The organism is Tritonibacter litoralis (assembly GCF_009496005.1).
Taxonomy (GTDB): Bacteria; Pseudomonadota; Alphaproteobacteria; order Rhodobacterales; family Rhodobacteraceae; genus Epibacterium; species Epibacterium litoralis.
In genome coordinates, this window is the sequence record NZ_WIBF01000007.1 from 170,873 (window position 1) to 225,203 (window position 54,331).

45 protein-coding genes and 1 tRNA gene (1 of these 46 only partly in view) are annotated in these 54,331 nt (G+C 56.3%); 16 read left to right on the forward strand and 30 right to left on the reverse strand.

Translation table 11 applies throughout. The features are described 5' to 3' along the window. On the reverse strand, positions 1 to 1,597 hold the 5' portion of the coding sequence (locus tag GFB49_RS12675) for an ABC transporter permease (protein ID WP_153216247.1). 110 nt of this gene lie to the left of the window's left edge; the window shows 1,597 of its 1,707 coding nt (coding positions 1–1,597); it begins with the start codon at positions 1,595 to 1,597; its stop codon lies beyond the left edge, outside the window. After that, the gene (locus GFB49_RS12680; protein WP_153216248.1) at positions 1,594 to 2,562 is read right to left on the reverse strand and encodes an ABC transporter substrate-binding protein; all 969 of its coding nucleotides are present in this window, start codon (positions 2,560 to 2,562) and stop codon (positions 1,594 to 1,596) included. Before GFB49_RS12680 ends, GFB49_RS12675 begins: the two co-directional genes overlap by 4 nt. Before the next feature lie 178 nt (positions 2,563 to 2,740). On the opposite strand from GFB49_RS12680, the gene GFB49_RS12685 reads away from it, so the two are divergent. From GFB49_RS12685 to GFB49_RS12700, 4 genes are all read left to right on the forward strand, one after another. Then, positions 2,741 to 3,511, forward strand: a complete 771-nt coding sequence (locus GFB49_RS12685; RefSeq protein ID WP_153216249.1) for a DeoR/GlpR family DNA-binding transcription regulator — start codon at positions 2,741 to 2,743, stop codon at positions 3,509 to 3,511. 372 nt (positions 3,512 to 3,883) lie between these two features. Beyond that, positions 3,884 to 4,786 carry a hypothetical protein gene (locus GFB49_RS12690; protein WP_153216250.1) on the forward strand — a complete coding sequence of 301 codons (903 nt, stop codon included), beginning with the start codon at positions 3,884 to 3,886 and terminating at the stop codon, positions 4,784 to 4,786. Between the two features lie 28 nt (positions 4,787 to 4,814). Further along, complete coding sequence (locus tag GFB49_RS12695) at positions 4,815 to 6,725, forward strand: methyl-accepting chemotaxis protein (protein ID WP_153216251.1); 1,911 nt, start codon at positions 4,815 to 4,817, stop codon at positions 6,723 to 6,725. A gap of 165 nt (positions 6,726 to 6,890) precedes the next feature. After that, positions 6,891 to 7,241, forward strand: a complete 351-nt coding sequence (locus GFB49_RS12700; RefSeq protein ID WP_153216252.1) for an H-type lectin domain-containing protein — start codon at positions 6,891 to 6,893, stop codon at positions 7,239 to 7,241. Here the strand turns inward: GFB49_RS12700 and GFB49_RS12705 are convergent. Continuing rightward, positions 7,198 to 7,614: a MerR family transcriptional regulator gene (locus GFB49_RS12705; protein WP_343032564.1), complete on the reverse strand. Its 417-nt coding sequence runs from the start codon at positions 7,612 to 7,614 to the stop codon at positions 7,198 to 7,200. The genes GFB49_RS12700 and GFB49_RS12705 overlap by 44 nt on opposite strands. Beyond that, the gene (locus GFB49_RS12710; RefSeq protein WP_153216254.1) at positions 7,611 to 8,027 is read right to left on the reverse strand and encodes a nuclear transport factor 2 family protein; all 417 of its coding nucleotides are present in this window, start codon (positions 8,025 to 8,027) and stop codon (positions 7,611 to 7,613) included. Before GFB49_RS12710 ends, GFB49_RS12705 begins: the two co-directional genes overlap by 4 nt. Positions 8,028 to 8,226: 199 nt before the next feature. Between GFB49_RS12710 and GFB49_RS12715 the strand changes: the two genes are divergently transcribed. Next, complete coding sequence (locus GFB49_RS12715; protein ID WP_153216255.1) at positions 8,227 to 9,033, forward strand: inositol monophosphatase family protein; 807 nt, start codon at positions 8,227 to 8,229, stop codon at positions 9,031 to 9,033. 83 nt (positions 9,034 to 9,116) lie between these two features. On the opposite strand, the gene GFB49_RS12720 is transcribed toward GFB49_RS12715, so the two are convergent. From GFB49_RS12720 to GFB49_RS12745, 6 genes are all read right to left on the reverse strand, one after another. Further along, entirely contained in the window at positions 9,117 to 10,136 is a 1,020-nt protein-coding gene (locus tag GFB49_RS12720) for a ribose-phosphate pyrophosphokinase (RefSeq protein WP_153216256.1), read from the reverse strand. Between the two features lie 292 nt (positions 10,137 to 10,428). Then, the gene (locus GFB49_RS12725) at positions 10,429 to 10,905 is read right to left on the reverse strand and encodes a YcgN family cysteine cluster protein (RefSeq protein WP_153216257.1); all 477 of its coding nucleotides are present in this window, start codon (positions 10,903 to 10,905) and stop codon (positions 10,429 to 10,431) included. Positions 10,906 to 10,910: 5 nt separating this feature from the next. After that, positions 10,911 to 11,843 (reverse strand): bifunctional riboflavin kinase/FAD synthetase, encoded by a 933-nt coding sequence (locus tag GFB49_RS12730; protein WP_153216258.1) that lies wholly within the window; start codon positions 11,841 to 11,843, stop codon positions 10,911 to 10,913. A gap of 241 nt (positions 11,844 to 12,084) precedes the next feature. Beyond that, positions 12,085 to 12,528, reverse strand: coding sequence for a MaoC family dehydratase (locus GFB49_RS12735; RefSeq protein WP_153216259.1), 444 nt, complete (start codon positions 12,526 to 12,528; stop codon positions 12,085 to 12,087). A gap of 115 nt (positions 12,529 to 12,643) precedes the next feature. Next, a complete protein-coding gene (locus GFB49_RS12740) occupies positions 12,644 to 13,519 on the reverse strand; it encodes a TIGR01459 family HAD-type hydrolase (protein ID WP_153216260.1) in 876 nt (291 codons plus the stop codon). 83 nt (positions 13,520 to 13,602) lie between these two features. Next, positions 13,603 to 14,337, reverse strand: coding sequence for a helix-turn-helix transcriptional regulator (locus GFB49_RS12745; RefSeq protein WP_194269338.1), 735 nt, complete (start codon positions 14,335 to 14,337; stop codon positions 13,603 to 13,605). Positions 14,338 to 14,867: 530 nt separating this feature from the next. On the opposite strand from GFB49_RS12745, the gene GFB49_RS12750 reads away from it, so the two are divergent. Beyond that, the gene (locus GFB49_RS12750) at positions 14,868 to 15,356 is read left to right on the forward strand and encodes a hypothetical protein (RefSeq protein WP_214644958.1); all 489 of its coding nucleotides are present in this window, start codon (positions 14,868 to 14,870) and stop codon (positions 15,354 to 15,356) included. A gap of 107 nt (positions 15,357 to 15,463) precedes the next feature. On the opposite strand, the gene GFB49_RS12755 is transcribed toward GFB49_RS12750, so the two are convergent. From GFB49_RS12755 to GFB49_RS12790, 8 genes are all read right to left on the reverse strand, one after another. Next, positions 15,464 to 16,384 (reverse strand): manganese-dependent inorganic pyrophosphatase, encoded by a 921-nt coding sequence (locus GFB49_RS12755; RefSeq protein WP_153216263.1) that lies wholly within the window; start codon positions 16,382 to 16,384, stop codon positions 15,464 to 15,466. Between the two features lie 130 nt (positions 16,385 to 16,514). Next, positions 16,515 to 17,447 (reverse strand): AEC family transporter, encoded by a 933-nt coding sequence (locus GFB49_RS12760; protein ID WP_153216264.1) that lies wholly within the window; start codon positions 17,445 to 17,447, stop codon positions 16,515 to 16,517. Between the two features lie 25 nt (positions 17,448 to 17,472). Continuing rightward, positions 17,473 to 18,270 (reverse strand): MBL fold metallo-hydrolase, encoded by a 798-nt coding sequence (locus GFB49_RS12765; RefSeq protein WP_153216265.1) that lies wholly within the window; start codon positions 18,268 to 18,270, stop codon positions 17,473 to 17,475. After that, positions 18,270 to 19,073 (reverse strand): TatD family hydrolase, encoded by an 804-nt coding sequence (locus GFB49_RS12770; RefSeq protein WP_153216266.1) that lies wholly within the window; start codon positions 19,071 to 19,073, stop codon positions 18,270 to 18,272. The genes GFB49_RS12765 and GFB49_RS12770 overlap by 1 nt, the downstream gene beginning before the upstream one ends. A gap of 40 nt (positions 19,074 to 19,113) precedes the next feature. After that, positions 19,114 to 20,235: a DNA polymerase III subunit delta' gene (locus GFB49_RS12775; protein WP_153216267.1), complete on the reverse strand. Its 1,122-nt coding sequence runs from the start codon at positions 20,233 to 20,235 to the stop codon at positions 19,114 to 19,116. A gap of 4 nt (positions 20,236 to 20,239) precedes the next feature. After that, positions 20,240 to 20,878 (reverse strand): dTMP kinase, encoded by a 639-nt coding sequence (gene tmk / locus GFB49_RS12780; RefSeq protein ID WP_343032565.1) that lies wholly within the window; start codon positions 20,876 to 20,878, stop codon positions 20,240 to 20,242. Continuing rightward, positions 20,875 to 22,032 (reverse strand): D-alanyl-D-alanine carboxypeptidase family protein, encoded by a 1,158-nt coding sequence (locus tag GFB49_RS12785; RefSeq protein WP_246149718.1) that lies wholly within the window; start codon positions 22,030 to 22,032, stop codon positions 20,875 to 20,877. The genes tmk and GFB49_RS12785 overlap by 4 nt, the downstream gene beginning before the upstream one ends. Before the next feature lie 79 nt (positions 22,033 to 22,111). Next, entirely contained in the window at positions 22,112 to 23,086 is a 975-nt protein-coding gene (locus tag GFB49_RS12790; RefSeq protein WP_246149707.1) for an SPOR domain-containing protein, read from the reverse strand. A 275-nt stretch (positions 23,087 to 23,361) separates the two neighbouring features. Between GFB49_RS12790 and GFB49_RS12795 the strand changes: the two genes are divergently transcribed. Further along, positions 23,362 to 23,451 (forward strand) — tRNA-Ser (locus GFB49_RS12795). 659 nt (positions 23,452 to 24,110) lie between these two features. Then, on the forward strand, positions 24,111 to 28,313 hold the full coding sequence (locus GFB49_RS12800) for a choice-of-anchor I family protein (RefSeq protein ID WP_214644959.1): 4,203 nt from the start codon (positions 24,111 to 24,113) through the stop codon (positions 28,311 to 28,313). A gap of 88 nt (positions 28,314 to 28,401) precedes the next feature. On the opposite strand, the gene GFB49_RS12805 is transcribed toward GFB49_RS12800, so the two are convergent. From GFB49_RS12805 to nadA, 9 genes are all read right to left on the reverse strand, one after another. Continuing rightward, positions 28,402 to 28,923, reverse strand: a complete 522-nt coding sequence (locus GFB49_RS12805) for a DUF995 domain-containing protein (protein ID WP_194269339.1) — start codon at positions 28,921 to 28,923, stop codon at positions 28,402 to 28,404. Between the two features lie 240 nt (positions 28,924 to 29,163). Continuing rightward, positions 29,164 to 29,967, reverse strand: a complete 804-nt coding sequence (locus tag GFB49_RS12810) for a glycosyl hydrolase (protein WP_246149708.1) — start codon at positions 29,965 to 29,967, stop codon at positions 29,164 to 29,166. Between the two features lie 85 nt (positions 29,968 to 30,052). Next, on the reverse strand, positions 30,053 to 30,328 hold the full coding sequence (locus tag GFB49_RS12815) for a hypothetical protein (protein ID WP_153216272.1): 276 nt from the start codon (positions 30,326 to 30,328) through the stop codon (positions 30,053 to 30,055). A gap of 290 nt (positions 30,329 to 30,618) precedes the next feature. Beyond that, positions 30,619 to 31,545 carry a glycoside hydrolase family 26 protein gene (locus GFB49_RS12820; RefSeq protein WP_153216273.1) on the reverse strand — a complete coding sequence of 309 codons (927 nt, stop codon included), beginning with the start codon at positions 31,543 to 31,545 and terminating at the stop codon, positions 30,619 to 30,621. Continuing rightward, a complete protein-coding gene (locus GFB49_RS12825) occupies positions 31,532 to 33,406 on the reverse strand; it encodes a glycosyltransferase family 2 protein (protein WP_153216274.1) in 1,875 nt (624 codons plus the stop codon). The genes GFB49_RS12820 and GFB49_RS12825 overlap by 14 nt, the downstream gene beginning before the upstream one ends. After that, entirely contained in the window at positions 33,396 to 34,388 is a 993-nt protein-coding gene (gene galE, locus GFB49_RS12830) for a UDP-glucose 4-epimerase GalE (RefSeq protein WP_153216275.1), read from the reverse strand. The genes GFB49_RS12825 and galE overlap by 11 nt, the downstream gene beginning before the upstream one ends. Beyond that, positions 34,388 to 35,413: a UDP-glucuronic acid decarboxylase family protein gene (locus tag GFB49_RS12835; protein WP_153216304.1), complete on the reverse strand. Its 1,026-nt coding sequence runs from the start codon at positions 35,411 to 35,413 to the stop codon at positions 34,388 to 34,390. Before GFB49_RS12835 ends, galE begins: the two co-directional genes overlap by 1 nt. A gap of 517 nt (positions 35,414 to 35,930) precedes the next feature. Continuing rightward, the gene (locus GFB49_RS12840) at positions 35,931 to 37,502 is read right to left on the reverse strand and encodes an L-aspartate oxidase (protein ID WP_153216276.1); all 1,572 of its coding nucleotides are present in this window, start codon (positions 37,500 to 37,502) and stop codon (positions 35,931 to 35,933) included. 8 nt (positions 37,503 to 37,510) lie between these two features. Beyond that, entirely contained in the window at positions 37,511 to 38,563 is a 1,053-nt protein-coding gene (gene nadA, locus GFB49_RS12845) for a quinolinate synthase NadA (RefSeq protein ID WP_343032567.1), read from the reverse strand. A 377-nt stretch (positions 38,564 to 38,940) separates the two neighbouring features. Here nadA and GFB49_RS12850 point away from each other — a divergent pair, with 377 nt between their 5' ends. Next, positions 38,941 to 42,498 (forward strand): hypothetical protein, encoded by a 3,558-nt coding sequence (locus GFB49_RS12850; RefSeq protein ID WP_153216278.1) that lies wholly within the window; start codon positions 38,941 to 38,943, stop codon positions 42,496 to 42,498. Between the two features lie 24 nt (positions 42,499 to 42,522). Next, complete coding sequence (locus GFB49_RS12855; protein WP_153216279.1) at positions 42,523 to 43,080, forward strand: hypothetical protein; 558 nt, start codon at positions 42,523 to 42,525, stop codon at positions 43,078 to 43,080. Positions 43,081 to 43,118: 38 nt separating this feature from the next. Here the strand turns inward: GFB49_RS12855 and GFB49_RS12860 are convergent, their stop codons facing one another. After that, positions 43,119 to 44,936 (reverse strand): methyl-accepting chemotaxis protein, encoded by a 1,818-nt coding sequence (locus GFB49_RS12860; RefSeq protein WP_153216280.1) that lies wholly within the window; start codon positions 44,934 to 44,936, stop codon positions 43,119 to 43,121. A 774-nt stretch (positions 44,937 to 45,710) separates the two neighbouring features. Between GFB49_RS12860 and GFB49_RS12865 the strand changes: the two genes are divergently transcribed. From GFB49_RS12865 to GFB49_RS12885, 5 genes are all read left to right on the forward strand, one after another. Next, positions 45,711 to 46,232, forward strand: a complete 522-nt coding sequence (locus GFB49_RS12865) for a winged helix DNA-binding protein (RefSeq protein WP_153216281.1) — start codon at positions 45,711 to 45,713, stop codon at positions 46,230 to 46,232. A 92-nt stretch (positions 46,233 to 46,324) separates the two neighbouring features. Further along, positions 46,325 to 47,209 (forward strand): LysR family transcriptional regulator, encoded by an 885-nt coding sequence (locus GFB49_RS12870; RefSeq protein WP_153216282.1) that lies wholly within the window; start codon positions 46,325 to 46,327, stop codon positions 47,207 to 47,209. Positions 47,210 to 47,305: 96 nt separating this feature from the next. Further along, positions 47,306 to 48,994 carry an NAD(P)H-dependent oxidoreductase subunit E gene (locus GFB49_RS12875; protein WP_425505221.1) on the forward strand — a complete coding sequence of 563 codons (1,689 nt, stop codon included), beginning with the start codon at positions 47,306 to 47,308 and terminating at the stop codon, positions 48,992 to 48,994. A 3-nt stretch (positions 48,995 to 48,997) separates the two neighbouring features. Continuing rightward, positions 48,998 to 51,772, forward strand: coding sequence for a formate dehydrogenase subunit alpha (gene fdhF, locus GFB49_RS12880; RefSeq protein WP_153216284.1), 2,775 nt, complete (start codon positions 48,998 to 49,000; stop codon positions 51,770 to 51,772). 151 nt (positions 51,773 to 51,923) lie between these two features. Further along, complete coding sequence (locus GFB49_RS12885) at positions 51,924 to 52,652, forward strand: NAD(P)-binding domain-containing protein (RefSeq protein ID WP_153216285.1); 729 nt, start codon at positions 51,924 to 51,926, stop codon at positions 52,650 to 52,652. 64 nt (positions 52,653 to 52,716) lie between these two features. On the opposite strand, the gene GFB49_RS12890 is transcribed toward GFB49_RS12885, so the two are convergent. Further along, positions 52,717 to 52,995 (reverse strand): DUF1330 domain-containing protein, encoded by a 279-nt coding sequence (locus GFB49_RS12890; protein ID WP_153216286.1) that lies wholly within the window; start codon positions 52,993 to 52,995, stop codon positions 52,717 to 52,719. Positions 52,996 to 53,113: 118 nt separating this feature from the next. Here GFB49_RS12890 and GFB49_RS12895 point away from each other — a divergent pair, with 118 nt between their 5' ends. Continuing rightward, entirely contained in the window at positions 53,114 to 54,010 is an 897-nt protein-coding gene (locus tag GFB49_RS12895; protein WP_153216287.1) for a LysR family transcriptional regulator, read from the forward strand. Positions 54,011 to 54,075: 65 nt separating this feature from the next. Here the strand turns inward: GFB49_RS12895 and GFB49_RS21110 are convergent. Further along, positions 54,076 to 54,331 (reverse strand): hypothetical protein (locus GFB49_RS21110; protein ID WP_214644960.1); only part of this gene is annotated, 256 nt, incomplete at its 5' end.

A 54,331-nucleotide genomic window follows, 5' to 3' on the forward strand; every position in this document is an offset into this window, starting at 1 on the left:
TGACGGTTTCGCCACTGTCATCCAGATTGAAGATCACCACGCCCAATGTCTCGGTGCCCGAAGACCACAACAGGGCCGATACCGTCAGCTCATTAAAGGCAGTCAGAAACACCAGGATTGCGCCCGCCGCCGCCGAGGGCGCGCTGAGTGGCAGGATGATGTCGCGCAGGCGCCGCATCAGCGATGCCCCCACCGATTGTGCAGCCTCATCCATCGCGGGATCCAACTGTGCAAGGCTTGCTTGCACGGGGCGAAACATCACCGCAAAGAACCGCGCGAGATATGCGAAAAAGATGATCCAAATGGTGCCGTACAGGGTGCGCTCGGTAAAAGGCAGGTTGATCAGCAACAGGATCATCGCAATCGCCAGTACGACGCCGGGCAGCGCATAGGGCAGGTCCAGCAGGCTATCGAACAGGCGGGTCAGCCGATTTGGTTTGCGCTGCATCAGCCAGGCCAGCGGCAGGCAGATCAGGATCAATACCAATGCCGCGCCAATAGACAGGCCGCCCGAGTTCACAAAGGCCCGCAGCGTGGCGGGCTGGCGAAACAGCGCCTCGTGCCAGCCGCCAAGCGACAGTGTGTCGAGCCGCAGCGGTACGCCATAGGCTGGCACCAAAGAGGTCGCCAAAAGCCCTAGCATTGGCAGCACCAGAATGATGAGGATCACCAGCCACAAGGCCGCCTCAACCCAGGGGCGGGCGGGCCCCAGCGGCAGGAACAGGGCAGGGGAGGTGGAGCCAACCAGATGCAGACGCTGACGCGATTGAAAAAACCGTTGCACAAGAATGCCCGCGACGGCGACGGTACCAATCAGCAGCGCCAGCACCGCGACCTCGGCCAGAACCACGGTGCCAAGTCCCGAAAGCCGTTGATAAATCAGCGTGGGTAGGGTGGAATAGCCTGCAGGGATGCCAAGCATCGCGGGAATGCCAAAATTGCCAAGGGCGGTGACAAAGGTAATCGCCACACCGGCGGCCAGACTTGGCAGCGACAAGGGCAGCACGATCTGCCACCACAGCCGCAAGCCCCGTGCGCCGGAAATCCGCGCGGCCTCGACCACCTCTTGTGGGATGGCGCGCAGCCCGGCCCGCAGGGTCAGGAAAATGATCGATGTGTGCTGGATCCCCAGCAGCAGAATGATGCCACCGGGGGAATACAGGGGCTGCGGCGCACCCAGCGGCGGGGCCATGCCGATGGTTTTTAACAAGACCGAAGACGGCCCCATGATCTGCGTCCACGACAGCGCCGTGATCTGCGGCGGGATCATCATTGGGATCATCAGACAGAAGACCAGCGCACCCTTGCGGCGCAGATCGGTCAGCGCCACCAAAAAGGCAAAAATGCCTCCAATCAGCACGGATACACAGGTGCCAAGCCCAGCGGTGAACAGCGAATGCCGCAGCGCGTTATGGGTCGCGTCGCGCAGCAAGACCTCTCCCAAAAACCCAAAGTTCAGACTGCCACCAGCGGTGAATCCTTCCCAGGACAGGCGCAGCACCGGTGCAAGTGTGACCACAATGGCCACCATAAGTACAAAAGACAGCAGCCGATCCTCGGACCGGCTGCCGCTGCGATATGTGGGGGTCTTGATCATTCTGCGCCAAAGACGTCAGCGAATTTCGCTTTGTTTGTGTCGGCATCTGCCAGCGCTTTGGCCGGGTCAAAGGCCATCAGCTTGATCTCTTCGCGTGCTGGGAAGCCTGCAGGCACACCCATGTCGTTGCGCGCTGGGATGTAGCCCATGTCCAGAACCAGGTCCTGACCTTTTTGCGACAGGACAAAATCAACGAACTTCTGTGCAGCAGGTACGTTCTTTGCAGTCGACAGGATCGCAACCGGCTCGGTCACATAAGATACGCCTTCCTCGGGGAAGACAAACTCAACCGGGGAGCCGTCCGCCTTGTTGCGGATCGCGAGGAAGTCGACAACCATGCCATAAGGTTTCTCGCCTGCGGCAACCGCTTTGAACGTGCCGCCGTTGCCACCTTTGGCGCGGGCGTCATTGTCGGCCAGCTTGTTGTAGAAATCCCAACCCAGATCCTTGTCACCGGTCAGGGTGGCCAGGTGGATCAGCGCGGCACCGGAGTAGAGCGGCGACGGCATTGCGATCTGACCTTTGACAGCCGGATCCGCCAGATCTGCCCAAGATGTCGGGGCTTTTTCGGCGCCAGTGTTGTAAACGATGCCCGTGGTGATCAGCTTGGTCGAGTGATAGAAGCCTTCGCTGCTGTAAAGCGCCGGGTCATAGGCCGCAGCTTCTGCGGATTTATAGGCCAGCAGTTCGCCTGCTTGCGCCATGCCTTCCAGGGTCACGGTGTCTGCGATCAGCAGAACGTCAGGCTGCGGGCTGCCCGCTTCGATTTCGGCCCGCAGACGCGCCATCAGCTTGGTGGTGCCGTCGCGAACCCATTCGACGTCTACGCCTGGGTTTTCCGCCATAAAGGCGTCAACGGTGCGCTGGGCATCTGCATTGGGTTGAGAGGTGTAAAGGGTCAGGGTCTCGGCAAAAGACGCGGTTGCAACAACGCTCAGGGCGGCGGCAGCGATGAGGGATTTCATATGAAAGCTCCGAAAGTTGAATTTCGTTCGAAAGTACCGATGCAGGCCTTATTGCGTGAGTCTGCAAAAGTAATGTGACGATTCCGCCGCGAATTATTCATTTGAGTGTGTTTCGAGAGATCTGCTACACTGTGGAGGAAAGAGGTTACTTTCTAAGGAAAGTGAAGTGAGGGGCCTTATGCGACGTGACGATCTAAACCGGCGGCGAGATCAGATCATCCAGCTTTTGTGTGAAAACGAAGCCCTGTCGGCTGCGGATCTGGCAGAGCGTTTGGACGTTTCGGTGCAAACCATTCGCACGGATCTGCGGGATCTGGACAACGCCGCGCTGGTGCAGCGTCGCGGCGGGATGGTGCGTCTTCGTCAACAATCGGAAAACATTGGATACTCCCCGCGCAGCAGCGTTTCGCGCGGGGAAAAGCAAAGCATCGCACTGGCCGTCAAAAACCTGGTACCGGATGGGGCGCGTGTGGCTTTGGGCACTGGAACAACGGTTGAGGCCTGTGCAAGGCTTTTGGCCACGCGGGAAAAGCTTTTTGTTGCGACAAATAATCTGCATGCGGCCTTTGCCTTACAGATGGCGCCAGACGCAGTGGTGGAGCTTGCGGGGGGCACTCTGCGGCTGCGTGATCTGGATGTAATCGGCGGCGACAGTACGCGGTTTTTTGCGGGGTTTCGCGTTGATCAGGCGATTTTCAGTTGCGGTGGCATTTCGGCGACTGGAGAAGTTCTGGATTATAACCGGGATGAAGTTGCGGCCCGCACGGCGATTGCGGGCTGTGCGCATCAGAAGATTTTGGTCGTAGACAGTACCAAATTTAATCATGATCTCCCATGTCGCCACGGACAGCTATGGGACTATGACTATGTGATCGTGGGTGGTGTGCTGGCAGAAGAACTCGCGACGCAATGCGCGAAGAGCGGTTGCACCGTCATCTCTGTTGGGTGATTTAATTTTTATCCGGAATTACTGTTGAATTTGACCGTGAATTCCATGGTTTTTCCAGTTCTTCGTTCCGATCTAATTATTGAATGTCTATTTTAAGGTAATTGTATCACGTCAGGTGATGGAAGGTTTGATCACGCTTTCGGTGAGGTGAATTCATCAAATAGATATATCAGATGTATTTTTACGGGCGATTTTGGTGATCTAACCTCATGTGGGCGCTGAGGTTTTCTCAATATTCCTGCTTTTTAAGAGTGTTTCTTCAAACTATTCCCCGGGCGCGGTTTTATTTTACTCTGAGTTAATATGTAAAATCTAAAGCCTAAAAGGAGACAGATACCGACGTTAATAAATCACCCATTCGGAGTAATGCCGATGCGCACCTTCACCGCCGCCTTTGCGACCGTTTGTTTTATGCACTCAGGAATGGCCTGGGCTGAAAAGGCCACTCCCAATAATGTGTTCCAAGTCACGGAGCAAATTGTTCAAGAGCTTCAGGCGCTCAATGCTGAGAACTTCTCCAAATCGCGCCAACTCACCGTTCCTAAGGACCCGACAAAACCACGCCATGTTTTGTTTCTGATCCGCGACCAATGGCGCAAGGTACAGTTGCTGCGGTACATGAATGGGCTCGACACGCATTCGCTCCCGCCCGAGACGGTTCACGCTGTGACGCCTTCTGAGGTCAAAACCCAGGCCGACAGATTGTTGATCGAGGTGCAGGAGCTGCGCTCTGCCTATGGTCTTAGCCCAAGTGAGATAAAAGTTGCGCTGCCAAAGGGCAAAACGCCAACCGACGTTTATGGAAGCCTGCTGCGGATCTCAGCCGAGCTGGATGCGCTTGGCGTCCCGTCAACGGTGCCAAATGACGTGTATCGTGTCGCTGCGTCCGTTGTGGAAAACTTGGAAGTCTTGGCGCAGCAAGCAGACGTTGCAGTCAACCGCGACGCAGTGCCCAAATCAAAAGGGCGCACGCCGGCGGATGCCTATTCCGCTGGGCTTGACCTGATTGAAGCGATGAATGGGCTAGCCGCAAACGTGGAGCGCTACAATGTCGACGGTGGCATTATCGCGCCTGCGGCTGTGAATGGACCTAAGTCACCTGCAGATGTGATTGTGGTCCTGTCACGGGCCCAAGCCGATGCGATGGCCCTCTTGAATACTGCAAAGGCTGGAAAAGAAGTTCAGTCGGCACCTTACGAAGGCGGGAAAACCCCATCGGATGTCTATGACAGCATCGTTTACGCACGTCTGTTAATCGAAGCTCTGGCTTCCTAATCCATAGGTTACAGAAGGAGAGGGTAAAATGACGGACACCGTCACGCAGTCCCCGCGAAAATGGTACCAGGTTGGCCTGGCCGGTCGCATCTTGGCCTGGGTTCTGGGGCCGATGTTGTTGTTGATTGGGATCAATGTGTTTTACATCCATCATTCAAATCAGCAATCAAACCAGTTTTTGAGCCATCAGGAAACCGCAGTTAACGTCAATCAAAAGTTGATGAAATCCTCGGGCGACATGACGTCTGCTTTGTTGAACATCAACCGTGCACTGCGCCAAATGGAAACATCGCGGCGCAGTGGGCTCGAAGCTAAGGCTTTGAATGCCAAAGCGGAAGTCGAGAACCGTGATGCCTTTCAGGCTGCGACACGTGGGTATCTAAAGACTATCATTGGCTTGTCGTCGGTGCTGCAACAGACCAATTTGCCGCGCAGCGAATATGCGTTGCATGTGACTTATTTGACCCGTGTCGCGGGGCAGGTGGACCGCATGGTTTCGCTGTTTACTGTTGCAAACAGTCGCACGTTGCGCCTGGCGCTTGAAGGGGACTATGCAGCGGCAAAGAACAACTATGTCTTCGAAGAGCGGCTTCGGACCAAGGAAATTCATCACAAGTTGGATGAGGCCAGCGTGAAATTCACAGAGCTTCTTTCCATGATCAATGAGTTACAGGCTGCGGCGAATGCAGCAACGATGCAGGAACAAGCAACGGTGTTGGAGCGTATGCAGTCCATTTCCATCACCGTGCTGTCGGTTATCGCAGTTGTTGGGCTGCTGGCGGCCTTCGTTTCAGTCAGCCGATCGATCATTCGCCCAATCAGCCGCATTCCACAGAGTATTTTGAATGCGGGTAAAGCGGATGTGGAACCTGATCCTGCTGCTGCACGGCGTGATGAAATTGGCGACATTCTGAGATCGGTACAACGGTTTGGGTCCGAGATCAAAGAGGCTCAGCGTCTTCAACAACGTGAAACCGAACAGCAATTGGCCGAACAATCGACGGCAGTCCACGCGATCAGCAGTGGTCTGGAGCAACTGGCATCGGGTGATTTGACGGCGCGCATTCAGCAAGACCTGCCTGAGGGTTATGGCGAATTGCGGGAAAACTTCAACAACACACTGGATCGGTTGAACGAAACCATTGCCAGGATCACCGTGACGTCCCAGTCGATTAAGGGGAGTTCTGGTGAGATCAACCAAGGGTCCCAGGACCTGTCGCAACGCACTGAAAGCCAGGCCGCGACGTTGGAACAGACGGCAGCTGCTTTGGATGAAATGACGGCAAGTGTACGGTCTGCTGCGGAAAATGCGCGGCAGGTCGAGGCGACTATGAACGAAGCCAGAAACGCCGCAGAAACCAATCGGGAAATTGTCCAAAACGCGGTTTCGGCGATGACAGAGATCAAAAACAGTTCTAACCACATCTCGCAGATCATCACTGTGATTGATGACATTGCCTTTCAAACCAATCTCCTTGCATTGAACGCAGGAGTGGAGGCCGCGCGCGCAGGTGAGGCAGGGCGCGGCTTTGCGGTTGTTGCGTCTGAAGTGCGTGCCTTGGCGCTGCGCTCGTCCGATGCGGCGATGGAAATCAAGACTTTGATCTCAAACAGCCGCCAACAGGTGGATCAGGGCGTCGACCTTGTGGATCAATCGGGCGAAGCCTTGCAGAGCATTGTGACACAAGTCACGGATGTCGCCCGCCTGGTTAGCGGAATTGCCGAAGGCGCAGCCGAGCAATCCATTGGTCTGAACGAGATCAACACAGGTGTGATCCAATTGGACAAAGTCACCCAGCAAAACGCGGCTCTGGTCGAGGAAACCACAGCCACCAGCCAAATGCTCGCTTCTGATGCAAGGCAGTTGGCGCAATTGGTTGATCATTTCAGAATTGACACGCCCACACAGTCAACCAGGCGCTCTATGGCCGCGCGCTAAGGTTTTGGGAAAAGCCCAACATACCTTGACCAAGTGAGCCGACCTTCAGTGAGGTCGGCTCTCATTATGTAGAAAGGATGTAGGGGCCTCTGTCCTTTGCGGCGTTGGTGACATATTTACGCATTCTGAGTAAAAATTTGGAATGGCGAACGGATTGAGGCGATAATGCAGCGTCTTCGAAACCCGCGCACTGGCGTTGAACAGGGCGAGGAACAGATATTTTCCGAGTTTGAAAGCGGCGGAACGATGTGGACCGGGACCGGTAACCGGGAGCGCAGAAAACCGGTGCTCTTCTCTGAGGTTTATGCCCAACCACCTGCAGTTCAGGTCACGGTATCGCTGTGGGATATGGACACGTCAGCGGCAATCCGCGCCGAAATCCGGGCCGAAAACATCACAACGGTTGGGTTCGACATCGTGTTTCGCACCTGGTCCGACAGCCGGATTGCACGGCTGCGGGCCAGTTGGATTGCTATTGGTGATCTGCCGTTTGCGGATGATTGGGACGTTGAATAGTCTTTTGCATTCGCCCGTTATGATCCGTCGTTAAGCTGTCGTAGTGGCGAATTTTTTCATCCAACAGAGCGCGGCACGCGTTGATTTGCGCCTGTTGGTGGTCCAATTCGAGGCGATGCGCTTCTAGAATTGCGCGCCGTTCTTCATTGCTGTCCGGGTTCCGGCTCAGTTCCACATAGGTCTGGATCACCTTCAGCGGCATATGGGTGGCGCGCAGTCGTTCAAACATCCGCAACCAGCGCAGATCACGTGGAGAAAACACCCGGTGCCCATCTTGGCCGCGTTCGACGCGGGGCAAAAGCCCTGCGCGCTCATAAAACCGGATGGTGTCTATGCTCAGGCCGCTTTGGGCGGCGGCTTCCGATATCTTCACGCGACATCCTCCAGAGAACGAGTGGTTACACCACAGGCTTCTTCAAGCGCAGCGGTGTCTTCGTAGAAACGATAGAGCGTAAGCCGCTCGCCTTCAAACTCTGCATAAAGTGTCCAGTGCGAGTGGAACAAACGGTCCGTGTCCCGAACCCGGTGGATGAACCGACCGGCCGCAAACCCGCGCTTTGTATCGGCCATGGTATGATCCACTTGAAACAGCTGGGTGTCAAAGATGCGGCGCAGCTCTGCCACAAATTCGGTAAAGCCTTCGGGGCCGCGATAGGTCCCATAAAGGGGCAGCTCCGCATACGATTGCTCGCGCACAGCGACAATTTTTGCGTCAGGCGCAATCATGCTGTTTGCACCCTCTGGGGACAGCAAAGCCGCGAAGAAACGGTCAACGAGATTGGTCATAGGAGGCTCCAGTGATGTTGTACCGCCTCAGGGCTAGAGGGGTGGAGTTACTCAAGGTCAAGTCGCTTCTGAATTAAAAGGCAGGCTCGGTTTCGGACAACGTGCCGATGATGCCGCAGATAGAAAGCAAGGGCCAAGCCAGTTGACAAGGATTGTTGACGCGAGCTTGATCCACAGTTCACCTCTCAGAGACTAATTAATGACACAGGATGCCGTTATGGACTTCTCTTTTCTGGACCATGCCCTTCAATCCGCGCATCAGATGGCCAACTTGGCCAGACCATTGGCGCGTGAGGCCTGGCTCAACCCTAAAGAGGTTAGCTTCAAAGAAGACGGAAGTTTCCTGACACCCGCGGATTTGGCCATTGAGCGAGCTTGGCGGCACCATCTGCACCTCGCCTTTCCAGACCACGCCGTCCAAGGTGAGGAATACGGCAGCGAAAAGGGGATAGCAGAATACACATGGGTTCTGGACCCGATTGACGGCACTCGGCAATTCGGTATGGGACTTGGGAATTTTGCGACACTGATTGCGCTGTGCGATGGCATGGGCCGGCCCGTTGTTGGCGTAATTGACTTGCCGTTGATGGATGTGCGGTATTGTGCGGCACGTGGACAGGGGGCGTATTTGAATGACCGTCGTCTCAACGTGTCCAATGCAACTCTGCTTGGGGAGGCATTGGCAATGTTGGCCAATCAAAACAGCTTTACCCACACAGATGCGGTGGCATACGAGAATCTTCGCAGCAGCGTCGGCCAAGCTGCCTTTGATGCGGGCTCGCCTGCCTATGGGGCGTTGGCCGCCGGAAAGGTGGATCTTTGCTTGAACGGTGGCGACCTGAACGCCCACGATATCTGTGCCTTGGTTCCAGTGGTCGAGGAGGCTGGCGGGATGATCACCAACTGGCAGGGTGAAGCCTTGGGCCTTTGGTCCAGTGGCGCAATTCTTGCTTCAGCTTCACCGGTGCTGCATCAGGCTGCTTTAGACGTGCTGACCAAAGAATAATGCGAAGGCTCGGCGCTCATATATAAAAAACCGTCCCTAAAAGGGACGGCTCGGTGTCAAGTATAATCAGAATGTTGATCGGCCTATTGGCCGTTGGCCAGGTGCTCGTAGATCGGGATCAAGGTCTTGTCCTCAAACAGGGAGGAAACCGAGGTGCCGTGCCAGATGTTGAGGATGGCCTGGGTAAACAGCGGAGCGGTTGGCAAAATCCGGATGTTCGGCGTTTTCAGGATCTCTTCGGTTGGCTGAATGGAATCGGTGATCACCAGAGATTTCATAACGGAATTCGAGACACGCTCTACCGCAGGGCCGGACATGACGCCATGTGAGATATAGGCGTGCACCTCTTTGGCACCGTTGTCCAGCAGGACCTGCGCCGCCTTGCACAACGTGCCGGCCGTGTCACACATGTCATCGACGATAAGACAGATCTTGTCTTTGACATCTCCAATCACGGTCATTTCAGCCACTTCGCCGGGCTTCTCACGGCGTTTGTCGACGATCGACAGCGGTGCATTGATCCGCTTGGCCAGTTCGCGCGCGCGGGCTACGCCGCCCACGTCGGGGGAGACAACCATCAGATCGTCCATACGGTCTTTGAACTGGTTTTTCACATCCAGCGCAAAGATGGGTGAGGCATAAAGGTTGTCCACGGGGATATCAAAGAAGCCCTGGATCTGGGCCGCATGCAGATCCATGGTCAGGATCCGTTCAACACCGGCCTCAACCAGCATGTTGGCCACCAGCTTGGCCGAAATCGGGGTGCGCGCTTTTGTGCGGCGGTCCTGACGTGCGTAGCCAAAATAAGGGATCACCGCTGTAATCCGCTGCGCCGAAGAGCGGCGCAGGGCGTCCGAGATGATCAACAATTCCATCAGATTGTCATTGGCCGGGTTTGAGGTCGGCTGGATGATGAACATATCCTCGCCGCGCACATTCTCAAACACTTCGACGAAGATCTCGCCATCGTTGAACCGTTCGACGCGGGCGTCAACCAGCTCTTGGTCCATGCCGCGATGGAGGCTCATCCGGCGGGAAATGGCTTGGGCGAGCGGGAGATTGGCGTTCCCAGCGATCAGCTTGGGTTCGGTCAAAGTTGGCATGGATATATGTCCCTGGCAGCAGTGGCAGAATGTGACAGATTCGTGTACTTGCGCCTCGCTTAACATGGCGCGCGACGCTGGCAAAGTTGAAAGCAAAGGGAAATTGCTGACTGTGAGCACATCTATACAGGAACGGGCCAGAACTACGTAAGCTTCGGTTACAGGCGCCGGTTTCGGTGGGTGGGCTTTCTTGCAACAATCGAGAGACCGGCGCGGCGGATCCCGGAGGCTGTGGCGACCAGCGTGAACTGTCGCAGCGGGTATTGAGCCAACGGGGAATTTGGAGCCCGGGTTACACCGGCTCTTCGATGATATAGTCTTCCCATTCTTCCAATGGGGTTTCAAACTCGGACACGGTGCGGCCGCGCACCGAGACACCGGCCGCGTGAACGCTGTCCGGATCACCGGATACAAGGGGATGCCATTCAGGCAACGACTTCCCTTCCCACAACAGGCGATAGGCGCAGGTCTGCGGCATCCAATAGGCATGGGTGTCGAGGTTTTCAGGCTTGAGTACAATGCACTCGGGAACAAATTGGTGGCGGATGGGGTATTGCGTGCACAGACCCGTGTCGTCATCCAGCAAACGACAGGCCACACAAGTGAGTGCAACCGCGCCGGTGTCTTCGTCTTCAAGCTTGTTCAGGCAGCATTTCCCACAGCCATCACATAAAGCCTCCCACTCCTGAGGTGAGAGTTTGCGGAGTGGTTTGCGTTCCCAAAACCGAGGAGATAGCCCATTGCGGTCGATTTTTGCGGTGTCTGCCATTGCCGTCACAGAGCCGCGAGAATGGTGCGAGCCTGGTCGCAGTCAGAGGCCATCTGTTTCAGAAGTCCATCGAGATCTGCGAATTTCAGTTCCGGTCGTAGAAAATCCACCAGCCCGACAGAGAGCGTGGCTCCATAAAGGTTGCCGGAGAAATCCAGCAGGTAGGTCTCGATATTTGGGTGGTCCCCATCGAACATGGGACGTACGCCAATGGAAGCGGCACCAAAATAGCTGCCAATATGCGGCCCATCGAGCACGTCCACCAAGACCGCATAGACGCCAAACTTTGGCGGATGAAGCCCGTCGATCGACATATTGGCCGTGGGAAAACCCAGCTCGCGCCCGCGCTGCTCGCCGCCGATGACCTCTCCTTCGATGCGGTGCCAGTGGCCCAGCATATGTGCCGCATCCCGTGGCCGCCCATCGGTTAATGCGTTGCGAATTGCGGTAGAAGACACGGTGTTTTCCGAATATTCCATCAGATCTGCAATGGTGACGCCAAAGCCCATTTCCTGGCCGAAGCGTTTCAGATCTTCGACACTACCCGAGCGCCCTTTGCCAAAGCAGAAATCGGCCCCCACAACCACATGCGTGAGGCCAAGCCCATCTGCGATAACCTTTTGGGCAAAGTCGCGCGGGGTCAGAGAGGACAGCGTGGCATTGAAGTTCAACTGATACAGTTTTTCAACGCCCAGTTTCTCCAGCCGGGAGGCGCGGGCCTCGGCGGACATCAACCGAAAGGGAGGGGCGTCCGGGGCAAAAAAGGCACGGGGATGCGGTTCGAACGTCATCACACCAAGAGGGGCGTCCGGATCCGCTTGACGCGCCAAATCGATCACGGACTGATGCCCGAGGTGAACCCCGTCAAAGTTGCCAATGGCTGCGCTGGCGCCTTTGTCTTTTGGGTCGACGAATTGGAAATCGCGTATGATCTGCATGCCGCATGCCTAGCGGCATGGGGGGCGCTTCGCAAGCGTTGCAACCGAGAAAAAATTTGCAAAGAAACAGGCGTGGGATGGGGGCTCTGCCCCCAACAGCCTGGTAGGCTGTTCCCCCGAAGTATTTGGGAAAAGATGAAAGTAAAAGGCGGGACGCTTTATCGATGTGAGCCGTGTGAAACCACGGTCACAAGGGACGGGGATAACCCATCTCTTGCGCGCCACTTTTGTGTGCTTGGGGTCAGTCGAATTTTCGCGAGGGCGCCATGACCATCGCTTCGCCAACCAGCACTTTCTTGCCGTCGACAATACAGCGGCAATCCAGTTTGACACGGCGTTTGTCGATTTCGATGCCGGTCACCTCAACTTCGGCCAGGACCATGTCGCCGGGACGCACGGGGGCGAGAAATTTGAGCGATTGGCTCATGTAGATTGTGCCGTGGCCTGGCAATTGCTCTCCGATGACCGCAGAGATGAGGCCCGCAGTCAGCATCCCATGTGCAATGCGGCCCTGGAACATGGTTTCTTGGGCGTAGTCTTCATCAAGGTGAACCGGGTTCCGGTCGGTTGAGACCTGGGCGAATTTTTCGATATCCTCATCGGTCACGGTTTTGCGCAGGTAGCGCACCATTCCCATTTCGATGTCTTCGATACAGATTGTTCCGCGTGGCAGGTTGTCCAACATTCTCGTCCCCTTTGAGGTCCAACCAAATTGGTGGCAAGGTAATTTTTGCGCCGCAAGGTGCAAACTTGTGCAACTTTATTACTTTGCGGACGCAGAAAATCAAGGGAAAACTGCCTTAGCGTAGGAAACCGATACTAAAGAGGGGGGTGGATTTTTCCTTTTCGAGGTATTGCGTTAGCGCTTTGGGATCTGGCTGCTGTGCAGTTTGTGTCTCATGGGCCGCCAGTCCACCTGTGATGAAGAGCGCGTCCAGGCCTTCGCCGGTGGCACCCAGAATGTCTGTGTGGGGCCCATCGCCGATGGCCAGGATGTCGTCGTCCTGGATAGAGCTGTCAACCTCTGCCAGTCGGCGCCGAGCCAGATCATAAATCGGCGGGTGAGGCTTGCCAAAATACAGGCTTTCGCCGCCCATTTCGGTATAAAGCTTGGCTAGCGCACCTGCGCACCATTCGCGGGTGTGACCGCGGTCCACAACAATATCCGGATTGGCGCATAGAAGTTTCAGCCCGTTGGTTTTTGCCAGCAGGAAATCCGCGCGGTTCAAATCCGGATCTGCTTGGGTGTCAAAGGGGCCGCAACAGACGATCCCTTCGGCCTCTGCCAGTGGAACGCGCGTAATCTCGAGCGGGTCCTCGATCACATTCAGCGGTTCAAAGAACTGCCAATCACGCTCCCATTCTCCCATGAAAAAGACTTTTTGCCCAACCGCGCCTGTGAACATCGCTGCCCGCGCGCTGTCACCGGATGTGGCGATTGTGTCATAGGCATCATCTGGAACGCCGAACTCCCCCAGCTGCGCGGCCACGCCTGCGCGGGGCTTCGGGGAATTGGTCACCAGGACAACGATCCCGCCCGTTGCCCGGTATGTTTGCAAAGCTGCCACAGCCTCGGGGTAGGCCGTAATGCCGTTATGGACACAGCCCCACAGATCCACAAACAGGGCACGATAATTCTGAGAAATCTCGGCGAGGTTTTCGATGATCCGGGTCATGGCATATCCCCTTTTGGAGGTTAGGTTCGCGTTTGGACAAACCTATGGCAGAGGGGCGCTCCAAACACCAGAAGACAGTAAGCTCAGAGTGAGATGAGACCGTGTTGCAGGGCGATGACCAAGGCTTGTTCGCGTGTGTTTGCGCCCAAGGCCTTGCGGGCCGCGATGAAGTGCAAGGTTACTGTGGCTTCGGTAACGCCCAGTTTCTCGGCAATCCGGGCGGTTTGATAGCCGTTTGCCAACAGGGACAGAACATCCCGCTGGCGCGGGGTCAAAACATATCGGGGCGGGGAGTGGTACTGCTCGGGGATCGGCAGAGTGTTGGGGCCGATTGTGTTTGCCAGGAGTGCTGCGAATACATCGCGCCGGGATAAATCGCACATGACGTGGTCTGTTTCGGATGGATCATGGCACAGGGTGACGAATTTACCAACCGCTCCGGCCTGTCCAAAGCGGCTGCAGTGCAAGAGGCCATAGCCATAGTCCCTGAGTGCGTGATTCAATTCCCATTCACGCAAGCTTTGCACTTTGTCCTTGTGCAGGGAGCCAGAAGGCATGACCATACGTCCCGGAGATTGGCTCAGTTGTACCAATGCGGGGTCTACGTCCATGTATCCTTCGGTGAGATATTGCTCCATCCAGTTCGGATCCATATCGGTGCTGAGCCAAAAAATCTCACTGTTTTGTACGTTTGCCTCTCCCACAAGGATGCTTGTCACACCGAGCTGATCCGCAAGCTTTTGCGCAACGGACCAGCGGGCGGACCCGTCCGGAACCGTCAACAGCGCGTTTAATGCGTCGATCAATGGGTTTTTCAAACCAACCCGCCTCTCGGTGTCTTGTGTTTCGTCATGCACAACCAAAGCATGTGGTTGATTTTTTTATGACGGTTCCGACATCAACCTACAAGTTTTTATAGGTTGGCGTGAGGGGGGGGATTTTGCGAAAAAACAGCATCCTCAGTCGTTTTCCAAAAAGGGGATGACGCGTTGGCCGTGGTGATTTTATTACCAAATTTTTTTTTAGGTGGCGCAGACCGGCCAACGCGGTCTGCGCCATTTTTGGGCGCGCTTTTGTCGGAAAAGACGAATGTCAAGATGAGGCATCATACACGTAGGCGTGATGTTGGCCCAAGTTAATGGCCATGTGGCTGCCGCAATGACGTTTTAGCTGATATGTCATGAACAGATTATTTACCCTCTCAGCAAGTCTCTTGCTCGCCGCCAGCACAGCCTCAGCATCCTGCCCACGGGAGGATTTGCACACATACTGGTCGCTTCTCCTTCCAAATGGGTCGTTCAATGAGGAAGATTTTGCCAATCTGGATGTACGAGCAGTGGCAGAAAAGATGGAGGAAGAACTTGCACCTATTGGCGTTCTTGAGATTGCCCCAGCAGGTTATCTTGAGTTTCTTGTGTTCAAGCCGCTCAGAGATGCCACACCTGCGGTATTGGACGTTTACGTTGACCAGACCTGTGAGGTCTATCGCGACCAACCCGTTGCCGAACTCGTCCAGTTTTTGCAAACCCCAGATGGGCAGGCGCTTTTAGACGCGGCACACGATCCAGAGCGTGCGACCGCGCTTATTGACACTTTGTACTTGCGTCCTTCTCCATATGAGGCGAGCTGGGATGAACTTCTTGGCTTTTTCGGTGACTCTGTGGAAATCGAAGATGCGTTGAGCGCGCGGATCGACGCCACAATTGCTCAAATTACGGACCAAACCCTGTGGGAGGACAAGATTGCCGAGATGTTTGAACGCAGGGATATTGTGTCGTTCAAATCTGAAAAACATCGGGAACTGGCAGTCAGACTGTCCCGACAACAGCTGACGTGAAACAGTTAAACGGCACGCAATAACCCTTTGACCGCACTGTCTGCCCCAACACAAAAACGCGCCCCATTTGGAGCGCGTTTCTTTTTTTTCAGCGATGTGGCGACAGATCAGACCTTGAGGTTCGGGATGATCTGTTTCTTGCGGGACATGATGCCCGGCAGGACGACGCTGTCGCCGTCCACGGTTGCGCCAAAGCTCTTTTCTGCAACGCCTTTGACAACGTCGTTTGGAACCAAGAGGGTCGCCTCTTCTTTCAGGATGTCGACCACAAACAGCAGAACCTGATCCACGCCGTCTTCGGCTTGGACGGTGGCATAGGTTTCCATCAGGCTCGCCTTGCGATTCAACGGGATTTCCGGCGCGGTGGTTTCCAGAACGGAGACGCGGAACTTCACACCGTCAACGGCGTATTCCTTGGAGTCCATACGGATCAGTTCCGCATCAGAGAACGCCGATACGTCGGATTTCGCTGCAAACATTTCGGACGCGTAGGTGCCCAGATCGATGTTCAGCTCAGCCGCCAGTTTCTCCGCCAGCGCCTTGTCGTGGTCTGTGGTGGTGGGAGAGCGGAACTCCAGCGTGTCGGAGAGGATGCACGACAGCATCAGGCCTTTGATATTGTCGGGCATCTTGGCCGCGTCATCACCCATCAGATCGTACATGATGGTGGCTGTGCAGGCCAGCGGCCGCACGGTGATGTCGATTGGACCTTTGGTTTCCAGGCCGCCGACCAGTTTGTGATGGTCAATGATCGCCTGAACGTCCAGTTCGTTGATATTGTCGGGCAGCTCGGCCGGGTTGTTGGTGTCAACGATCACAGCCGCGGTGCCTGCTTCGAACTCCGTCTTGATGGCCGGCTTTTCAAAGCCCCATTTTTCGACAACAAAGGCCGCTTCGGTGTTGGGCTCACCCAACAAAACAGCTTCTGCTTCGACACCTTGGACCTCATTCAGATACCAAGCCCAGATCAGCGGAGAACCGGTGGAATCAGTATCGGGGGATTTGTGACCAAAAACCTGCAGGGCCATGTGTACGCTCCTTGAGACAGAGAAAATTGAATTTGCGCGCGTTATAGGTGGCCCAAGGCGGCTTGTCACCTAGGCATATTGCAGCGCAGCAAAAACAGGACCGTTCTATCTGTATCATGCGCGGGTACGATCAGGGAATCCACGCAAGCCAACCCCAGACCGTGAGCACGGAAAGCGCGGTGGCGATCAAGACGGTTGAGGCCGCTACGCGTTTGGCGCAGCCATAATAGTTGGCAAATATATAGCCGTTCACACCGGTTGCCATCGCAGCGGTGAGCACGCCAGAGCGAAACAGCTCTTGCTCAAGGCCAAAGCCAGATCCCAGGCCAAAGACGATGGCGGGATGCACAATCAGCGACAGGAGACAAATAAAGAGGATCACCCGCATGTCCCCTTGGGGGCGATATTGGGTCAAGACCCCGCCCAAAGCGAAAAGCGCGGCAGGAAGCGCCGCGCGGGTGAGCAGGGCCAAGGCGTCTTCGACCACGCCAGGAATAACAAGGCCAGTGAGGTTCACCGCGAATCCAAGGGCAATACCGACGATGAGCGCGTTCTTGAAGATCGCGCTCATCACGCGTTTTACGGTCTTGGACGCACCAGCCCCACGGTTTCGCAGGATTTCCATCGTTGTAATGCCCAACGCATAGCAAAAGGGCGAATGGAACGCGATGATCATATAGTTGCCGGTGAGCGCGTCGCTGCCAAACGCGCGTTCCGTAATGGGCAGGCCCAACAGGACGGAATTGGAAAACAGGCCGCAAAACCCAATGGCTGTGGCATCCGTCCAGGGGCGATCAAATAGAAACCGCGCCCCCAGAAGCCCCAAGAGAAAACAGGTGAAGGCCCCGGTGTAAAAGCTGAAGAGCAGTGGCAAGGACAGGCTTTGCGACAGATCCAGATGCGCAATGGCGCTGAACAATAGGCAGGGAATTGCAAAGTTCTGAGTGAACTTCATCAACCCGTCGATATGGGATTGCTGAAACATCCCACCCCAGGTGGTGGCATAGCCTGCACCAACAACCAGAAACACGGGCAGGACAACTTCGATCAGCGTGCTCAGCATTTATGGCCTGCCAATGCGATGTGCTTCATAACGGGTAACGGATAACCATGCCGTCATAGGCTGGCGTAATGTGATCTGGGGTTTCCGCCTGCAACGTTGCGTAGTCCAGATCATTATGCAAATTCGTCAAAACCGCGCGTTTCGGGGCCATGCGTTCGACCCACGCCAAAGCATCCGCCAGGCAGAAATGCGTCGGATGCGGGTCGCGGCGCAGGCTGTCGATGACCCAGCAGTCCAGCCCTTCAAGGGTCGGCAGAGCCGGGTCGTAAATCTCGGACACATCGGGCAGATACGCAAGGTCTTCGATCCGGAAGCCCAAGGCATCGATACTGCCGTGTTTGACTTCAAACGGGCGAAACGGAATGGATCCGCCGGGGCCTGTGATTTCAAAGTCACCGTCGATGCTGTGAAGGTCCAGGATCGGCGGATACGATGACCCTTCGGGCTGCACAAAAGCATAGGCAAAGCGCGACAACAGGGCGTTCTGTGTCTCGGCATCGGCATAAACGGGCACCCGCTGGCGCATGTTAAAGACGATCATTCGCAGATCATCGATGCCGTGCACATGATCCGCATGGGAATGGGTATAGATCACAGCGTCCAGGCGGCCCGTGCCAGTGTCCAGCAATTGGCTGCGCATGTCAGGTGAGGTGTCAATCAGCACGCTGGTGGTGCCGTTCTCGCTCTCTCGCTCAACCAGAATCGAACAGCGGCGGCGCCGGTTGCGCGGGTCATTGGGGTCGCAATCTCCCCATTGGCCGCCCAGTCGTGGCACACCACCCGAGGAGCCACAGCCCAAAATCGTAAACCGCAGTTCCGCCATCAGGCCACCGCTCGGTGTTCGGCGACTTTCCAGAACAGACGGTCAAAATTGGCCTCGGTCTGTGCGGCAAATTCAGCGTAATCCATGCCCAAAGCATCGGCCAGTATCTTGGCTGTCAGCGCGGTGTAGGCAGGTTCATTGCGTTTGCCGCGACGGGGCGGCGGAGCAAGGTAGGGGCTGTCGGTTTCCACCAGCAGGCGGTCTACTGGAGCGGCGGCAAAAATGTCCCGCAGTTCCTTGCTTTTGGGGAAGGCTGCGATGCCGGAGATCGACAAATAACATCCCAAGTCCAGGGTGGCTTTTGCAAGCTCTGCCGAGGATGAGAAACAATGCATCACGCAGGTAAAGCGGCCTTTGGCCATTTCGCGGCCCAGGATATCCGCCATGTCGTCATCCGCGGCGCGTGAGTGGATGATCAGCGGCAGTCCCGTTTCGCGTGCCGCTTCGATGTGAACATGTAGCGATTGGCGCTGCACTTCGGCGCTGTCTGCTGTGTAATGGTAATCCAACCCGGTTTCACCGATGCCGACAAATTTCGGATGTTTGGCCAGAGCCACCAATTCGTCAACGGTTGCCATCGGCTCTTCGGCGGCGCTCATCGGGTGGGTGCCCGCGGCATAAAAAACAGGGCCATGTGCCTCTGCAATGGCGCGCACGGAAGGTTCGTTTTTCAGCTTGGTGCAAATGGTCACCATGCGCGCGACGCCGGCCTCTGCTGCGCGGGCAATCACCTCATCCAGCTGGCCTTCGAAATCGGGAAAGTCCAGGTGGCAGTGGCTGTCGGTAATTAACGGAGTGCTCATGCGGATCTTGTGCCTCGGTCGCCTTGGCGCATCCCATGCCTCAGGGGCGGGACGCGGTGTCTTGCATCTTGAAAACCGTATCTAGGACAAGCGCCGCCGGGTCAAGGTTCACCGCCTGACCATGGCGTGACCGCGCGCTTGCTGTGGCTGCAAGGTCCGCCCATGCCCGCCCTTTGGCCGGATGTGGTGCCAATCGCATCAAGGTCTCGGCTTCTTGCGCGGCGGCTTCTGGCAGGGGCGGCTGCCCCGTAGCGCCTGTTCGGGCCAGTCGCGCGAGGCTTGTCTCAATCAAGGTGAGGAGAAGTTCGAATTTTGCCCCCGCGCCGGGCATTGCAGCCGCCTCGGAAAGTTTCAGTGCCCGCGCTCGATCCAGGCGCGGCATGGAGGCCAGGATCTGCACCCATTCGGAATAGATCTCAAGCCCGCCCAAGGACAGTAGCCGGATCGCTTGGCCAACGGATCCTTGCGCCAGCGCATTCAGATGTTCAGAGCCTTCTGTGACCTCAACACCGGCCTGGTTCAATGCCGATTGCATATCGACTGGGTTTAACGGGGTCAGGCGCAACGTCCGGCAGCGGGATCGAATGGTCGGCAAAAGACGCGAAGGCTGGTGCGAGATCAGCAGAAGGGTTGTGCGTTCCGGAGGCTCTTCCAGCATTTTCAACAAGGCGTTTGCAGCGCTGGTGTTCATGTCATCTGCCGCATCCACAACTACCACACGGCGACCGCCATCCGCAGAAGAGAGACCAAAGAAACGATTAAGCGCGCGGATGTCATCCACCACAATCTGGTCGCGCAGTTTTTCCCGGTCGTTATAGCTACGGGTAATCGCCGCCAGACCCGGTTCAGCCAATGCCTGAATGCGGTGGGACACGGGGTGGTCCGGGTCGATACCCAAATTGGTGGGCGGTGGCGGCGCACCAAAGAGCCCGCCATCATCCTGAGGTGTGGCCAAAAGAAAGCGCGCGATACGCCAGGCTAGGGTGGCTTTACCGATCCCTTGGGGTCCAGTGATCAACCAGCCATGGTGCATGCGGTCCGAGTTGAACGCCGACAAGAATTCCTGTTCAGCACTCTCTTGTCCAAAAAGACGCAGTGTTTCACGCGGGTGTGGCGCGCCGGGGGCCTGGTCGGCGCGGGGCAGGGCGTCATCGCTGCTCATCGGATCAGTGCCCCATAGCTTTGAGCGTGGCCGTCAGCACCTCGGCTGCAACATCTTCGGGGGGCTGGTCGCCGTTGACGATGACAAAGCGGTGCGAAAACTCCTGGGCCAGAGACAGAAACCCTGCGCGCATTTTCTGCTGAAGTTGCAGCCCCATGTCCTCAAACCGCTCTTCATGGCCTTGACGCCCTTTGGCGCGGGCCAGACCAGTGCTTGGGTCCATGTCCAAAAGGATGGTTATGTCCGGTTCCCGACCGATCATCAATTCATGCAGCTGATCGACGGTTGCGCGCAGATCGCCGCGCGATAACCCCTGATACATGCGGGTGCTGTCCGCATAGCGGTCGCAGATCACCACTTTGCCGTCCGCCACCGACGGGTCGATCAGCCGTTCCAGATGATCGCGGCGGGCCGCGGTGAATAACAAAAGCTCAGTGGCCGCAGACCAGCGGTCCGGGTCGCCTTCCAAGACAAGCCTGCGGATTTCTTCTGCCCCAGGCGAGCCACCGGGTTCGCGGGTCAAAACACAATCATGGCCGCGTGCTTCCAGAGCTGCGGCCAGACGTTTACATTGCGTGGATTTTCCTGATCCGTCGATACCTTCGAACGTCAGGAACAATCCGTTTGATTTCTGTGCGGTCACTGGGGGGTCTCGGGGCCGTTTAACAATCGTTTCATCAATACTTGGGCAGCTGTTTTGACCCGTACAGGAAAGCCGCCCGCAGGGACATCGGTTGCCGCCACCAAAGGCAGCCGCATTTCTGGCAACCCATCTGGTTGGAACACCAGCTCCGCCAGCAGATCCCCTTGGGAAATCGGGGCCTGAAGCGGGCCATCGTATACAACTTCGGCCTGAAGCTCATTGCGCTGCAGTGCAGGCAACAACACGTTCATATCCCCCTGGGGCATCAACCCAACGGTTCTGGCATTGCCCATCCAAACTTCGGCCTCGGCGACGGCTTCACCGGCTTTGGCTATGGTCTTCTGGGAAAACTGGCGAAAGGACCAGTTCACAACCGCCTCGGATTCCTCGGCGCGTTGGGTTGTGCTGCCAAGTCCGGACAGAACAAAGATCACACGACGATCCCCCTGTTTGGCCGAGCCCACCAGACCATAACCAGCCTCTTCTGTGTGGCCGGTCTTGAGCCCATCGGCGCCGATGTCCAGCCTTAAAAGCGGGTTACGGTTGCGCACATTTGAGGGCGCGCGGCCGTCAAAGGCAAACTCACGTTCTGCGAACATCGGATAATACTGCGGGAAATCCTCGATCAGGTGCGACGCCAGAATGGCCAGATCTTTGACCGACATCAAATGGCCGGCGGCGGGCCAGCCGTTGGAGTTGGCAAAGGTGGAGTTTTCCATCCCCATCTCCAGCGCGCGTTTAGTCATATAGCGGGCAAAACCGGCTTCGGTTCCATCCGGCGACAAGGCTTCGGCGATCACCACACAGGCATCATTGCCCGAGAGCACGATGATGCCGCGCAGCAAATCCTCAACCCGGACCCGGTCCTGGGTGTTGAGGAACATGGTCGAACCCTTATAGCTCATGGCGTGTTGGCTGACAGGCAGGCGTTCGTCCAACGTCAGCCGCCCATCGCGCAGGGCTTCAAACGCTATGTAAAGGGTCATCAGTTTCGACATTGACGCAGGCGGCAGCGGCGCGTCTGCGTTTTTTGACATCAAAACCGTATTTGTGCCCTGATCCAGCACAAAAGCGGCGCGCGCCTTGGTGTCAAATGCAAAGGCGGCCGCAGTCGTCAGGCTGAATATGGCCGCTGCCACGGCGGCCAACGTCAAGCCACTACGTAGGGCTGAACGCCGCGGGTAAAACGCGGGTTGTGTTGAATGCGTGCTCACAGGCGACCTCCCTTTGACATCAATTGGTGACAGCATAGGCGTCGGTGAAGCCCGTGTCGCGAACTTGTTTCAACAATTGCGTGCGTTCTGATTTGGTCTGGGCCGGGCCCACCAGGACGCGCCAAAACGGCTTGCCATTTGTCGATTGTGCCAAAATGCTTGGGATCATACCCGCGTTGCGCATCATATCAGCCGTGCGCTTGGCATTGGCCTCGATGCTGAAAATCCCGATTTGCAGGAACGGCTTTTCCAGCGAGGAGGTGACCGTTGGCTTTGGCGGCGTATAGGGAGCAGGCGCGTTTGTTGGGGCCGAGGTCGCGGTGGCTTCTGCGGGAGCGCTGGCGTCAATGGCGGCAGCCGCACCTGCAATCGGATCCAGCGACGCGGTTTCCACAGGCTCAGGCGTCAAAGCCTCCAGTGCAGGTTCCGCGTTTGGCTGAGCGGGCGTTACGGTCTCTTTGCGCAGAGCGGTGACATTTACTTCAACCGGTGCGCCGGGCAACATGCCCAAGGCGTCCGCTGCATCTGACGAAACCTGAACCCGCGGGCCAGGGATTTCCCGCTCACGCCGGAACAGAGCGCCGATCACAAAGCGGCCATTGCTGTTGTTGCGGATAATTACACGCTCTGGGTCGCGTGCGTCCGGATGTGCCACCCAAACACCGCCCAGCGACGGCCGTCCGTCCCAAAGCCCAGATTCGGTTACTTGAAATACGTCCGGAGCTTCGACATCGCGTTCCACCAACTCGGTACTGGTCGCTGTGTTGGCGGCCTCTGTCCCCTCTGGCTGCTCCTTGCGCTTGAAAAACGCGCCGAAACGTTCCCCAAAAGTCGCTTGGGTTTGCGGGGTGTCAGCGTTGGCTTCTGTCAACGGCAGCGTGGGATCCGAACTTGGACTTGTGCCGGTGTTCTCACAGGCGGCCAAAACCGCCATCATTGCCAAAGTCGCTGCCACCTTCGGGCCGCGTGTTGTCCAAGACGGAACCTTCTGCATCCTCAATGTCCTTGCCATGTGCCATGTCTTTTCGACTGGTTTCTCTGAGACGCCAAACGACTGCATTTCGCCTGTATGCAAGGTGCTTTTGCGCACCGTTGATTGGGTCCCGATTTATTTGCAATCACCATAGCCATCACAAATCCACATGGAAACCCTATGCCCATTGACTCGGCAAGAATGTGACGATCGTGAATGCGGTTTGGTGAATTTTCAAAGCATGAGATTTCCCACTTGCATCACCGAAGCGCAGCGCATAAACCCCACGCCAGACCGGGGAGGTGGCAGAGTGGTCGAATGCGGCGGTCTTGAAAACCGTTGAACGTGAGAGCGTTCCCAGGGTTCGAATCCCTGTCTCCCCGCCACTTAGCCATCTTCAGGTCAGAGCGTGTTGAGAAGTCCGCATGCGCCTTTGTATATGGTTGCACCCGGCTTTTGTTTCTTGGCACATTTTTCGCACATCGGATCAGAGCAGGCCGCCTGACGTCAGTTCTGAATGGACGGGGCGACCAACGACCGTGCACTTTGTGCAGCGACACCAATTTCAGCGATTGGAATTCAAGGCACCCGCCTGGAAATATGCTCCATTTTGGTTCCGTTTATTGTTTTCTATTTCGAGGCTCAGGCCAGCTATAATATCCTGTCTCGCGTGCGGTTCAAATGACGCATTTTGAATCGAATTTCAATTTTGTAAAAACACAAAAGCGTTGCATTCCAGTGAGGCAAAGCAGGCGGTGATTGTCGGCTTGGTGCATCCGGTGCGGAATGATCTGAAAAAGAAAGCCACCAAGGGTGTAGATAAGTCTATGATTCTATTGGGAAGTGGTTTTCTTTCGTGAATTATTTGTGACGTCCTTTGGGGTTTTGGGCTTTTTTCAATTTATGTTTTTCACGCGTAAATGTTTCGTGATTGCATTGTGACGCTGCCGCCAATTATTTTAGCAGTTTGTTACAAATTCGATATTTTTCTGTTCAAATTCGCTCGTACGCCGTGAGGGATTTTCGTGGCACACGGGAGAGAATTGTGGCTTACACGCTTGAACTACTTCATATCGCAGACCAAGAGGCCGGCAGCGCCGCCGTCGTGGATGCGCTTAATCTGTCCGCCGTTTTGAACGGCCTGCGCGCGCAGGACCTTGGCGATGACGGATTGGTTGATAATACTATTACACTGTCTTCGGGCGACGCCTTTATCCCGGGCTTGTTCTTTGACGCGTCCGCAGAAGCCTTTGGCTCGGTTGGTATTGCCGACATTCAGATCCAAAATGAATTGGGCATCGAGGCGATTGCGCTGGGCAACCACGAGTTCGACTTCGGCACCTCTGTTCTGGGCGGTTTGATCAGCGGCGACGCGGAAGGTGAGATCCTGGGCGCCGATTTTGGCGGTGCTGATTTTGCATATCTGTCGGCCAACCTGGACGTAACAACGGATGCCAATCTGGCGGATCTGTTTGTTGACGGCGGCGCAGCACCGGTTGCGAACTCCATCACCACCTCCGTTGTTCTGGAAGAAAACGGCGAGCTGATCGGTGTTGTTGGTGCAACCACTCCGACCCTGGGTTCCTTGTCTTCGCCCGGCGATGTTTCGATCCTGCCTGCTGAATTCGACGGCACCCCGACCGACGCGCAGCTGGATGCGCTGGCGGCAGAGATCCAATCCGAAGTTGACACGCTGTTGGCGGACAACCCGACCCTGAACAAAGTTGTTCTGTTGGCGCACATGCAGCGCATCGACATCGAACTGGCGCTGGCTGAGCGTCTGGAAAATGTCGACATCATCGTTGCTGGCGGTTCCAACACACGCTTGACCGACGAAAACGACCGCCTGCGTGACGGCGACACCTCCCAAGGTGAATACCCGCAGTTCGTGACCAACGCTGGTGGCACCGACACCGTTGTTGTCAACACTGACGGCAGCTACAAATACGTTGGCCGTCTGGTCATCGAATTTGACGACGAAGGCAACATCAACCGCGACAGCTATGACGCTGAAGTCTCGGGTGCTTATGCAACCGACGAACAGGGCGTTTCGGATCTGGGTGCCGAAGATCTGGCCGATGAAGAGATCGAAGAGATCGTTGATGCCATCGAAGCGCAGATTGTTGCAACTGAATCCAACGTCTTTGGTGTTTCGAACGTGTTCCTGAACGGCAACCGTTCCGGCACCGGCGAAGAGCTGGACACCGACGGTGTGCGGACCCAAGAAACCAACCTTGGTAACCTGACCGCAGATGCCAACCTGGCACTGGCTCAGACTTATGAAGGCGATGTTGTTGTTTCGATCAAAAACGGTGGCGGCATCCGCGCCAACATTGGTGAAACCATCGTGCCTGCAGGCGGTACCGAAGCTGTACGCTCAGCCAACTCTGAAGTTGTCGACAGTGAAGGCAATGTGGTGAAGCCTGAGGGCGGCATCAGCCAGAACGACATCCAGACCACCCTGGCATTCAACAACAACCTGACCCTGCTGACCCTGACCCGCGAAGAGCTGGTTGAGGTTCTGGAGCACGGTGTGAGCGCGTTGCCAAGCGTTGATGGTCAGTTCCCGCAGCTGGCGGGTATCCGTATGTCCATCGACGAAACACAAGAAGCTGGTTCGCGCATCGTGAACGCAGCGATCGTGGACGAAGAAGACGGCTCCATCATCGCACAGCTGGTTGTGAATGGTGAACTGGTCGGCGATGCAACCGAAACCTTCCGCATTGTGACCCTGGGCTTCCTGGCCGGTGGCGGTGACGACTACCCGTTCCCGCAGGGCGAGGCAGCAAACCGTGTTGATCTGGACGATCTGGACGGTGACGGCGAAGAAGACGGTCGCCTGACCGGTGCGGCAACCTTTGCCGAAGACGGCACCGAGCAAGACGCGCTGGCGGAATACCTGGCCGAGAACTTTGGCGATGTGGACAACGCATTCGACGAAGAAGATCTGGGCGCAGGTCTGGACACCCGTATCGTTCAGCTGGAACAGGGCGGCGTTGACTTCTCGGTTGAGACCGACGCGCAGGTTGTCCGCTCCACATTGCTGTTCTCGGGCGAAGGTGTTCCGAACGAGGATGACGACGAAGGTCGTTCGGAAATCGTCGACGTGGAAAATGGCCGCGCCTATGTCACCAATGGTGAAGAAGACGCAATCGACGTCTTTGACATCGAAGCCGGTGAGCTGCTTGCATCTATTGACCTGTCCGGTTTCGAGCGTTTTGACGGTGTGCAATCTGTATCCGTTAAAAACGGCGTTGTTGCAGTCGCAATCAACCGCACCGACGACAGCGGTGATGAAAACGGTCGCGGCATCGTTGCGCTGTATGACACCGATGGTGAACTGCTGAACACCGTGACGACCGGTAACCTGCCCGACGCCGTTGCCTTCTCTGAGGATGGAAACACCATCATCGTGGCCAACGAAGGTGAACCAGGTGACACCCGTGACGTTCGCGGCTCTGTGACCCTGATCGACATCTCCGAAGGTGCCGAAAACGCACAACGCGTTCAGATCGACTTCTCTGAGTTCAACGGTCGTGAAGATGAGCTGCGCGAAGCAGGCATCCGCATCTTCCCAGGCTTCAGCGCATCGCGCGATCTTGAGCCTGAGTTTGCGGCCTTCTCTGAAGATGGCGCGACGGCTTATGTTTCTCTGCAAGAGAACAACGCAATTGCGGTTATCGACGTTGAAAGCGGTTCGATCACACGCCTGTTCTCCACCGGTGTTCAGGATCTGTCGGTTGTTGCAACGGACGTGAATGATGACGATGAGGTTTACGACCCGCAGACATTTGACAACCTGGTCAGCCTGCGTCAGCCCGACACCATCGCAGCCTTCTCCTCCAATGGCACCAACTACATCGTGACGGCCAACGAAGGTGATACACGCGACGAAGATGAGCGTGTTGAAGACTTCATCGCAGGCGACGTGTCCTTTGACATTGACGGTGACGGTGTTGAAGAGACCGTGACCATCGACGAAAGCGTTGACACCACCGGCCTTGAGCGTCTGCAGATTTCTGCAATTGACGGCGACACCGATGGTGACGGCGATATCGATGTGCTGCACGCCTTTGGTGGTCGCTCCTTCTCGATCTTCGATGAAGAAGGCAACCTGGTGTTTGACAGCGGTGCGGATTTTGCCCGTATCATTGCAGCAGTCAGCCCGAACGGCTTCCCAGATGGTCGCTCTGACAACCGCGGCAGTGAACCCGAAGCGCTGGCCGTAGGTCAGCACGAAGGACGCACCTATGTGTTTGTGGGTCTGGAGCGCGACAGCGGCATTGTGGTTTACGATGCAACGGATCCGGCGAACGCTCTGTTTGTTGACTACATCGAACCCAGCGACGTTGCGATCAGCCCAGAAGGCATTTCCTTTGTGTCTGCAGAAGACAGCAGCACAGGTCTGCCGCAGCTGGTTGTTGCCTACGAAGTCAGCGGCACCACAATTGCTTATGACCTGACACTGGGTCTGGAGCAGCTGGTCGAAGGGACGTCTGCGGGTGAAACCCTGGAAGGCACCATCGCTGATGACCTGATCAACGGTCTGGGTGGTTCCGACCGCCTGCTGGGTCTGGACGGTGAAGACGAGATCAACGGCGGCGTTGGCAACGACACTGTGAACGGTGCGCGTAACGACGACCTGTTGAACGGCAACACCGGTGACGACTTTGTTCGCGGTGGCGCGGGTCGTGACAGCGTCAACGGCGGCAACGGCGACGACATGGTACGTGGCGGCAACGGGCGTGACATCGCGCGCGGCGGCAACGGCGATGACACCGTCCAAGGTGGCAACGGCGCAGACCAAGTTCTGGGTGGTCGCGGCGACGACGAAGTGCTCGGCGAAGCTGGCAACGACACGGTCCAAGGTGGCGCAGGCAACGACCAAGTTCTGGGTGGTGCCGGTGACGATGACCTGTTCGGCGGTCGCGACAATGACACGCTGGACGGCGGCAGCGGCGACGACCTGCTGGTCGACGGTCGCGGTGTTGACGTCCTGACAGGCGGCACAGGTGCTGACACCTTTGAATTTGTGGCCGATGGCGTCACAGATACAGTCACTGACTTTGATGTCGACCAGGACCTTCTGGATGTGTCTGCATGGGGTGTTGAAAGCTTTGACGCGCTTGAGGTTGTCTTCGACAGCGCCTCTCAGGTCACCGTTGGCTTTGAGGACGAAACCCTCGTGGTCGAGGGCAACAATCTGCGCCTCAGCACCTTCACCGAAGATGACTTCATCTTTGCATAAATACAGCAATGGGCCGGTGCCTTGCGCCGGCCTTTAGAAGCAATTCTGAAACGCCCGCCACCCACGGCGGGCGTTTTTTTGGGGCGGCTTATTTTTTAATGTTGCCCGGTGCGACGCCAAAGGAATTGTAAAAGGCTGTAAACTGCGGTGTGACCAGATCACCGCGTTTCAAATTGGCTGTTGAAAACGGAAACCAGGGCCCCGCGCGTGAGCCGGTGGTGGACCACATCTCGCCCGCATTATCGACACGGAACCGGGCGCAGGTCAGAACCTTGCTGCTTTGGGCGCTGAAGTCCTGCCGCCACATCCAGTTCGCGTCATAGCACATTTTGCTGTTTGTGGTGACAAACCAGCGTCCTTCGCCAATGCTCTGCTCTGCGGCGTTGACGGCGCGAAACGTTCCGTCCGGCGCAAAATAGGCAAATGAGCCCGCGCCCCAATCTGCACTGCGCCCGGCAAACATCCGATACAGGGATGTCGGTTCCGGCGCGGCTGAGTTCATTGGTATCGGAGAGCCAAAATAGGTCCTTGGCGCGGGTTCAGCTGTCGGTGCAACCGCAGTCAGGCAAAGGGCTGAGACAGCACCGCTTAGAATAGTGAGAATACGCATTAACACGCCTCCAAACATCGCCTGTATTTGACAAAAAGGTATTGGCCGATGGGGGTTCCCAAATGCGCGATCTGCTCCGTCGCGCACGGCCTTGCCGGAAAATTGGGATTGCGTCCCATTTTTTCACGTTGATATATTTAGAATGCTGACACAGTTTTTAATTTCTTTCAAGAATAACCGTGTGGTGTGTAATGGAATTCTTGACGATTAGTGCGGATCCTGTTGCGGTCAATAGCGGGTTTATTTCTGCAGACCGGCAATACGTGCACGTCGATCCCTTAATGTGTCGAAAAAGGAAACGCCGAGTTGGGTTAAGGACAGGTCGTCGTTTAATAAGTTGATCTCTGGAATTGTCCCGCGCCATGGGTAAGGGTTTGCAGCAAACCATGCGTGGCGCTCAACAAAGGGGAGTTGATCCATCATCGCAATTGCATCACGCGCAAATCGCGCGTTTTCTTGGTAAGACACGCGTGTCGGCTGTCGCCAGTCGATAAAGGCAAATTCAGTCACCCAAATCGGGCGTTTGTATTCGCGGTGCACAGCCTTAAGCCAGCGGCGGAAGGTTTCGACGTTGCCATCTGTTGAATAGTAGTGGACCGCCATAAAATCGACACGCAGCCCCTGTGTTTCTACAGCATCCATAAACCGACGTTGCCAGGACCCCGCGCCCAGGGTGCCCCCCATTGTGGTGGCGGGGCTCGACAACCGCAGGCCGCGGGCTTCCAGTTTGGGCCACAGGCGAACAGCCTCTGCCACTGACAGCGTGGATTGATGCGGGCCGCTGTGACCGTCCGGCTCGTTGAACGCCAATAAAGCGCGGGGTTTGTGGCGGCTTTTGATTTTGTCGCTGATGTTCTTGGCGCTGTGGATCATCGGCACAAATTCGACCGTGCGCCGATGCCGCCCTTGATGCCAAAGGTGATCAGAGCGCCAGTTGTAGTACCATTGCAAATCCGGCTGGGACTCGACCCAACGCAGAATTTTAAACTTTGGATCCTCCCACAGACCCAGCCCGGTTTGCTGCGCAAACGCAGGAAGGGTCAAACAGAACAAGAAGAGTAGAGTGCAGAGCTGGGCCACGCAAATGTGGCGTGCAAACCGGAAAGCCATTGGCGCAAATGCGCGTGGATCAATTGGCGTAGCAGCGCGAGGGCTGGCCAAAACCGGCCGGCGAGCAGATGTAGCTGCCACCACCAACCGAAGAGACCCGACGGGTTGTGGTTTTGCGTTTATCGCTGCCGCGGCTCAAAAGGTTCAACGCCACCTTTCCCCGAACGGTTGCACCGCCTGCAAAGGAGGGCGACGCAGGTGCAACCCACATCAGGCTTGCCACAAGGGCTGCTGAGAGAATGGATTTTGTGGCCATTGCTGAAACGGCCGCGCGGGCGCGGGTGGATTTTGCCATGTTGAAACTGCCTCTGCGTTTTGCCCGATTGGGTCGGGCTTTTGTTACTGCTGCTGCCTTCTGGTGGCCGCATCCTAGCAAACAAGGGGATTTTCGACAAAGACAGGATAGAGAATGAAGCCTAATGTTGCCTTAAAGAGGCGTTCGCACAGATACGCCCGGCGCATGCGCATCGGGCGTTTGGCGGAAATTATGGCTCTAAGGATCTGGCTGAAAAGTTAAAAATAAGCGTTCTGCAGCAACGCAGGCTGCCACATTAGCGGCGGCAAAAAACCGCCGCTAATGTCTTTTTACTCGCCCAATTCAGCTTGTTTCGCGCCCAGATCATTGTTGGGGAACCGCCAATCGGGCAGGCCAAAGTCATCCGGCCAAGGGTAGACTTCCTTTTGGTTAAAGTAGATCACGGCTTGCAAAGCAGGGAAATCCGCAATGTCTTGGCGCACGTCTGCGTTCCATTTTTCGACATAGCTGCTGTCTCCGACATAGCCGAGTTCTGCGACGACGATGGGTAGGTTAAACTCCAGCGCACGCTCATACCGAGGGGCAAGGATTTCGCTGAAGCTTTGCTCAGCACCCAGGATCTGTTGCTCCCAGGGTTGCAAGCCAAAGACCGACAACCCGATCACATCGACGTAGTCCTCGCCGGGGAAATACTCTTGCAAGTTTTCATATCCCAACGGCGACCACATGTAGTCAAACGCGTCTGAGCTTTCTCGGCACAGATCAACAACCCGCTGAAACGCGTCAACATAGGTCTCGGGCTCCCATTGTGCCCAGATAAACTGGCCGGATTGGTCTTCCATCTCTTGCGCCCAGCGGATCGTCACGGGGCTGTCGAATTCGGCCAGCGTGTCACAGATGGCGCGGACGTTTCCGTCATATTCGCCGCTGAAAATCCCTTCGGTTAAAACTGCCGCAGTATTGCGTTCGCTGCGAGTCCAGGTCCAGGGTTCGATGGTGACCAGGATCGCTCGGTTGCGGTCTTTGGCGTATTCATCGGCCTGTAGAAGGGAGGGAAGGAAAACGTCTTCCCATGGTAAAAACAGATGTTCGATTTGCACATCCGGATCGTCCGAGAAGCTGCCACCGGGGTCATAAACCCCAAAGGGGAGCTGGCCTGGTGGTGCCGCCGACGCTGGGGATGCCAACAGGGCGAACGATATGAGCAAGGCGGCAAGCCAATCTCTGTTTAAGTCACTGCAATCAGTCTGAGCCATGTCTCTCCTCCCGATGGCTGGAATTGCCCGCGCGGTTGAGGCCCGGATCAAATCTCAAGATGACGGTTCCCGGTCCACCCATCCCGGCGCCAGCAACCGCATATTCTTCTGTAATCAGTCGATAGGGTTCTATTCCCTGCGAAAGCGCATAAAGCCCTTCGGTCCCTCGTTCCTTGGCAGCCAAAACTGTTGTCGCCACCAATGCGGGGGCAATTGCGATTTTTGCGACGTCAAAAACCGAAATACGCTTCGTGAAAAATTCGGTATCTTTGTAGTGATGAAAAACGATCACGCCTACAATCGATGTGAAGAGTATACCATTAATTGTTGCAAAAAGATAGAAGCCTTGCGCGTTTTCAACGTCGCGAATGAAGATAACGGGTAAAAGGCTGATTGCTGCAAAAGCCGCATAGGGGGTGATGATGCGTATTGGCAATTGAGCTTTCGCGGCTTCACCTTTTGGGGTGATGCGAAAATCAACGAAGTCACCGGCGAAACGATCGCGCACGGCCATTACGCATCCCCAAATCGCCCAGGGCCATTGTAGCGAGAGAAACAGCGCTTTTTCCCAAGCGATGACTTTTCCATCTGAGGGCCGTAAATGACCATCCGCTTTGATGTAATAGGCGATGGCAGTCAGCATTATGATCTGCGGGGTGATATGAGCCAAAAAGGCCGGAAAGGTGACATTGGCATAACGGATGTCCAGGACCAAAGCGGCCACAGGCAATAGGAAGAACAAGGTCATGAAGGCGGCAAACAGCGGATAGAACAGCTGGCAGAATAGGAACAGGAATTTGAGCCGGGGCGAAAGGGCGCGCAGATAACGTGGAGTATGCTGCAAGAGCAGGGTCACCAGGCTGCGGGACCACTGAAACTCCTGTGTGCAGAGATCCGCTATGTTGGCAGGGCCATCACCATAAGCGATGGCATCAAACGCATGCACACCACGCCACCCGCCCGCGTTCATCAGCATCGTGGTGGAATGATCTTCGGCCAGATCAGGGCCAAGCCCGCCGATCTCTTTCAGCGCGGTGGTGCGCACGGCGTAATGAGACCCGATGCACATGGGTGACAGCGAGGCCGTGTAGCCTGCCTGAAAGACACCGTGAAACACGGCCTCTGTGAACAAACGGGTGCGTGCGGCCCAGCTTTGATTTGCGTTGGCCGCACAGATACTGGGGGCCGAGACATAGCCAACCCGTGGATCAGCAAACCCGCGCAGAACTTCTGCCAGATAGGTTGGCGTTGGAACATGGTCTGCGTCCAGTTGTGACACAAAATCATAGGCTTCATAGCCGTAGGTGTCATAGAAATAGGCAAGGTTGCCCTCTTTGCAGCGGGTGCGGCGAGGCCAGGTTTTCTGGTGATAGGCTGCGAGACCTTGGCGGGAGGAGATGCGAACACCATGTGCGTCACACCACGCGCGCGTCTCTGCATCAGGGGCTTCATCCGCCAGCCAGGTGTCATGCGGGTAGGTTTGGGCCAGCATTGCCTTGAGGGTTGGGATCAGAACCGACAGAGGCTCGGACGGGGTTTTCGTCACAATCATGGCAACGCGCACGCTGCCGGGTGCGGGCGGTCCAAAGGCCGGGACTTTGGCCTGGCGAAACACCAGCACAAAAAACAGCTGCAGATAAAATAACCAAGCCAGCGCAAGGGTCGCGACCCAGAACTGAACCCCGGTTGCCCAATGCGCGGGGCGGAGCCACCATTGCCAGAAAAACACAGCACAGGCTGCCCACAACAGGATCAGGATCAAATTGCGCTTTTGTTGCCGGCGCGTCCACAGCGCGCGCAAGTACCGGTGTCGGTCGTCTCCCATCAGATTGCGTAGCTGTTGTCTGGTCTCAGGAGGCATGTTTCACCTCCAACCCAAAGCTTGGCGCGGCGTGGCGCAGGATGGTGTGAAGGTCGGAATGTTCTGGGCGAAAACCCAGCGAGTTGCGGGCGAGGGATACATCAGCCACCAATTCCGGCGGGTCACCAGCGCGACGCTCTGCTGGCATCCAAGGTGGGCGCACCCCTGTTACGGCCTCGATCCCATCCAGAATTTCCAGAATGGACAGGCCCGTTCCAGTTCCAAGGTTGGCAATAAGATCCTCACGCCCGCTGAGCAGCCATTCCAATGCCATGACATGGGCACGTGCCAGATCGGCCACGTGGATATAGTCACGGATGCACGTGCCATCTGGAGTGTCGTAATCGGTTCCAAAGACCTTGAGCGCAGGGCGCAATCCAGCTGCGGCCAACAAGGCCAGCGGGATCAGATGCGTTTCCGGCGTGTGCCGTTCACTCAGTTCACCACCAGGGTCCGCGCCGCAGGCGTTGAAATAGCGCAACATGGCAAAATGCAATTGCCCGGTCGCTGCCGTGTCGCGGATCATCTGTTCACAGATCAGCTTGGTCCGCCCATAGGGGTTGATTGGCGCTTGCGGCGTTTGTTCCTGAATTGGCAGTTGTTCAGGGATCCCATATGTGGCGCAGCTGGATGAGAAAATGATCTGGCGCAGCCCCGTCAACCGCATGGCTGCCAACAGCGACATGGTGCCGCCGACGTTGTTCTCATAGTAGTAACCGGGCCGTTCCACAGACTCGCCGACATAAGCGGCGGCTGCAAAATGGATCACAACCTTGGCTTGGTGTCGCTGAATGATTTCCGCAAGCTTCGCCGTCTCGCGCAGATCACACAGCTCAAATGGTCCCCACCTGACCGCATCACGGTGGCCTGTGCACAGGTTGTCGATGGTCACTGGCACAAACCCCGCACGTGCAAGGGCCTTGCAGGTGTGGCTGCCAATGAACCCCGCGCCTCCGGTCACTATGATCGGCGGTTTTGTCATTACTGCACCATCTGCGGAGCAAGATTGATCGCATGCGCGGGATGCGCGATGGGCTTCCGCGCGCAGGCGATTTCCGCTTTGAAGTAGGGGATGGTTGTGTCCAGCCCCTGACGCAACGACACTTTGGGAGACCAGCCAAGTGTGGACTGGGCAACTGAAATATCGGGGCGACGTCGGCGGGGGTCATCTTGGGGCAGGGCCCGGAAGGAGAGGTCCGATTTGGATCCTGTCTGGGCCAGCACAAGCCCCGCCAATTCTGCAACCGTGAATTCGTCCGGATTGCCAATGTTGACCGGATCGCCCGGGTCTGCATCACAGTGCATCAAGGCCATAAGCCCTTCCACCATGTCCTCAAGGAAGCAAAAGGACCGTGTTTGTGATCCATCTCCATAAACGGTGATGGGTTTGTTCTGCAGCGCCTGGGTAATGAAATTTGATACAACCCGGCCATCTTTGGGATCCATACCAGGACCATAGGCATTAAAGATCCGCGCAATGCGGATATCAGCGCCGTGAAAGTCGCGGTAATCATGGAAAATGGTTTCGGCCGCGCGTTTCCCCTCATCATAACAGGAGCGCGGCCCAACTGTATTTACGTTGCCATGATAGCTTTCCCGTTGCGGGGAAATGTCCGGATCCCCATAGATCTCGCTGGTCGAGGCCTGAAGAATGCGTGCGTCATGTTCCAGGGCCAGATCCAAGAGGTTCAGCGCACCCTGCACATTGGTTTTCATCGTGTGGATTGGGTTTGCCTGGTACTTTGGGGGCGAAGCAGGGCAGGCCATATTGTAAATCAGAGATACCTGTTTGGGGATCTGGACTGGCTGGGTAACGTCATGCTTTAAAAAGGAAAACCTTGGATGGTTTAAAAGGGGAGAGATGTTTCCCAAACGCCCCGTCGAAAGGTTGTCCAAGCAAATCACTTGGCTGCCCTGATCAATGTACTTCTTACACAGGCGCGACCCCAAAAAACCTGCGCCACCCGTGATTAACACAGAATGCTGATTGTCTAAGATCCGCTCCATGTCGAAGGTCTCGACCGGATCAGTCTCTGCAACAACATCGTTTAAATAGTTCACAACACTTGCTCCTCGTACCGAGGGCGTGGATGCTCATGCGCTACTCGAAATGGCCGATATTCTATGCGCTTTCTGCACTATGTCTGGCCGCATGGGAGAATGGCTTCCCTCTTATTTGCGTCTCGCCCAGTTGCTGTAGGTCTGAAAAACAAAATCAGATATTCAAAGTTCATAATAATGACATACTCACGTCAATGATTTGCCTTGTTTTTGCCTAAATTTTGCCACTTGACCGAGAATTTTGGAGGTCTGTTTCAATTTTTAATTGATTTTTGGGAAAGTTTGAGGGGTTGCGAAAGCAGTATTGGGTGTCGGGGCGCGAATCAATGCTTTCTGAACTCTTCAAGCAAAAAAACGCTCATTAGCCCTGCTTGCCGACACTTTTGATAGTATTTGCTCAGTATTGAAGAGGCGTACGACGTGCGTGTGCGTTGGGGGCAAAGGGGCCCGTTGCGGAGCAGCGTTATTGCGTTGCGTCGACAACTATGGCGTCACGGATCTGACGCGCTGTATCATAGGTCATGCGCGAGCGTTGCGCGCCTCTTGTGTCTGGGTCCGGGAAGTCGGACCGGAAATGTGCGCCGCGGCTTTCCTGGCGGGCAAGGGCGGCGGCTGCGATCAGGGTTGCTGTTGCACACATATTGGCAAACCCTTCGTCCGCCCCGTGGTTCTGTTCAAGGAAATCAATCATGAACAGCGCGTCTTCCAGCCCATCCTGATCGCGCACCACGCCAACACAGTCGGTCATCGTTTTGCGCAGGGCATCAATGGCTTCGACCGGCGCTTCTGCACCACCGGGTTCAAAGCGCAACTCGACGGTGTCTGTTTGCGCCTCGCCTTCAAGGCAGGCATCAATGTCCAGCGCACAGGCGCGGGCAAAGACCAAAGCTTCCAGCAAACCATTGGATGCCAACCGATTTGCACCGTGAAGCCCGGTTGACGCGGCCTCTCCGCAGACCCAAAGGCCAGGCAGGGAGCACCGTCCGCTTAGGTCAGTTGCGACGCCACCCATGTGGTAATGCGCAGCGGCAGCCACGGGAATTGGGGCCTGAACAGGATCAATACCATGGCGCGCGCAGGCCTGGGCGACAGATGGGAACAGTTCATTGACTGTCGCACCCAATGCGTCCCTTGTGTCTAGCATGGGCTGAAGCCCGGCCTGAGATTGTTTGTAGATCTCACGCGCCACAATATCCCGTGGGGCCAGTTCCGCATCCGGATGGGCCGCCAGCATAAACCGCTCACCCTTGTTATTGACCAGAATGGCACCTTCGCCCCGCAGGGCTTCGGTGGCCAAAGGGGCCGGGTCTTCGTCCACATCAATGGCGGTGGGGTGAAATTGAACAAATTCAGCGTCCGCAATCACAGCGCCTGCGCGGGCCGCCATGCCGATCACCTGGCCACGAATGCGGGCCGGATTTGTGGTCCGTGCATACAGCCCGCCGGAACCGCCTCCGGCCAGCAAATGCGCCGCGCCGCGTAACAAAACAGGCGCGGATCCTCCGGGTTCAGAGGACATAAGTGTCACCCCGCTGACCATCCCTTCGGTCACCTCCAGGGAAATGGCTTGGACCCCTTCCAGCACCTGAATACTGGGGGTGGCTTCCACTTCGGCGATGAGGGCGCGCATGATCTCAGCGCCGGCCTGATCTCCCAACACGCGCACAACGCGCGCGGCACTGTGGGCCGCCTCACGTGACAGCACATAGCCGCCGTCCTTGGTGCGATCAAAGGCGGTGCCAATCTCGGTCAGGTCCAGAATGTGATTCCGCGCGGCCTTGGTCACAAAATCCGCAACCTCGGGAACCACGGTGCCCGCGCCCGCGCTTTGCGTGTCCTGCGCATGGGCCTCGGGGCTGTCGGCCTGATCCATTGCTGCGGCAACCCCGCCTTGTGCCCAGGCAGAGCTGGCCCCAAATCCCAATTCATCCGGGGAAATCATGACAACCGGGCGCGGTGCCAATTTCAAAGCAGCATAAAGGGCGGCAAGCCCGGCGCCGACAATCACAACGCGATCGGTGTGGATCACTTCCATTCTGTGGCTTAGATCCCCAGCTCACGCGAGAGATCGATCATCCGCTGAACGGCCAGTCGCGCTTTCTCAGCAACCGTTGGATCCACTTCGATCTGACCGGTCATCGTGTCCAAGGCATAAAGAACCTTCTCGAGCGTGATCTTCTTCATGTAGGGGCACATATTACAGGGCCCGACAAAGTCCACCTCGGGCAGGGCATCAGAAATGTTTGAGGCCATGGAGCATTCGGTGATCAACATTGCCTTCTCAGGCTTTTCATCGGTCACATATTTGATGATGCCGCTGGTTGACCCTGAAAAATCCGCCTCGTTCACAACATCTGGCGGGCACTCCGGGTGGGCGATCAGACGTGTGCCAGGGTTCCATTCGCGGAACTCGCGCAGATCTTTGGCGGTATACTGCTCGTGCACGATGCACGACCCTTCCCACCAGACCACATTCTTGTGGGGCACATCGCGGGCGACATTTTGCGCCAGATACTGATCCGGCGTCATGATAACAGTGTCGCTTTCCATTGCGCCCACAATCTGCGCCGCATTTGACGAGGTGCAGCATATGTCGGATGCGGCCTTAACCTCAGCCGTTGTGTTTACATAGGTCACAACGGGCGCACCGGGATAGCGGCGGCGCATTTCTGCGATGCCGTCTGCCGTGACAGATTCCGCGAGGCTGCAGCCTGCGTCCATATCGGGCATCAGAACGGTTTTTTCGGGGCTCAGGATTTTAGACGTCTCAGCCATAAAGTGGACGCCGCACTGCACGATCACATCCGCTTCGACCTCAGTTGCCTTGATCGCCAGCTGAAGGCTGTCGCCGCCAAAGTCGGAAATCCCATGGTAAATCTCGGGCGTCATATAGTTATGCCCCAAGATCACCGCATTGCGTTCAGCCTTCAGGTCGTTGATGGCCTTGACGTAGGGTGCATAAATCGCCCAGTCCGCCGGTGTGATCACACGGGACATTTTGGCGTAAATATCGCCTATCTCCTCCGCCAGTTCAGGCGAGGGAGCCAGGTCGTATTTCTCGGAAAGTTCAGCGCGCATGGCGGGAAGGTCGAACACTTGTCTATATGCTCTGCCAGTTAAAGATGCCCTGTTGATAAGCTGATTGTCATCAAATTGCCATGATCCAGATTGGAATTTTTTTCCATTCCTTGCCGTCTTGGCGAAATTTTTTCTGATCCGAGGGCTGTTTTTTGATGGTATGGGGACTTTAGGCTCATGCTCTATGGGCCGACAGGGCGTCAATCAGGGCAAGGGTTTAAATTTAGCAGCTGTTGGACTGACACGATTCGTAAAATTGGCGAGATGTGATCACAGGTTGGACTGGGACGCACACTGTCGAATCAGTGGACAGGTCTCTCACCGCCGCTACAGTTGACGAAGTTAATAGGTTGCCAATTTTGTTCACCTGAGTGGATGATTGTGGGAGGGGTTTTATGAGTGGCTTTAAGGTCGAAGGCCTAGAGATCAAAAAGCAGTTGAAGATTGCAAAGAAGCAGCCGATCTCTTTTTCGTACAATCCAGGCAAAGGGGGGGATGACCAGTATTTTGGTCTGGATCGCCGTAAACCTCCCAAAGTTCTGGGCCAAGAAGCCAAGAAAGAGGGCGATGGCGCGAAGTTTGCTTTTGGCACCTGCACGCTGGAGGGCAAAGTCCTCACGCTCACTTGCGAAAAGCTGGTTCCCGCGCTCGCCAAAACGCTCAAGAAATACCTACGCAAACAAAAGGTACCACTGAACGTCCAGATCCTGGACCCAGCAGGCAACCTTGTGGACTCTGACATATCAGATGATATTCCAGACGATCCAGAATTTGCGGATGAACAACCCGCGGCCCCCGCGACGCCGGATGAGCCGACTACAACTCAACAGGATCCCGAACCCCCGGTTGAGGCAAAAGCGCCAACCGAGCCTGAGCCCGAAGCCAAATCGGGCCCTGATCCTAAAGAGGTTGCCAAGAAGCTGGCGGCCATCAAAGGTGACATTCAAACCTTACCAGAGGCGGCCCAGAAAAAGCTGGTGCCTGCGTTTGAAAAGATTGTCGGCGCTCTTAAAGGGGGCAAGGTCGAGGTTGCGGATGCCGCGGCCACCAAGCTTGCCGCGGCAGTTGCGGATGCCAAGGCAAAAGCGCCACCACCTCCGCCCCCGCCGCCCGGCGATGATCCAAAGCCAGAGCCCGAAGTGGACGAAGAGGCGTTGCGGGCCAAATTGAAACAGGCATTTGCGGCACTGCAGAATGATTACAACGCCTTTATGGTGCGCGGTGACAAATCGCTGACAGCAAAGGCCAAGCAACTGCATGATGGCTTTGGCGCTTCAATCGACAGCGATCTGACCAAGGCTGGGAAAATCGTTTCAACCCTCAAAAAGTTTGTTGAGGCACAGCTTGCAGCTCTGCCGCCGATCAGCCCCGCAGATCAGGCGAAACTGGCGATCGAAGCAGCCAAAGGCCAACCCGCGCCGGACAGCCGGTATGAGAAATCAAAGGGTATCGAGACCAAGTACCCCGGTGCATCGGCTGCTGCGGCAACTGCGTTGGATGGCTTTGCTGCAAAGCTGGGTGATCAAGAGGTCACGCCAGAACTTTTGGCGGCCGCAAAGGACGGGATCAAACAGGCGGAAGAACGTCTGAAGAAAGCCAAAGCGCGTCTGAAACAGGCGCAGGATATGTCAGACGGCCCAAACAAGGCCGAAGCGATCCGCCTGGCACAGATGGACGTGGACGGGATGAACGCCCGTTTGCAGGAGGCCAAGGATTTCGACAAAGCGGCACGGGGTAAGAAAGCTCTGACCGAGGCGCTGTCTTATGGACCGTTGTCGCCAAATTCGGGTCAGGGCTTCTCGGACGCTGCAGCCAAAGCCTTGATCGAAGGGTTTTCGCGCGATCCTGGCCTCACGCAGGTGGCTCTGGAGTCCGCGTCATCTGGAAAATACCCGGATGCGGTGGCGCAGGGGCTGACCAAGGTCATGGATCAGCGCGACAACCGCTTTAAAGACGACAGTGGTACGTATTTTGCAAAACCAGAAGCAGCTGAGAAATACGCCGAAGACCTGCTGAAGATGGGCGCCAATGTGGGGCCTGAATTCTTTGCCCGCATGGATGATTATATGGCGTCCGGTCGCCAATATGTGGCCAATCCGCTGGGCGACATCAGGATTAAAAGCGATACGGCCAAGGCGCAAAAACGTTCGGTTGTTCTGGGCGGCGCGTTGCTGAAGGACGGTGAGCTGGATCTTGGCAGTCAAATGGCCAAGGATGCCGTGGGCGACATGCTCTTTAACCCTTACTCGCTGCACAATCCAATGCCTGCGATGAACGAGCATGTGGTCAAAACGCTCGACTTCCTTGGGAAGCCTGAGAACGCGACCAAGGCGAATGAGATCCTGGACGACATCCCTGACACGGGCAACAAAACCAGCGGAAACCTGGTTCGGCGCGCGTTGGGCAAGAAAAAGACTGATGCCGTCGGTAAGGATGATGCACAGCAGGCTGTGATGGCCTCGATGCTGAAACCGCTGGATCAGGGTCCGGTCGGATCTTGCTTTGCCACGGCTCCAGCCCGGCGCATGCGCGAAACGCAGCCGCTGTCGGCGATGGAGTCCTACGCCTCGATTGCGGGCACAGGGAAGTACAAGCCGCCATTTGGCCCCGAGGTTTCCGCCGTCACCAACCTGCCCAAAAACGAAGACCCCCTGATGCGCAGCTGGGAATACTCGCTGGCGACATCTATGTCGCGCAAAGAGGGCAGCAGCCGGTCCGAGGCCTTTGATAAGGTAATGGATCGGGGCATGGAGGATCTTTCTGAGGAGCTGAACGATATCCTCACGGATCAGGCGTATGAGGAGGGCACCTTAACCGGGATCTTCACGTCGCTGAAGAAGACCTTTGTCGGCCTGTTCAAAACAGACAAGCTGCGTGAGGCGATTTCCGGCGCATTTGAGTTCACCTATGATCCGACGTCGAAGATCACAGATTCCAGCGATGGCAGCTCGTCGACAGGGCGCTATGTTCTGGTGCGGAAATCCAACGGGAATGAAATCCGCACCAAGGCCGATTTTGTGCGGGAAGTTGCGGATGTGGCGATCACCTTCCTCAAGCTCAAGTCGGACTCTGACGCGGCCCAGGACGTGCGCGATTATGTGAGCAGCGATGCCTTTATCGATAAGGTTACGCCGGGAACGGGCAAGAACCAGTATCTGCCGTGGCAGCAGAGTTCGGGCGGACAAACCGGCGAAGCAACCCGCGCCCTGTTTGGGGATGACCTGACGCATCAGCAGATGTCGGCAAAAGCCACCGGGGTTGTGGATATGGGCGACCGGACCGAGGATGTCTTGACCAATATGCTGGACAATTTCATCGGCTCGCCTGCGGAAATGGTCACCATCCGCACCGTAGGCATGCATGGTTTCAACGCGCTGCCAAATGATCCGTCGCTTGACAAGCTCAAGGGCAAGGACAAGGCGGAAATCGAAGCCAATGTGCAAAAGCATCTGATCGAAGCAGGCGACGCCCTGAAAGACAAGAAGATGGAAGAGGGGCGTGCGCAGTACCTCTTTGATCAGCAGATCGCGGCGCATCGTAAGGGTCTGAGCGATCCGGCCTTGATTGCCCTGTTGGATGCGGGCGCAGCAGCTCACCGGCCAACCGGGGATGACACGACGCCTGCACAGCTGAACAAGGCCGTGGAAGATGCGGTTGAGGATTACATCGACGAAAAGGCTAAGACGTACCCCGATCCGGCAAAGGCGGGTGCCTGGTTCAAAATGAAAGCGGCAGCCGACGCCAAGTCGGATATGATGAAAGACCTTGGCGCACCGGAGTTTGTGATTGCTGACACCAATTGGGGCAGCGCCGAGGATCACACGTTTTTTGTTATTGCGCCGGATCCAACAACGGGTGAGCCTCAATTGTGGAAGAAAAGAGTTCCGCCCGGAACGCTTACTCCGGCAACCGATGATTGGGCCAAGGCCGAATGGGCCGCGATTCAAAAGTAACGCGCGGAAAGAAAGGGTAATCAGATGGCTGATGAACTTCCAAATATCGATCTGGCGCTGGGCGCGGGCTCGGAATACATGGTTGTGGTGGACGACGCACAAAAGGCGTCGGATTTGGGGCAATTGCTAGCGCTGGCCCCTGGGTTGTTGGATCCCGAGGCCGCGTTGGTCTTGGCCCAGGCGGTAAACCACATTGCCCAAGGGCACGGGTTTTCTGTGATTGAAGATCCGGCGGAATTTGCCAGCGCCTACCAAGCGCAATTGGCAAAAGAAGACCCCAGCGAACCCTGGCAGGAAGGGGTGATCCGGCTGGTGGATTTTGGCGTCCCAGATTTTGAGGAAATCGCCGCACCGATCCTGACCGGAGAAACCCTGGTGTTTTTTGCCCGCGACGGGTTCACAGGTCTTCCATACCGGGTTGAGGTCGCGCTCAACCCTGCCACATCCGTTGGCGCAGACGACTACAAGGCGCTGGATCTTGAACCCTTGGGAGACGACGAAGATCCCTTTGCCGAAGAAGAGCTGTCAGACGAAGATAAGGCGTTTCTTGACAGTCTGGAAACGACAACCGACCCCGATTAGGGGCCGGTTGCATCGTTAGATCTCGTTGTGCGGTTGGGTTAAAAGTCATCCCAACCCACTGCCGCCTTGGTGGGATAGGCGGAAGGTTCGCTGATGTCTTCTTCGAACGGATCATCGTCTTGCGCTGCAAAACTGTCGTGTGCCGTCGGCATTGGAGCCGGGGCGTTGCCGGTTTTGAAGACGGACACCTGTTGCGTCAGCGAGACTGCGTCGTTTTTCAGCAATTGGCTGGCTGCCGTGGCCTGTTCGACCATCGCGGCGTTTTGCTGTGTCACCTGATCCAGCTGGGATACGCCGGTGTTGATTTCGCCCAAAGTGGTGGCCTGTTCTGCCGCGCCCGATGCGATTCCTGTGACGTGTTCGGAAATCTCGCTCACGCGTTCGGTGATTTTCTTCAGCTCTTCACCGGCGCGACCCACCAGATCCACACCATGGTTTACATGCTGCGCACTTTCCGAAATCAGACCTTTGATTTCGCCGGCCGCATCGGATGACCGCTGAGCCAGAGCGCGAACCTCGGAGGCGACAACCGCAAAGCCGCGACCTGCTTCTCCTGCGCGCGCCGCTTCAACGCCCGCATTCAGGGCCAAAAGGTTGGTTTGGAAGGAGATGTCGTCGATCACGGTGATGATCTGCGAAATCTGGCTAGACGAGGTCTCGATCTTGCCCATCGCGGTTACCGCATCCGATACAACGGTGTCGCTGTTTTCGGCCGTTTTCTTGGCGTCTTGTACAATGCCTTCCACCGTCCGCGCGCTGTCTGCAGCCGAGCGCACGCTGACCGTCAGCTCTTCCATCGCCGCAGCGGTTTCTTCCAGCGTTGCCGCTTGGCTTTCGGTGCGGTTCGACAGATCATCCGAAGATTGGCTGATTTCGGATGCGCCAGAGCGGATACGCGCAGCATTTTCCACGACCGTGCCAATGATCGAAGTCATCTTGTCGACCGTATTGTTAAAGTTGTGGCGCAGCTCTTCATAGTCTGCCGCAAATTCTTCATCGATCTGCTGAGTCAGATCGCCATCAGAAAGGTTCTTGAGACCTTCGGAAAGGCGACGCACGACACCGGCTTGCTGTTCTTGGGCCGCCTGGCGTTCGGTCTCGGCCTCTTGACCGCTGACCAGTTTTCCTTTGAGCTTGTCAATATTGCGGCAGATCCGGCCAACATCATCTCTGCGGTTTTCATAAAGAGTTAGAGATGTGTAATCGCCATCTGCAATCGTGTTCAACTCTTGGGCAACACGAGCCAGTGGAATGCCCATGGAGCGACGCAAAAGCAACGCGGAGGTTCCTGCCATCAGGAAAAAGGCAGCGGCTGCAATGCCAAGCGCCAAAAGCTTGTCCATTTGAACGGAAGCTAGGTCTAATTCTGGAGACCAAATGAAAACAACGGTGCCAATTGCAACATCCCGTTCCTTACCGGCCAGTGCGGGCGCAATTGTCGCCAGACCATCCAGCGCCTCGGTCATGTTTTTGCTTTCAAGCGCGGCTTCGGTCGCACTTTTTACAGCAGCCAGTTGTGTTGCGTCCGCCTCACCTGCTTCTGCCAAAATTTCGCCTTCCTGGTTTAAGGCCGCCCCATAAACGGCGCGCCCTTCCGTAAGGGTCAGAATCTCACTCAGATCTTGCGTAAGACGGGTTGAATCCCCAAAGCGAATTGCACCGCCACTTCGGGCGGCCACGGTATAGGTCACATTTCGACCTAGATTGTTTACGCCATTCACCACCGATTTGTTCAAAAGCATTTCTGAGGACACAAACATCAAGGCGGCGATGCTGAGCGTGCTGACGACAAGAAGTGTGAGAGATTTGGTGAAGAGCGATAGCCCGTTCACACTGCGCAAGATACGAGAGATCATGTTCAAGGTGCTTTCTGGCTTGTTTTAACCGTTTCATTCGGCCGGGTGAGGTGGGAAGCTGGATACACTGAAGTGCTAGTAAATGCTGCGGGATCGCAGAGGGACCGTTCTGATCGCCGAAGAATCAAAGGTAAGAACCGGTCTTCGAGTGCTTTCGTTTTGAAGCAAAAGATGCGCTGTAAGTCGCTGCAGAAACCGGAATACCGTGGCAGACACGCCTCTTGTTGCGAGGGGCGAGTGCAGGCATGGGGGTCTGAGGCCGAAACGAGAGCTCGCCCGGTATCAAGTAATCGAATTGTGAAGTCCCGATTGAACATTTTTCAACCTGCAAAGATGTACGACGTCACGGTAATTTTGCAGAGACAAAGTTTTCTTTTTTCTTAATTTGCGACTGGTGGCCGAGTGGTTTTACCGAACGCCCCGAGTTGCTATCGTAAAAAGTGTGGAAAATCAGGGATGTTAGCGGGGTTTTGCATTGGAATTTCACTAAAATTTGCCGGAATTGGCCTGTCGTGGACTGAAGTTGCCAAATTGTTGGGCCAGTATATTTTCGAGATTTTGAATATGTTTCGATTCGGTGGTTCCAAATTGCGCTGCCAAATTCGTCTAAAGTGAATACGCGTAAACGGCGATTTTTGTCGCAAGACTCAACTAGTAAGTTGACATCCTGTTATAAGACGCCGAGAATTTGCATGGGAATTTGTCTTGAATGCTTGAGCGATTTTCACGGCAGAAAGACAAAAAACATGAAGCATATTATTGAATCTTAAGAGCATGACAGACGATCATAACTTACAAGCTATTTTGCCCGAGCCTACCAATGAACCCGTCGAAGTGTCGTTGGATGAATTTGAACTGGCGCTCATCCGAGCCTACAACGGATTAGATCGTTGGCAGCAGCAAAGCGTCGCGCTGATGAGCGAGACTCCGTTGTCTGGCGCGGAAGGGGCCCTATTGCGGATTATACGGCTGCACGACAGGCCCAAATCAATCAAAGAATTGGCGCGGCTGACAAATCGCGACGATATTCCCAATATTCAATATTCGCTGCGAAAACTGGCAGCCGCTGGGCTCGTATCCAAATCTGGGTCCGGACGCACAGGCGTCAACTACACTACCACACAGGATGGGGTGCGGCTGACAGATGAAATAGCCATGAATCGCCGAAGCCAGCTAATTGCTCTGCTTCTCGAATTCGGGAATATCGAAGCGGACCTAGAAGTCGGCCAAGCGTTGCTAAATAAAATGACAAGCGCGTTTGAAGAAACGGTCAGAGAGATTGCCGCCCGGCGCTGATTTCGCCGGGAGCAAAACGCATTTGCCCGTGTCATTTGCGGGGATTTGCGCCACTATGAGAGCTCGGTGTACTAAGAAGGCTCTCTCATCTCATGATCGAACTGCGCGACCTCAGCATTTTGTCGTCTTTGGCACGGCACCGTCATTTTGCGCGGGCAGCACAAGATTGTAACATGTCACAGCCTGCGTTCTCGATGCGGATCCGCAATCTTGAGGAACGTCTGGGTCTTTCGCTGGTGCGGCGCGGGAACCGGTTTCAGGGCCTCACCGAAGAGGGTGAGATGATCGTCCGCCGCGCCCGCCGCCTGCTGGATGAATCGCGCGCCCTAGAACAAGAGATTTCCGCCTTCAAAGGGCAAGTCACGGGTATTCTGCAGATCGGGGTGGTGCCCACGGCCACGGCCTTTGCCGCAAAAGTTGTGAACGCTTTGCATCAGGCCCATCCGCGTCTGGTGACCCGTTTGGAAGTCACGAACGCACAGGCGATCCAGCAGCAGCTTTACGATGGCTCGCTGGATGCGGGTATCACCTATGCCGACAGTATCGGGCGCGAGATGGTGGATGTTGTCCCGCTATATGATGAAAGCTATGTCCTGATGGCCCCTTTGGCGATGGTGCGTGATTTCGAAGACACGATTTCCTGGGCGGAACTGGAACCTCTGCCGCTGAGCCTTTTGGAACCCCAGATGCACAACCGCCGGATACTGGACCGGCTGCTGGATGAGCAGGGCGTGCGACCAAATGTGATGTCAGAATCCTCTGGCTTTATGTCCGCTATGATCATGGCGCGCGAAGGGTCCGTTGCGACGATCCTGCCCAAGGCTTTGGTGGATGCGCTTGGACCGATCGAGGGGACGCGTGTCCTGCGTCTTGTGGAGCCTGAGCCCGCGCGCCCCATTTGTTTGGCAACGCTCCATCGCACGCCGGAACTCAGCACTGTAAAAGTCCTGCGAGCAGCTATTGATACGCTGATGTGATAAGGAAAATTTATCGTGGCTTTTTCTATGTCGATTTGACGATCTGATCTTGTGATGACATCTCCTGTTTTAACCCATGTGACACAGGAGACGAACGTGGCACCGTTAGATCAGGACAAAGGCGTTTGGAAATCCGCACGCGGCAAAGGGCGCAAAACCCCAAAAGGGCGCCAAGTTGATGACCACGCTTTGGAAGAGGTGCGCAACCTGCTGGGTGCAAGACCCCGTGATCGCGATCTGCTGATCGAATTCCTGCACCTGATCCAAGATGCCTTTGGCCATCTGAGTGCTGCGCATATTCGCGCTTTGGCCGAAGAAATGCGCATCGGGCAGGCCGAAGTCTATGAGGTGGCAAGCTTCTATGCGCATTTTGACGTGGTGCGCGAAGGGGAAACTCCACCGCCTGCGCTGACGATCCGTGTCTGTGACAGCCTGTCCTGTGAGCTGGCCGGGGCCCAACAGCTGAAGGCGGCTTTGGAGGATGGAATGGATCCCAGCCAGGTTCGCGTGCTGCGCGCACCATGCATGGGCCGCTGCGACACCGCGCCAGTTCTGGAAATTGGCCACAACCACATAGACCACGCCACTGTGGAAAAGGTCGAAGCCGCAATCGCGGCGAATGATACCCATGCCCATGTGCCCGCGTATGAGACATTTGGCGATTACACAGCCAACGGCGGTTATGCCACTCTGAAGGACCTGCGCCAGACCGGCGACTGGGAAGCGGTACAGGACAAGGTTCTGTCGGCGGGCTTGCGCGGTCTGGGTGGTGCAGGCTTTCCATCGGGCAAAAAATGGGGCTTTGTTCGTATGAACGAGGGGCCGCGTTATCTGGCCGTGAACGGGGACGAAGGCGAACCGGGTACATTTAAAGATCGCTATTACCTGGAACGCACCCCGCATCTGTTTCTGGAAGGCATGTTGATCGCAGCCTGGGCGGTGGAGGCTGAAAAAACCTTTATCTATATGCGCGATGAATATCCGGCGGTTCTGACGATCCTGAAGACCGAGATCGCGGCCCTTGAGGCGGCGGGTATCGTTGAGCCCGGTTACATCGATCTGCGCCGTGGGGCAGGGGCCTATATCTGTGGTGAAGAATCCGCGATGATTGAGTCCATCGAGGGCAAGCGCGGCGAGCCGCGCCACCGTCCGCCATTTGTGGCACAGGTGGGCATCTTTGGTCGCCCAACCTTGGTCCACAATGTTGAGACGCTTTATTGGGTGGCTAAAATCAACCGCGAAGGGCCGGAATGCCTGAATTCGGTTGAGAAGAACGGGCGCAAAGGTCTGCGGTCCTATTCTGTGTCCGGACGCGTAAAGTCGCCCGGCGTGCATTTGCTTCCTGCGGGTTCCACCATTTTGGATGTGATCGAAGCGGCCGGTGGCATGCTCGACGGCCACGTCTTCAAGGCCTATCAACCCGGCGGGCCGTCGTCGGGTCTGTTGCCAGCCCATATGAATGATATCCCGCTCGATTTTGACACGCTGCAGCCTCATGGCACCTTCATTGGCTCTGCCGCCGTAGTGGTGCTGTCGGATCAGGACAGTGCTAAGGAAGCGGCGCTGAATATGCTGCGGTTTTTTGAGGACGAAAGCTGCGGCCAATGCACCCCTTGCCGGGTGGGCTGTGAAAAAGCCGTGAAGCTGATGCAGGCAGAAAAATGGGATCAGGAGCTTTTGGAAGAGCTGAGCACCGTGATGGTTGATGCTTCCATCTGTGGTCTGGGGCAGGCCGCGCCAAACCCCATTCGCCTCACCATGAAACACTTCCCCGAGGAGGTTTGAGCCATGTCAGATACCATTACATTCACCCTGGATGGCAAAGAGGTCACCGCGGACAAAGGTCTGACCATCTGGGAAGTCGCCAATGGCCGGGGGCTGAAAATCCCGCATCTGTGCCACAAACCCGCGCCGGGCTATCGCCCTGACGGCAACTGCCGCGCCTGTATGGTTGAGATCGAGGGCGAGCGCACGCTGGCAGCTTCCTGCATTCGTGAACCAATCGAGGGGATGGTGGTCACCACCAACTCGGCCCGCGCAGAAACTGCACGCAAGATGGTGGTGGAACTGTTGGTTGCCGACCAGCCCAAGCCGGAGGACGCACATGATAAGTCTTCGCACCTGTGGGATATGGCGGATCTGAACGGGGTTTCAGAGTCGCGCTTTCCCAAGCTGGAAGAGGGGCGCATTCCGCTGCTGGACGACAGTCATGTCGCCATGAGTGTCAATCTGGATGCCTGCATTTCCTGCAGCCTCTGTGTGCGGGCCTGTCGCGAAGTGCAGGTCAATGATGTGATCGGCATGGCGGGGCGGGGGCATGATGCCTATCCGACCTTTGACATCTCGGACCCGATGGGCGCGTCTAGCTGTGTGGCTTGCGGCGAATGTGTGCAGGCTTGCCCGACGGGCGCGCTTTTGCCCGCAACCGTGGTCGATGCCGACCAGCGTGGCGACAGCAAGGACTACGATAGCGAAACCGAAAGCGTCTGCCCGTTCTGCGGCGTGGGCTGCAAAGTCAGCCTGAAGGTCAAAGACGGCAAGGTCAAATATGTCGAGGGCATCAATGGCCCGGCCAACGAAGGCCGCCTGTGTGTCAAAGGGCGCTTTGGCTTTGACTATATCCACCACCCACACCGTCTGACCAAACCGTTGATACGCCGCGCCGATGCGCCACCCAAAGGGCTGAATGTGGATCCGGGCAATCTGGACACCCATTTCCGCGAAGCGACCTGGGACGAGGCGCTGGATTTGGCGGCCCAAGGGTTCAAGGATTTGCGGGCAGAAAACCCCAAGACAGTTGCAGGCTTTGGTTCGGCCAAATGCACAAATGAAGAAGCCTATCTGTTCCAGAAGTTCATTCGCCAGGGCTTTGGCCACAATAACGTCGACCACTGCACGCGGCTGTGCCACGCGTCATCGGTGACCGCGCTGATTGAAAACATCGGCTCAGGTGGGGTGACGGCAAGTTTTAACGACATCAAAGACGCGGATGTGGCCATCGTGATCGGCGCCAACCCGATCGAAAACCACCCGGTTGCGGCGACGTTTTTCAAACAGTTCACCAAACGTGGTGGCAAGCTGATCGTGATGGACCCCCGTGGGGTAGGCATGCGCCGATTTGCAACCGAAATGCTACAGTTCCGCCCGGGGGCGGATGTCGCGATGCTCAACGCGATCATGCATGTGATTGTCGAAGAAGAGCTCTATGACAGCCAGTACATCCACCGTTGGACCGAAAACTGGGAAGCCGAGAAGGAGCATTTGCGCCAGTTCTCCCCTGAGGCGATGAGCGAGATTTGCGGGATTTCTCCGGAACAGCTGCGCCGTGTTGCACGCATTTTTGCTAATGCGGATGCCGGGATGATCTTCTGGGGGATGGGGGTCAGCCAGCACATTCACGGCACGGATAACTCCCGTTGCCTGATCTCACTGGCGCTGATGACCGGCAATGTGGGGCGTCCAGGCACTGGCTTGCACCCCTTGCGGGGACAGAACAACGTACAAGGGGCCTCAGACGCGGGTCTGATCCCGATGTTCCTGCCAGATTACCAGTCGGTCACCTCGGATGAGGTGCGCAAAAGCTTTACGGATATCTGGGGCAGTGGCGATTTCTCTGCCGAAAAAGGTCTGACAGTGACCGAGATCGTCGATGAGGCCTATGCCGGTAACATTCGCGGCATGTACATCATGGGCGAGAACCCGGCGATGTCTGATCCGGATGCCGATCACGCGCGCGCGGCATTTGCAAACCTTGATCTGATGGTGGTGCAGGACATCTTCCTGACCGAGACGGCGAATTACGCCGATATCATCCTGCCGGCCTCTGCCCTTTATGAGAAAAACGGCACCGTCACCAATACCAACCGTCAGGTTCAGCGGGTGCGTCCTGCGGTGTCGCCGCCAGGTGAGGCGCGTGAAGATTGGTCGGTCACGGTTGAGCTGGCCAAACGTATTGGCCTGCCCTGGACCTATGCAGATGTGTCCGAAGTCTATGATGAGATGGCGCGCACGATGCCGTCGCTTGATAATATCACCTGGGAACGGTTGGAGACACAGACGGTCACCTATCCCGCGTTGGATGAGACCGACATGGGGCAGTCGATTGTCTTTGGCGATGGCTTCCCGCGCGCAGGCGGTGTGGCCAAATTCACCCCGGCCAGTGTCATTGCGCCGGATGAAGCGCCAGATGCCGACTATCCGATGGTGATGACCACCGGGCGTCAGCTGGAACATTGGCACACCGGGTCGATGACACGCCGATCTATGGTTTTGGATGCGGTCGAGCCTGAGGCGAACTGTTCGCTCAACCCCAAAACGCTGCGCGCCATGGGGGTCGAGCCGGGCGAGATGATCCGCCTGACAACGCGTCGCGGCTCAATCGACATCATGGCGCGGGCTGATCGCGCAGTGGCCGAGGACATGGTGTTTGTCCCCTTTGCCTATGTGGAGGCGGCCGCCAATATCCTGACCAACCCGGCGCTGGATCCTTATGGGAAAATCCCAGAGTTCAAATTCGCCGCTGTGCGGGTTGAAAAGATCGAGGCTCAAATCGCGGTTGAGTGATCTTTGCTGGGATGCTTGCAATGGAACGGGTACCTTTTCTGAGGTGCCCGTTTTTCTTTTGTGTCGCATAACCCGCTGGGGGATGTCGCGGTTCCCATGTCACGGCTGTTGACTTGCGGTATGCTGAGCAAAATCGACAAAGGGGAACGTGATGCGGCTTGGCTTTTTGGGATGTGGCACCATTGCCTCGGAGGTGGTGCGCGGGCTGGTGGGGCAGGGGCATCAGATCACGGTCTCAGAGCGGTCTGAAAAATACGCCTCTGCTTTGGCAACAGAGTTCGCAGAGGTCAGCGTGGCCGCCAATGCTGATGTGGTTGTGCAAAGCGACATCCTTTTCCTTGGGCTGCTGGCCGAAGCTGCGCCCGAGATTCTAAAGGGTCTCCCCTTCCGAGAGGATCAGCGCGTGGTCTCATTCATGGCCGGGGCAGCACTGCCTGCGGTTGCGGCGATGGTGCATCCGGCCGAGGCCACCGCCATCATGCTGCCGTTTCCTGGCATCGCGACGGGCGGATCCCCGATATTGGCGTTGGGGGAGACGGAGGTGTTGTCAGATCTGTTTGAACCCCGCGACCAGATCTTTGGACTGGCGGATCAGGCTGAGTTGGACCTGTACCTGTCGGCCCAGGCGGTTTTGTCGCCCGTTGCTTTGATGTTGGCTGAGGCCGGGCAATGGCTTGGCCAGAACGGAGCGGATCCCAAACGTGGAGAGCGCTTCCTGCGCGCCCTGGTCTGTAACAGCCTGGCCGCAACACCAAGCCCGGATCTGATCTCGGCACTGAACACACCGGGCGGCTATAACCAGCGCCTTAGACTGCATATGGAGAAATCAGGACTGGCACGTGATCTAAAGTCCGGATTGGATCAGCTTCTGAAAGGGTGATCCTAAAACGGCCTACGCCGCGCAAAAACAGCGCGGCGTAGAACAGTTTCCGTTTTTTTGAGCCTTAGCCCAGCAGCGCGATGGTGCTGCTGCCTGCGCCGGTGCGCAGCGCGTGAACCTCTGTCAATTCAGGATCATTGATCCAGGCTTTGGCGGCATCCGCGGTTTCAAATTCCAGAATGACACCCAGACCGGTTTCCATCTCACCTTCGAGGATGGTTTGCTGGGGGGAGGCTGCTGCAACTTTGCCGCCGTGACGGCTCAGCGCTTCACCGGCTTTCTCGCGGTAGGCTGCAAGGCTTTCGGGCTTGGTTACGATGATATTTGCGTAGGCATAGACCATAGGACATCTCCGATTTGCGGTGATCCCTATATGGAAGGTCGCAGCCTATGCGAAAATAAGTGATTTCGCATGCAGGATGTGCGAAATTGCATGGGTATCGATTTTGGACCGCAACACAATGGCACAGCTCAATTGGGACGACCTCCGCTCTATACTTGCATTGGTGCAGTCGCGCAGCCTTTCGCAGGCGGGGCAGCGATTGGGGTTGAGCTATACAACCGTCGCCCGCCGTGTCCAACGTGCCGAAGACGCCTTGGGCTATCCGCTGTTTGAACGGCACCCCGATGGATACGTGCCCCTACCCAAGGCCCATGAGATCGCGCGCGCTGCCGAGCGTATGGAGCAGGAAGAGCTGGGGCTGATGCGTAGGTTGTCCGGGCAACAGCCCGAGCTGTCGGGCCCATTGACGTTTACTGCGCCGCAGCTATTGATCCAGACCCATCTCGCGCCGCTCTTGGCGGAATTCACCGGGCGTTACCCGGACGTCGACCTCAGCGTTAAGGCAGGGTACGATGTTCTGGATCTCAGCCGACGTGAGGCAGACCTCGCGTTGCGGATCAGCCATGAACCTCAAAGCGCTCTTGTGGGCCGTCGACTGTGTGATCAACGGAGCGCATTTTTTGCAACGCCCGACATCGTAGAGGCCGCAGCCAAGTCGCCGGAACGTCCCGTAGACTGGTTGCTCTTTGCGCATCAACCCAATGTGCCAGAAGTCGCGCAAGCCGTGCACCCTGAGATTAAGATCCGTGCACGTCTCGACGATATGGGGGCGTTGATCGCCGCGGCCGAAGCGGGGATGGGCGTGTTGCGTATGCCCTTGTTCCTGGGCCTGGCCAGTTCGCATCTGACTCGCTTGCCACATTTGCCAGCGACGCCCTATGCGCCGATCTGGCTTCTCAACCACCGTGATTTGCAAGGCAACGCCAAGCTGATGGCTCTTAAAGACATACTGATCCCCTGGTTCCGGCAGAATCTCCACCTCTTTCAAGGGGGCGAGCCAAAAAGCGAGTCGTAAGCCCGACTCGTTTTGATTGTTTGATTTGGAGTTTGTTTGGTTTGTTTTGTGGATAAGTGTGTTTGTTATTTTATCTTATGTTGTGTTTGGTTGTTTTGGGTTTGGTTTTTGGGATTTTGTGTTTGTGGTTTGGGATTGGGTTTGCGTTTGGTAGGGGAGTTTATCGGCGCATAACCCATTGATATTGTTTTATATTTCAAAAAGATTGTGATTTTTGTGATTTTTGGGTTGCGGGTGTTTTGGGTTACCCGTAAAAGCCCCTTCACCGGCGGCGCTGAGGCGCTGCGGGGCGCGGCGGGGACGCTGCGGGACACACCGGAG

Excerpts from the sequence above, each read along its gene's own strand:
- GFB49_RS12680 (WP_153216248.1), bottom strand. The coding sequence starts at position 2,562 with ATGAAATCCCTCATCGCTGCCGCCGCCCTGAGCGTTGTTGCAACCGCG.
- GFB49_RS12685 (WP_153216249.1), top strand. The coding sequence starts at position 2,741 with ATGCGACGTGACGATCTAAACCGGCGGCGAGATCAGATCATCCAGCTT.
- GFB49_RS12690 (WP_153216250.1), top strand. The coding sequence starts at position 3,884 with ATGCGCACCTTCACCGCCGCCTTTGCGACCGTTTGTTTTATGCACTCA.
- GFB49_RS12695 (WP_153216251.1), top strand. The coding sequence starts at position 4,815 with ATGACGGACACCGTCACGCAGTCCCCGCGAAAATGGTACCAGGTTGGC.
- GFB49_RS12700 (WP_153216252.1), top strand. The coding sequence starts at position 6,891 with ATGCAGCGTCTTCGAAACCCGCGCACTGGCGTTGAACAGGGCGAGGAA.
- GFB49_RS12710 (WP_153216254.1), bottom strand. The coding sequence starts at position 8,027 with ATGACCAATCTCGTTGACCGTTTCTTCGCGGCTTTGCTGTCCCCAGAG.
- GFB49_RS12715 (WP_153216255.1), top strand. The coding sequence starts at position 8,227 with ATGACACAGGATGCCGTTATGGACTTCTCTTTTCTGGACCATGCCCTT.
- GFB49_RS12720 (WP_153216256.1), bottom strand. The coding sequence starts at position 10,136 with ATGCCAACTTTGACCGAACCCAAGCTGATCGCTGGGAACGCCAATCTC.
- GFB49_RS12725 (WP_153216257.1), bottom strand. The coding sequence starts at position 10,905 with ATGGCAGACACCGCAAAAATCGACCGCAATGGGCTATCTCCTCGGTTT.
- GFB49_RS12730 (WP_153216258.1), bottom strand. The coding sequence starts at position 11,843 with ATGCAGATCATACGCGATTTCCAATTCGTCGACCCAAAAGACAAAGGC.
- GFB49_RS12735 (WP_153216259.1), bottom strand. The coding sequence starts at position 12,528 with ATGTTGGACAACCTGCCACGCGGAACAATCTGTATCGAAGACATCGAA.
- GFB49_RS12740 (WP_153216260.1), bottom strand. The coding sequence starts at position 13,519 with ATGACCCGGATCATCGAAAACCTCGCCGAGATTTCTCAGAATTATCGT.
- GFB49_RS12750 (WP_214644958.1), top strand. The coding sequence starts at position 14,868 with ATGGAGGAAGAACTTGCACCTATTGGCGTTCTTGAGATTGCCCCAGCA.
- GFB49_RS12755 (WP_153216263.1), bottom strand. The coding sequence starts at position 16,384 with ATGGCCCTGCAGGTTTTTGGTCACAAATCCCCCGATACTGATTCCACC.
- GFB49_RS12760 (WP_153216264.1), bottom strand. The coding sequence starts at position 17,447 with ATGCTGAGCACGCTGATCGAAGTTGTCCTGCCCGTGTTTCTGGTTGTT.
- GFB49_RS12765 (WP_153216265.1), bottom strand. The coding sequence starts at position 18,270 with ATGGCGGAACTGCGGTTTACGATTTTGGGCTGTGGCTCCTCGGGTGGT.
- GFB49_RS12770 (WP_153216266.1), bottom strand. The coding sequence starts at position 19,073 with ATGAGCACTCCGTTAATTACCGACAGCCACTGCCACCTGGACTTTCCC.
- GFB49_RS12775 (WP_153216267.1), bottom strand. The coding sequence starts at position 20,235 with ATGAGCAGCGATGACGCCCTGCCCCGCGCCGACCAGGCCCCCGGCGCG.
- GFB49_RS12790 (WP_246149707.1), bottom strand. The coding sequence starts at position 23,086 with ATGCAGAAGGTTCCGTCTTGGACAACACGCGGCCCGAAGGTGGCAGCG.
- GFB49_RS12805 (WP_194269339.1), bottom strand. The coding sequence starts at position 28,923 with ATGCGTATTCTCACTATTCTAAGCGGTGCTGTCTCAGCCCTTTGCCTG.
- GFB49_RS12815 (WP_153216272.1), bottom strand. The coding sequence starts at position 30,328 with ATGGCAAAATCCACCCGCGCCCGCGCGGCCGTTTCAGCAATGGCCACA.
- GFB49_RS12820 (WP_153216273.1), bottom strand. The coding sequence starts at position 31,545 with ATGGCTCAGACTGATTGCAGTGACTTAAACAGAGATTGGCTTGCCGCC.
- GFB49_RS12825 (WP_153216274.1), bottom strand. The coding sequence starts at position 33,406 with ATGCCTCCTGAGACCAGACAACAGCTACGCAATCTGATGGGAGACGAC.
- galE (WP_153216275.1), bottom strand. The coding sequence starts at position 34,388 with ATGACAAAACCGCCGATCATAGTGACCGGAGGCGCGGGGTTCATTGGC.
- GFB49_RS12835 (WP_153216304.1), bottom strand. The coding sequence starts at position 35,413 with ATGGAGCGGATCTTAGACAATCAGCATTCTGTGTTAATCACGGGTGGC.
- GFB49_RS12840 (WP_153216276.1), bottom strand. The coding sequence starts at position 37,502 with ATGGAAGTGATCCACACCGATCGCGTTGTGATTGTCGGCGCCGGGCTT.
- GFB49_RS12850 (WP_153216278.1), top strand. The coding sequence starts at position 38,941 with ATGAGTGGCTTTAAGGTCGAAGGCCTAGAGATCAAAAAGCAGTTGAAG.
- GFB49_RS12855 (WP_153216279.1), top strand. The coding sequence starts at position 42,523 with ATGGCTGATGAACTTCCAAATATCGATCTGGCGCTGGGCGCGGGCTCG.
- GFB49_RS12860 (WP_153216280.1), bottom strand. The coding sequence starts at position 44,936 with ATGATCTCTCGTATCTTGCGCAGTGTGAACGGGCTATCGCTCTTCACC.
- GFB49_RS12865 (WP_153216281.1), top strand. The coding sequence starts at position 45,711 with ATGACAGACGATCATAACTTACAAGCTATTTTGCCCGAGCCTACCAAT.
- GFB49_RS12870 (WP_153216282.1), top strand. The coding sequence starts at position 46,325 with ATGATCGAACTGCGCGACCTCAGCATTTTGTCGTCTTTGGCACGGCAC.
- fdhF (WP_153216284.1), top strand. The coding sequence starts at position 48,998 with ATGTCAGATACCATTACATTCACCCTGGATGGCAAAGAGGTCACCGCG.
- GFB49_RS12885 (WP_153216285.1), top strand. The coding sequence starts at position 51,924 with ATGCGGCTTGGCTTTTTGGGATGTGGCACCATTGCCTCGGAGGTGGTG.
- GFB49_RS12890 (WP_153216286.1), bottom strand. The coding sequence starts at position 52,995 with ATGGTCTATGCCTACGCAAATATCATCGTAACCAAGCCCGAAAGCCTT.
- GFB49_RS12895 (WP_153216287.1), top strand. The coding sequence starts at position 53,114 with ATGGCACAGCTCAATTGGGACGACCTCCGCTCTATACTTGCATTGGTG.